57 protein-coding genes (1 of these 57 running past the window's edge) are annotated in these 57,671 nt (G+C 40.4%); 21 read left to right on the plus strand and 36 right to left on the minus strand.

The features are described from left to right. The first annotated feature begins 37 nt into the window (after positions 1–37). Both GSF09_RS04790 and GSF09_RS04795 read left to right on the plus strand, forming a co-directional pair. Complete coding sequence (locus tag GSF09_RS04790) at positions 38–739, plus strand: CoA transferase subunit A (RefSeq protein ID WP_159799802.1); 702 nt, start codon at positions 38–40, stop codon at positions 737–739. Between the two features lies 1 nt (position 740). Beyond that, a complete protein-coding gene (locus GSF09_RS04795) occupies positions 741–1,400 on the plus strand; it encodes a CoA transferase subunit B (protein ID WP_159799803.1) in 660 nt (219 codons plus the stop codon). Positions 1,401–1,504: 104 nt separating this feature from the next. Here the strand turns inward: GSF09_RS04795 and GSF09_RS04800 are convergent, their stop codons facing one another. From GSF09_RS04800 to GSF09_RS04820, 5 genes are all read right to left on the minus strand, one after another. Next, positions 1,505–3,190, minus strand: a complete 1,686-nt coding sequence (locus GSF09_RS04800) for an ABC transporter ATP-binding protein (RefSeq protein ID WP_159799804.1) — start codon at positions 3,188–3,190, stop codon at positions 1,505–1,507. Positions 3,191–3,214: 24 nt separating this feature from the next. Further along, the gene (locus GSF09_RS04805; RefSeq protein WP_159799805.1) at positions 3,215–3,928 is read right to left on the minus strand and encodes a 3'-5' exonuclease; all 714 of its coding nucleotides are present in this window, start codon (positions 3,926–3,928) and stop codon (positions 3,215–3,217) included. Between the two features lie 13 nt (positions 3,929–3,941). Continuing rightward, a complete protein-coding gene (locus GSF09_RS04810; RefSeq protein WP_159799806.1) occupies positions 3,942–5,147 on the minus strand; it encodes a serine hydrolase in 1,206 nt (401 codons plus the stop codon). Positions 5,148–5,209: 62 nt separating this feature from the next. Next, on the minus strand, positions 5,210–5,683 hold the full coding sequence (locus GSF09_RS04815) for a methylated-DNA--[protein]-cysteine S-methyltransferase (RefSeq protein ID WP_159799807.1): 474 nt from the start codon (positions 5,681–5,683) through the stop codon (positions 5,210–5,212). A 99-nt stretch (positions 5,684–5,782) separates the two neighbouring features. After that, on the minus strand, positions 5,783–6,250 hold the full coding sequence (locus GSF09_RS04820; protein WP_159799808.1) for a DUF1573 domain-containing protein: 468 nt from the start codon (positions 6,248–6,250) through the stop codon (positions 5,783–5,785). 176 nt (positions 6,251–6,426) lie between these two features. Between GSF09_RS04820 and GSF09_RS04825 the strand changes: the two genes are divergently transcribed. Together GSF09_RS04825 and GSF09_RS04830 are read left to right on the plus strand one after the other, a co-directional pair. Then, a complete protein-coding gene (locus tag GSF09_RS04825; RefSeq protein WP_236564848.1) occupies positions 6,427–7,704 on the plus strand; it encodes a sensor histidine kinase KdpD in 1,278 nt (425 codons plus the stop codon). Next, positions 7,701–8,381, plus strand: a complete 681-nt coding sequence (locus GSF09_RS04830; protein ID WP_159799809.1) for a response regulator transcription factor — start codon at positions 7,701–7,703, stop codon at positions 8,379–8,381. The genes GSF09_RS04825 and GSF09_RS04830 overlap by 4 nt, the downstream gene beginning before the upstream one ends. Here GSF09_RS04830 and GSF09_RS04835 read toward each other — a convergent pair whose 3' ends face one another. From GSF09_RS04835 to hemA, 10 genes are all read right to left on the minus strand, one after another. Beyond that, positions 8,382–8,780 carry a c-type cytochrome gene (locus GSF09_RS04835; protein WP_159799810.1) on the minus strand — a complete coding sequence of 133 codons (399 nt, stop codon included), beginning with the start codon at positions 8,778–8,780 and terminating at the stop codon, positions 8,382–8,384. A 12-nt stretch (positions 8,781–8,792) separates the two neighbouring features. Continuing rightward, complete coding sequence (gene hemB, locus GSF09_RS04840; protein ID WP_159799811.1) at positions 8,793–9,788, minus strand: porphobilinogen synthase; 996 nt, start codon at positions 9,786–9,788, stop codon at positions 8,793–8,795. Between the two features lie 73 nt (positions 9,789–9,861). Continuing rightward, a complete protein-coding gene (gene hemF / locus GSF09_RS04845; protein WP_159799812.1) occupies positions 9,862–10,764 on the minus strand; it encodes an oxygen-dependent coproporphyrinogen oxidase in 903 nt (300 codons plus the stop codon). Positions 10,765–10,766: 2 nt separating this feature from the next. Continuing rightward, positions 10,767–11,159 (minus strand): DUF1801 domain-containing protein, encoded by a 393-nt coding sequence (locus tag GSF09_RS04850; protein ID WP_159799813.1) that lies wholly within the window; start codon positions 11,157–11,159, stop codon positions 10,767–10,769. Between the two features lie 12 nt (positions 11,160–11,171). Further along, on the minus strand, positions 11,172–12,197 hold the full coding sequence (hemE, locus tag GSF09_RS04855; protein WP_159799814.1) for a uroporphyrinogen decarboxylase: 1,026 nt from the start codon (positions 12,195–12,197) through the stop codon (positions 11,172–11,174). Positions 12,198–12,227: 30 nt separating this feature from the next. Continuing rightward, positions 12,228–12,911 carry a uroporphyrinogen-III synthase gene (locus GSF09_RS04860; protein WP_159799815.1) on the minus strand — a complete coding sequence of 228 codons (684 nt, stop codon included), beginning with the start codon at positions 12,909–12,911 and terminating at the stop codon, positions 12,228–12,230. Positions 12,912–12,914: 3 nt separating this feature from the next. Further along, the gene (locus GSF09_RS04865) at positions 12,915–13,607 is read right to left on the minus strand and encodes a TrkA family potassium uptake protein (RefSeq protein ID WP_159799816.1); all 693 of its coding nucleotides are present in this window, start codon (positions 13,605–13,607) and stop codon (positions 12,915–12,917) included. Positions 13,608–13,616: 9 nt separating this feature from the next. Next, positions 13,617–15,353 carry a TrkH family potassium uptake protein gene (locus tag GSF09_RS04870; protein WP_159799817.1) on the minus strand — a complete coding sequence of 579 codons (1,737 nt, stop codon included), beginning with the start codon at positions 15,351–15,353 and terminating at the stop codon, positions 13,617–13,619. Between the two features lie 4 nt (positions 15,354–15,357). Next, complete coding sequence (hemC, locus tag GSF09_RS04875) at positions 15,358–16,284, minus strand: hydroxymethylbilane synthase (RefSeq protein ID WP_159799818.1); 927 nt, start codon at positions 16,282–16,284, stop codon at positions 15,358–15,360. After that, positions 16,281–17,537, minus strand: a complete 1,257-nt coding sequence (hemA, locus tag GSF09_RS04880) for a glutamyl-tRNA reductase (protein ID WP_159799819.1) — start codon at positions 17,535–17,537, stop codon at positions 16,281–16,283. Before hemA ends, hemC begins: the two co-directional genes overlap by 4 nt. 229 nt (positions 17,538–17,766) lie before the next feature. Here hemA and GSF09_RS04885 point away from each other — a divergent pair, with 229 nt between their 5' ends. From GSF09_RS04885 to GSF09_RS04910, 6 genes are all read left to right on the plus strand, one after another. Beyond that, a complete protein-coding gene (locus tag GSF09_RS04885; RefSeq protein ID WP_159799820.1) occupies positions 17,767–18,639 on the plus strand; it encodes a helix-turn-helix transcriptional regulator in 873 nt (290 codons plus the stop codon). Positions 18,640–18,719: 80 nt separating this feature from the next. Continuing rightward, positions 18,720–19,751 (plus strand): ferrochelatase, encoded by a 1,032-nt coding sequence (gene hemH, locus GSF09_RS04890; protein WP_159799821.1) that lies wholly within the window; start codon positions 18,720–18,722, stop codon positions 19,749–19,751. Then, entirely contained in the window at positions 19,751–21,091 is a 1,341-nt protein-coding gene (locus GSF09_RS04895) for an MATE family efflux transporter (RefSeq protein ID WP_159799822.1), read from the plus strand. The genes hemH and GSF09_RS04895 overlap by 1 nt, the downstream gene beginning before the upstream one ends. Further along, positions 21,091–21,636: a CopD family protein gene (locus GSF09_RS04900; RefSeq protein ID WP_159799926.1), complete on the plus strand. Its 546-nt coding sequence runs from the start codon at positions 21,091–21,093 to the stop codon at positions 21,634–21,636. Before GSF09_RS04895 ends, GSF09_RS04900 begins: the two co-directional genes overlap by 1 nt. 4 nt (positions 21,637–21,640) lie before the next feature. Then, positions 21,641–23,152 carry a PAS domain-containing sensor histidine kinase gene (locus GSF09_RS04905; protein ID WP_236564849.1) on the plus strand — a complete coding sequence of 504 codons (1,512 nt, stop codon included), beginning with the start codon at positions 21,641–21,643 and terminating at the stop codon, positions 23,150–23,152. Positions 23,153–23,168: 16 nt separating this feature from the next. Then, the gene (locus GSF09_RS04910; protein WP_159799823.1) at positions 23,169–23,951 is read left to right on the plus strand and encodes an enoyl-CoA hydratase/isomerase family protein; all 783 of its coding nucleotides are present in this window, start codon (positions 23,169–23,171) and stop codon (positions 23,949–23,951) included. Positions 23,952–23,956: 5 nt separating this feature from the next. Here GSF09_RS04910 and GSF09_RS04915 read toward each other — a convergent pair whose 3' ends face one another. The 6 genes from GSF09_RS04915 to GSF09_RS04940 all read right to left on the minus strand — a co-directional run bounded on the left by GSF09_RS04915 (position 23,957) and on the right by GSF09_RS04940 (position 29,100). After that, complete coding sequence (locus GSF09_RS04915) at positions 23,957–24,610, minus strand: HD domain-containing protein (protein WP_159799824.1); 654 nt, start codon at positions 24,608–24,610, stop codon at positions 23,957–23,959. A 98-nt stretch (positions 24,611–24,708) separates the two neighbouring features. After that, a complete protein-coding gene (locus GSF09_RS04920; RefSeq protein WP_159799825.1) occupies positions 24,709–25,524 on the minus strand; it encodes a hypothetical protein in 816 nt (271 codons plus the stop codon). Positions 25,525–25,608: 84 nt separating this feature from the next. Beyond that, on the minus strand, positions 25,609–26,604 hold the full coding sequence (locus tag GSF09_RS04925; RefSeq protein WP_159799826.1) for an acyl-ACP desaturase: 996 nt from the start codon (positions 26,602–26,604) through the stop codon (positions 25,609–25,611). A gap of 4 nt (positions 26,605–26,608) precedes the next feature. After that, the gene (locus GSF09_RS04930) at positions 26,609–27,346 is read right to left on the minus strand and encodes a 1-acyl-sn-glycerol-3-phosphate acyltransferase (RefSeq protein WP_159799827.1); all 738 of its coding nucleotides are present in this window, start codon (positions 27,344–27,346) and stop codon (positions 26,609–26,611) included. 130 nt (positions 27,347–27,476) lie between these two features. After that, complete coding sequence (locus GSF09_RS04935; RefSeq protein WP_159799828.1) at positions 27,477–27,887, minus strand: BrxA/BrxB family bacilliredoxin; 411 nt, start codon at positions 27,885–27,887, stop codon at positions 27,477–27,479. 70 nt (positions 27,888–27,957) lie between these two features. Continuing rightward, a complete protein-coding gene (locus GSF09_RS04940) occupies positions 27,958–29,100 on the minus strand; it encodes a lycopene cyclase family protein (protein ID WP_159799829.1) in 1,143 nt (380 codons plus the stop codon). 114 nt (positions 29,101–29,214) lie between these two features. Between GSF09_RS04940 and GSF09_RS04945 the strand changes: the two genes are divergently transcribed. Both GSF09_RS04945 and GSF09_RS04950 read left to right on the plus strand, forming a co-directional pair. Then, the gene (locus GSF09_RS04945) at positions 29,215–29,868 is read left to right on the plus strand and encodes a metal-dependent transcriptional regulator (RefSeq protein ID WP_159799830.1); all 654 of its coding nucleotides are present in this window, start codon (positions 29,215–29,217) and stop codon (positions 29,866–29,868) included. Positions 29,869–29,871: 3 nt separating this feature from the next. Next, a complete protein-coding gene (locus tag GSF09_RS04950) occupies positions 29,872–30,696 on the plus strand; it encodes a ZIP family metal transporter (RefSeq protein WP_159799831.1) in 825 nt (274 codons plus the stop codon). 1 nt (position 30,697) lies between these two features. Here GSF09_RS04950 and GSF09_RS04955 read toward each other — a convergent pair whose 3' ends face one another. Genes GSF09_RS04955 through GSF09_RS04970 form a run of 4 tightly spaced genes read right to left on the minus strand, consistent with a single transcriptional unit; the run spans position 30,698 to position 33,917 of the window. Then, positions 30,698–30,826 carry a FeoB-associated Cys-rich membrane protein gene (locus GSF09_RS04955; RefSeq protein ID WP_159799832.1) on the minus strand — a complete coding sequence of 43 codons (129 nt, stop codon included), beginning with the start codon at positions 30,824–30,826 and terminating at the stop codon, positions 30,698–30,700. A gap of 2 nt (positions 30,827–30,828) precedes the next feature. Then, the gene (gene feoB, locus GSF09_RS04960) at positions 30,829–32,934 is read right to left on the minus strand and encodes a ferrous iron transport protein B (RefSeq protein WP_159799833.1); all 2,106 of its coding nucleotides are present in this window, start codon (positions 32,932–32,934) and stop codon (positions 30,829–30,831) included. 5 nt (positions 32,935–32,939) lie between these two features. Then, on the minus strand, positions 32,940–33,173 hold the full coding sequence (locus GSF09_RS04965; protein ID WP_159799834.1) for a FeoA family protein: 234 nt from the start codon (positions 33,171–33,173) through the stop codon (positions 32,940–32,942). A 51-nt stretch (positions 33,174–33,224) separates the two neighbouring features. Then, complete coding sequence (locus tag GSF09_RS04970) at positions 33,225–33,917, minus strand: SCO family protein (protein WP_159799835.1); 693 nt, start codon at positions 33,915–33,917, stop codon at positions 33,225–33,227. 164 nt (positions 33,918–34,081) lie between these two features. On the opposite strand from GSF09_RS04970, the gene GSF09_RS04975 reads away from it, so the two are divergent. Together GSF09_RS04975 and GSF09_RS04980 are read left to right on the plus strand one after the other, a co-directional pair. After that, on the plus strand, positions 34,082–36,136 hold the full coding sequence (locus GSF09_RS04975) for a M13 family metallopeptidase (protein ID WP_159799836.1): 2,055 nt from the start codon (positions 34,082–34,084) through the stop codon (positions 36,134–36,136). 130 nt (positions 36,137–36,266) lie between these two features. Next, positions 36,267–36,926 (plus strand): response regulator, encoded by a 660-nt coding sequence (locus GSF09_RS04980; RefSeq protein WP_159799837.1) that lies wholly within the window; start codon positions 36,267–36,269, stop codon positions 36,924–36,926. 10 nt (positions 36,927–36,936) lie between these two features. On the opposite strand, the gene GSF09_RS04985 is transcribed toward GSF09_RS04980, so the two are convergent. From GSF09_RS04985 to GSF09_RS04995, 3 genes are all read right to left on the minus strand, one after another. After that, complete coding sequence (locus GSF09_RS04985) at positions 36,937–38,487, minus strand: bifunctional GNAT family N-acetyltransferase/carbon-nitrogen hydrolase family protein (protein ID WP_159799838.1); 1,551 nt, start codon at positions 38,485–38,487, stop codon at positions 36,937–36,939. Positions 38,488–38,647: 160 nt separating this feature from the next. Continuing rightward, a complete protein-coding gene (locus GSF09_RS04990) occupies positions 38,648–39,634 on the minus strand; it encodes a fasciclin domain-containing protein (RefSeq protein ID WP_159799839.1) in 987 nt (328 codons plus the stop codon). 89 nt (positions 39,635–39,723) lie between these two features. Then, positions 39,724–40,488: a LuxR C-terminal-related transcriptional regulator gene (locus GSF09_RS04995; protein ID WP_159799840.1), complete on the minus strand. Its 765-nt coding sequence runs from the start codon at positions 40,486–40,488 to the stop codon at positions 39,724–39,726. A 155-nt stretch (positions 40,489–40,643) separates the two neighbouring features. On the opposite strand from GSF09_RS04995, the gene GSF09_RS05000 reads away from it, so the two are divergent. Further along, positions 40,644–41,153 (plus strand): hypothetical protein, encoded by a 510-nt coding sequence (locus GSF09_RS05000; RefSeq protein ID WP_159799841.1) that lies wholly within the window; start codon positions 40,644–40,646, stop codon positions 41,151–41,153. A gap of 43 nt (positions 41,154–41,196) precedes the next feature. Here GSF09_RS05000 and GSF09_RS05005 read toward each other — a convergent pair whose 3' ends face one another. After that, a complete protein-coding gene (locus GSF09_RS05005; RefSeq protein ID WP_159799842.1) occupies positions 41,197–42,099 on the minus strand; it encodes a histone deacetylase in 903 nt (300 codons plus the stop codon). Between the two features lie 2 nt (positions 42,100–42,101). Continuing rightward, the gene (gene metG / locus GSF09_RS05010; protein WP_159799843.1) at positions 42,102–44,234 is read right to left on the minus strand and encodes a methionine--tRNA ligase; all 2,133 of its coding nucleotides are present in this window, start codon (positions 44,232–44,234) and stop codon (positions 42,102–42,104) included. A 104-nt stretch (positions 44,235–44,338) separates the two neighbouring features. Here metG and GSF09_RS05015 point away from each other — a divergent pair, with 104 nt between their 5' ends. The 5 genes from GSF09_RS05015 to GSF09_RS05035 all read left to right on the plus strand — a co-directional run bounded on the left by GSF09_RS05015 (position 44,339) and on the right by GSF09_RS05035 (position 49,711). Beyond that, a complete protein-coding gene (locus tag GSF09_RS05015) occupies positions 44,339–45,307 on the plus strand; it encodes an LD-carboxypeptidase (protein ID WP_236564850.1) in 969 nt (322 codons plus the stop codon). After that, a complete protein-coding gene (locus tag GSF09_RS05020) occupies positions 45,307–45,666 on the plus strand; it encodes a YraN family protein (RefSeq protein ID WP_159799844.1) in 360 nt (119 codons plus the stop codon). Before GSF09_RS05015 ends, GSF09_RS05020 begins: the two co-directional genes overlap by 1 nt. Before the next feature lie 74 nt (positions 45,667–45,740). Then, the gene (locus tag GSF09_RS05025) at positions 45,741–46,403 is read left to right on the plus strand and encodes an aspartate kinase (protein WP_159799845.1); all 663 of its coding nucleotides are present in this window, start codon (positions 45,741–45,743) and stop codon (positions 46,401–46,403) included. A 13-nt stretch (positions 46,404–46,416) separates the two neighbouring features. Beyond that, complete coding sequence (locus GSF09_RS05030) at positions 46,417–48,576, plus strand: M12 family metallo-peptidase (RefSeq protein ID WP_159799846.1); 2,160 nt, start codon at positions 46,417–46,419, stop codon at positions 48,574–48,576. 43 nt (positions 48,577–48,619) lie between these two features. Further along, the gene (locus tag GSF09_RS05035) at positions 48,620–49,711 is read left to right on the plus strand and encodes an MBL fold metallo-hydrolase (protein ID WP_159799847.1); all 1,092 of its coding nucleotides are present in this window, start codon (positions 48,620–48,622) and stop codon (positions 49,709–49,711) included. A gap of 7 nt (positions 49,712–49,718) precedes the next feature. Here the strand turns inward: GSF09_RS05035 and mfd are convergent, their stop codons facing one another. Continuing rightward, positions 49,719–53,081 carry a transcription-repair coupling factor gene (gene mfd, locus GSF09_RS05040; protein WP_159799848.1) on the minus strand — a complete coding sequence of 1,121 codons (3,363 nt, stop codon included), beginning with the start codon at positions 53,079–53,081 and terminating at the stop codon, positions 49,719–49,721. 1 nt (position 53,082) lies between these two features. Continuing rightward, a complete protein-coding gene (locus tag GSF09_RS05045) occupies positions 53,083–53,736 on the minus strand; it encodes a hypothetical protein (protein WP_159799849.1) in 654 nt (217 codons plus the stop codon). A 217-nt stretch (positions 53,737–53,953) separates the two neighbouring features. Between GSF09_RS05045 and GSF09_RS05050 the strand changes: the two genes are divergently transcribed. Further along, complete coding sequence (locus tag GSF09_RS05050; protein WP_159799850.1) at positions 53,954–54,901, plus strand: L-threonine 3-dehydrogenase; 948 nt, start codon at positions 53,954–53,956, stop codon at positions 54,899–54,901. Positions 54,902–54,910: 9 nt separating this feature from the next. Here the strand turns inward: GSF09_RS05050 and GSF09_RS05055 are convergent, their stop codons facing one another. The 4 genes in view from GSF09_RS05055 to GSF09_RS05070 are tightly spaced (at most 59 nt apart) and all read right to left on the minus strand, a layout consistent with a single transcriptional unit that may run on beyond the window. Further along, complete coding sequence (locus GSF09_RS05055) at positions 54,911–55,432, minus strand: nuclear transport factor 2 family protein (protein WP_159799851.1); 522 nt, start codon at positions 55,430–55,432, stop codon at positions 54,911–54,913. A gap of 34 nt (positions 55,433–55,466) precedes the next feature. Beyond that, complete coding sequence (locus GSF09_RS05060; protein ID WP_159799852.1) at positions 55,467–56,813, minus strand: ammonium transporter; 1,347 nt, start codon at positions 56,811–56,813, stop codon at positions 55,467–55,469. Between the two features lie 59 nt (positions 56,814–56,872). After that, positions 56,873–57,289, minus strand: coding sequence for a very short patch repair endonuclease (locus GSF09_RS05065; protein WP_159799853.1), 417 nt, complete (start codon positions 57,287–57,289; stop codon positions 56,873–56,875). Further along, a protein-coding gene (locus GSF09_RS05070) for an HpaII family restriction endonuclease (RefSeq protein WP_159799854.1) crosses the window boundary here: on the minus strand, positions 57,289–57,671 show its end. The gene runs 688 nt beyond the window's last position; only the last 383 of its 1,071 coding nucleotides appear in the window; its start codon lies beyond the right edge, outside the window; the stop codon is at positions 57,289–57,291. Before GSF09_RS05070 ends, GSF09_RS05065 begins: the two co-directional genes overlap by 1 nt.

Consider the following 57,671-nt stretch of genomic DNA (forward strand, 5'->3'; position numbering starts at 1 on the left):
TTTTTATATATTTATACGCCAAATTAAAATTAATTGTATGATTAATAAAAAAGTTAAAAATGTTGAGGAGGCCCTGCAAGACGTAAAAAGCGGCATGACTATTATGCTTGGCGGTTTCGGTTTGTGCGGCATTCCTGAAAACAGCATAGCCGAACTTGTAAAAAAGGGAGTAACTAACCTTACCTGTATATCAAACAATGCAGGCGTTGACGATTTCGGTCTTGGGTTGCTGCTGCAAAAAAAACAGATTAATAAAATGATATCTTCCTATGTTGGTGAAAATGCCGAATTTGAACGCCAAATGCTTAGCGGGGAACTGGAGGTTGAACTTACACCACAGGGAACACTTGCCGAAAAGTGCCGTGCTGCACAGGCAGGCATACCGGCCTTTTATACTCCGGCAGGGTATGGTACCGAGGTGGCAGAAGGAAAGGAATCAAGGGAATGGAATGGTAAAATGCACGTACTGGAAGAGGCCTACAAAGCTGACTTTGCCATAGTAAAGGCATGGAAGGGCGATGAAGCCGGTAACCTTATATTTAAAGGTACGGCACGTAACTTTAATTCCTGTATGGCGGGTGCTGCAAAAATCACGGTTGCCGAAGTAGAGGAACTGGTTCCCGCAGGGGAACTTGACCCAAACTTTATACACATACCCGGTATTTTTGTACAAAGGATTTTTAAAGGCGAAAAGTACGAGAAGAGGATTGAACAACGAACAACCAGAAAGCGCAGTTAATATGGCATTAGGAAAAGAAGATATAGCAAAACGAATAGCAAAAGAGGTTAAAGACGGTTATTTTGTTAATCTTGGTATAGGCATACCAACTCTTGTGGCTAATTATGTAAGGGATGATATTTCTGTTGAGTTCCAGAGTGAGAATGGTGTTTTAGGCATGGGGCCTTTCCCGTATGAAGGGGAGGAAGATGCGGATGTAATCAATGCCGGGAAACAAACCATTACCACACTACCGGGAGCTTCATTTTTTGATTCCGCTACCAGTTTCGGTATGATTCGTGGGCAACACGTTGACCTTACCATTCTGGGGGCTATGGAAGTTGCCGAAAACGGCGATATAGCCAACTGGAAAATTCCGGGCAAAATGGTAAAGGGCATGGGAGGTGCCATGGATTTAGTGGCATCTGCCGAAAATATTATTGTAGCTATGATGCACGTAAATAAAGCAGGCGAATCAAAACTTCTAAAACGCTGCACATTGCCGTTAACAGGCGTGGGCTGTGTTAAAAAAGTAGTAACAGAACTTGCCGTACTTGAAATTGTGCCCGAAGGTTTTAAGCTTTTGGAGCGTGCTCCCGGTGTTTCTGTTGAAGATATTAAAAAGGCTACCGAAGGCAACCTTATTGTTGAGGGTGAGATACCTGAAATGGTTATTGCATAATGATTTTATAATATAGTTGACTGTCATTCTGAACTAAAGTGAATTAAATAATACTGTTTCTCAGATTCTTCACTACGTTCAGAATGACAATTGATAAAAACTGCTTATTTGCCGGGTATAGCAGCAATTAATTTTTTGGTATATTCCTTTTGCGGATGCTCATACAGCGCATCGGCTTCATTCATTTCTTCTATTTTACCTTTATTCATAACCACTACCTGGTCGCTCATGTATTTTACAACCGCAAGGTCATGCGAAATAAAAATATAGGTAAACCCAAAGTTTTCCTTTAACTCATTCAGCAGGTTAAGTACCTGTGCCTGCACCGAAATATCAAGGGCAGAAACCGATTCATCGCAAACAATTAATTTAGGCTGCAACGCTATAGTGCGTGCAATGCCGATACGTTGCCGCTGCCCCCCCGAAAATTCATGCGGATAACGGTTAAAATGTTCTTCGCCCAGGCCAACGCGGTTTAATATTTCAAGGGTTTTTTGTTTACGCTCCCTGTCATTTTTATAAAGGCGGTGTACCTTCATGGGTTCCATAATGGCTTTGCCTACTGTTAGCTTGGGATTTAAGGATGAATAGGGGTCTTGGAAGATAATCTGTATTTCTCTTCTCAACTCCCGTATTTTTGCAGGTGAAAGTGTGGTAAGGTCAGTGCCCCGGTATAGTATTTTTCCTGCTGTAGCCTTATCCAGTTGCAATATAGCATTGCCAAGAGTTGATTTCCCACAGCCGGACTCCCCAACAAGCCCTAATGTTTCGCCTTCATATATTTTAAAACTGACACCGTCAACAGCCTTAAATTTACTATTCCTGCCAAATATTCCTGCTGATGAGATATATTCTTTTTCAATATTTGTAACCTCAAGTAAAGGTGGTTTGTCATAAAGCTTTTCATGTTCTTTTTTACGCTGCCCGGGTGTAATTTCTTCTTCCTTTACCTTGCCTAAAAGAAAATCCTGTATGGTAGGCAGCCTTTTCAGGCGTACATCAAGCGACGGCCTGGAGTTAATCAGTGCTTTGGTATAAGTGTGCTGTGGATTATTAAAAATGCTTTCTGTTTGGCCCTGTTCTACAATTTCGCCCCTGTACATCACTATTACCCGGTCAGCAATTCCCGAAACAAGAGAAAGGTCATGCGATATAAAAATGATGCTCATTTTTGTTTCCTGCTGTAATTCCCTAAGCAGGGTTATAATATCCTTTTGCACAGTAACATCAAGCGCAGTGGTAGGCTCATCGGCAATAAGTATTTTCGGCTTGCAGGCAATAGCCATGGCAATCATAACCCGTTGCTTTTGCCCGCCCGATATTTCATGCGGATAGCGGTTATATATCTTATCAGGATTGGGCAGTTTAACCTTTTCAAATAAGGTGATTACCTTTTGCTTAATTTCTTTTTTGGAAAGGGTGGTATGCTGTTTTAAAATTTCTGCTACCTGATAGCCACAGGTTAATGATGGATTAAGCGAACTCATGGGTTCCTGGAAAATCATGGCTATATCATTGCCGCGCAACTGCATTAGTTCCTTTTGTGAAAGCATGGTTATACTTTTGCCTTCAAAAATTATACTGCCCTCGGTTACCTGCAATATGCCTTTGGGCAGCAGCCCCATAACCGCAAGCGATGTAACCGACTTGCCGGAGCCGGATTCTCCTACTATACCCAGTATTTCGTTTTGCTGCAATGCAAAATTACTGCCCTTTACAATGGGTGTCCATTCGCCTTCTTTTTTAGCGGAAATAGTAACATTGCTTATTTGTAAAAGGGGATTATTCATTATTGTAAAGGTAGGGAAAAGCGTTTATACATGTATAATCTCATCATCCACCAGTAAATCTTCACGGCGGAAACGCAAAAGTACCTGTGCCACGGCAACAACGTCTTTTTCGCAATAGGTAACAATGCGGTCTATATCTTTTTCAACATGATAAACATGGCCTACCATACTACCATCAATATCGCCTTTAGGGGAGGGTATGCCTAATATTTTTGTGAGGAGCTTTAAGGAGGTAAAACTTTTATAGTCGCCAAACTTCCATAGTTCCATAGTGTCGAGGTGCGGCACTTCCCATGGCTTTTTGCCAAAAAGGTTTAGTTTGGGTGGTATGGGCAAGCCGTTTATAACCATACGCCGCGCTATAAAGGGGAAGTCGAATTCCTTGGCATTATGGCCGCACATAATGTGCTGGGGCTGGTTAAAATGGTTTATCAGCAGGTTGCTGAAATCTTTTAAAATCTTTTGTTCATCCCCGCAAAAGGAAGTAACCCTAAAATGCCTGATATCGTTTTTAAAAGTAAAAAAACCTGCCGAAAGGCATACAATTTTTCCAAACTCTGCCCAAATACCTGCACGTTCATAAAACTCGCCGGCTGTAATGCCATCTTTCCGCTGGTACTGCGTTTTAAGGTCATAAAGCAGTTGCGACTCCTCGTCCAGCATATCATAATGTTCATGCTCCGGCACGGTTTCTATATCAAGGAAAAGTATATTTTCAAGTTTTACTTTTTCAATCATTACAGTAACTGATTTATTGGGCTTCTTCTTCTGTTAATGGTTTTGAGTTGCCCAAGCCTTCACCGGGTTGTAGCATACCCATCATTTTATAGGCTTCATCCACATATACATAAAAATCATTACTGTGTGGGTCGGTATCGGTTTGCAGCCCTTTTAAATGCCCCAGCCTTACTATAATAATATTATCCTGTGGCACTACTATAACAAACTGCCCCAAATGCCCACGCATGTAAAACATTTTCTTGCCAAGGTAACTATGTATCCACCAGCCATAACCATATTGCGGTGACTCCTTAAAGCGCGGAGTAACCATTTTATTTACATGTTCCGCACTTAGTAACTGCTTGCCGTTCCAGTTGCCCTCATGCTCACATAATTTACCAAATCGTGCAAAGTCCCTTGCATTGCTGGCAATGCAGCAATAGGCTTTTTCAATTCCGTCCGGGTCATCAAGCTGCCATAAAGCATCATGCGCTGCACCCATTGGTTTCCAGAATTTTTGCGAAACATAGTCGGAAAGGTATTGCCCTGTGGCTTTTTCAATAACCATGGCAAGTAATTGTGTAGCCCCGCTTAGGTATTTAAATTTTTTACCCGGTTCTTCTATAACTTTAAGCCCCAATATTACCTTTTTAAGGTCGTCATCAAAATAGGCACGGGTTACAATAGAAAAAGGGCTGTAATATTTTTCGTCCCAGCTTAACCCGGAAGCCATAGATGATAAATCGCCTACCGTCATTTTTGCAGCCAGCCCGGTACTGAATTCAGGAAAAAAATCGCCAACTTTTTGGTCAAGGCTTTTAATTTTTCCCTCTTCAATAGCTTTAAACAGTGCTGCCGAAACGATACTTTTAGCCATTGAAAAAGAGTTGGATTTACTGTCTTTACCATAACCGTCATAATAGCTTTCATGCCATATACTGTCATTTTTTATGATGAGGTAGGCAACGGTTTCCAGTTTTTTATGAGTTTCTTCAAGCCTTTGGGTAGCTTTTACCTTATTATAATCAGTATGTAAGGGCCAAGGCTGTGGCTCACCTTTTTTTATAACCCTGTTAGGGAAATGTGTGTAATCACCTAAAAAAGCTGTGGTTTCCCCCCTGAAATATATAGTGCGGACTGCCCTTAAAAGGTAATCAACATCAAAAATATACATCAGCACAATGATGAAGCTGAACACTATGGCCAGCCATATAAAAAAGTTTTTAAGGAATTTCATAAGCAGCAGTATATAATAGTTACGAATTTATGGAAATTATCTTATCATTGCTATTATACCTGTTAAAACAGGCTTTGCTGCGCAGGTGGTGTTTCGTGCTCCAAAAGCCATTTTTTGCGCCATAGCCCGCCGGCATATCCTGTAAGCGAACCATCTGAACCTATAACCCTGTGGCACGGTACAACAACCCAAAGCGGATTTTTTCCATTGGCCGATGCCACAGCGCGTATGGCTTTTACATCGCCCAGTTTTACTGATAGTTCATGGTAGGAGGTTGTTTTACCATAGGGTATTTCCAAAAGTGCCTTCCATACTTTTTTCTGGAATTCGGTGCCCTGTGGGTTCATTTTAAAATCAAAAGTTTTCCTTTTACCGGAAAAATACTCTTCCAGTTGTGCAACAGCCTCTTTCAGTTCAGCAGGTATTGAAACTGTAGGATTATGTTTTTCATCCAGTACCCATATTTTACACACACCGATATCATCGCCTTCAATAAGGCAGGAGCCTAAGGGTGTATTTATATAAGCCTGCTGCATTATATGTGGATAAGTTGCTTGGACAGGGAGTAAAGATAATGTATTTGAATAAAAAAGCCATCTGTTGTAGATGGCTTTAAATTATATTGCTTAATGTAATTACTGGTTTGAAGCAGGAGTTTCTGTATCAGGAGCTATTACTTTACCTTTAATATGCAGTACTTTATTAACATCGCTGTCATTTGTAGTAACAGTAACCTGTTTTGTAAAACTGCCTGCATGTGCTGCATTATAAGTAGCTGTTACACTACCCATTTCTCCCGGTTTAATAGGGGTTTTTGTGTAGTTTGTAGCTGTACATCCGCAAGAGGCTTTTACATTTGTAATAAGCACGGTTTGCTTGGTAGTGTTTTTAAAAGTGAACTCATGGGAAACAGGTTTGCCTTTTTCAATATCACCAAAATTGTGGGTGTCCTCAGTCCATGTAATTCCTGAAGGAGTCATGTTTTTTTCTTTGGTTTCAGCCTTTACAATTGATTTCTTAGGAGTAGCCTGTTGTGCGGATGCTGAAAACGAAAGTAATAAAGCACCGGCAACAGCAAATAAAGAAAGTTTTAATGATTTCATAATCTTACTTAATTATTAATTGTTAAAATTGTTTTTAGTGTTAATTGCATCACAAATATATTTACTTATTTTAATATAGATGTTAATCTGTTTCAAAGTCTTGTTAATGACTTGTTAACGGTTTGCAGCCTATTTATATTTGTGCTAATATAGTTTATGCAAAATATATACCAAAATTGAAGATTAGCAAGTTAAACATTATTGTATTTATCGGGCTTATTGCTATTACCGGCGTTTTAACCATGCAATTGGTTATGCTAAACCAGGCCTATTTGTTTGAAAAAAAGGAGCTTGGGGAGAAAATTCATTTTGCGCTTCAGGATGTGGTTGATAAAATTTATAGGGATAATGGTAATGAGCCTCCTGCGGCAAGCCCTATAAAAAAAGTATCGGAAGATTATTATGTAGTTAATGTAGATGATGTTTTTGAGGCGCCCATACTGGAATATTACCTGCAAAGCGAATTTGAAAAGGTAAAGCTGGATATTGATTATGAATATGCTGTTTATAATTGCGCTTCCGATGAAATGGTATATGGAAAATATATACAATCGGCAGGTAAAGCAGAAACGGAAAAGCTTAAATGTGAAAATTGCTTTACAAAAAAGGAAGGGCTGGTATATTACTTTGCAGTACGATTTCCGCAGTTAAGGCATAGTTATATTTCATCGCTGCAGCAATATTGGATTTACACTGGCGTACTTTTTCTTGTGCTTGTCATTTATGTATATTCTATTTTTATGCTGCTCAAGCAAAAGAAATACACCGAATTGCAAAAGGACTTTATCAATAACATGACACATGAGTTTAAAACCCCGTTGTCATCTATATTAATTGCCTCAAATTATGCTGTAAAGCAGGAGGAAATAGAAAGGAACCCTAAGCTGAATAAATACCTGGGTATTATTATTGAGCAGAGCAATAAGCTAAACCAGCATATTGAAAAAATACTTAACGTAGCCCGTGCAGACTCCAACCTGATAGGGATTGATAAAAAGCCCTTTAATATAACAGACACCCTGCAACTGGTTAAAGAAAATGCAGAATTAAAATATACGTCAGCCAGAATAAATATTAATACTGACAAGTTAACCTACAGCACTATGGGCGACCAGTTCCACTTTTATAATATAGCCTATAACATTGTTGAAAATGCAGTTAAATACGGCTGCGAATTTCCTGAAATAAATATTACTATAGAACAAAAAGGCCGGTATCTTAACCTGAATTTCAGCGATAACGGGCCAGGAATACCAAGCCAGCATATAGATTATGTTTTTGACAGGTTTTACCGTGTGCCGCGTGAAAATAAAAAGGAAGTGGAGGGCTTTGGTATAGGGCTTTTTTATGTGAAAAAGATATGCGAAATGCACGGCTGGAAAATCAGTATAAAAAATAATGAAGGGCAGGGCCTTACTATTACTGTTTCTATTCCCAAAGCGAATATTTTATGAAAAAGAAAATACTGTATGTAGAAGACGATAATACACTGGCATTTTTGACTGCCGATAATTTGGAACAGCATTATGTAGTAGCTCATTTTTCTGATGGGAGATCAGCTTTGGAAGCTTTTAAAAAGCAGGTGTTTGACCTTTGCATACTTGATGTTATGCTGCCTGAAATGGACGGCTTTGAACTGGCAGCCGCTATACGCGGGCTGAACCTTGAAATACCTATTATTTTCCTTTCGGCAAAAACATTAAAAGAAGACAGGATAAAAGGTTTGAGGCTTGGGGCAGATGATTACCTAATAAAGCCCTACAGTATAGAGGAGCTAATATTAAAAATTGAAGTTTTTTTACAGCGCAGCCAAAAATTTGCCGTTGCTAAAAATAACATATATAGCATTGGCACATTTACATTTGATGCGGATAACTTTATACTTTCCAAAAATAATGAAACCATACAGCTTACAGAAAGGGAAGCAGCATTGCTAAAACTGTTTGCTGCAAACAAGAACGTTATACTAAAAAGGGAACATATGCTGAAAGAGCTTTGGGGTACCGATGATTATTTTATGGGCCGCAGTATGGATGTGTTCATATCACGGCTGCGTAAAATTTTTAAGGATGATGAAAGCATCAGGATTGAAAATATTCCGCGTGTTGGTTTTAAGCTGGTAGCTCCCTGATTAATTAAAACTGTAAATATAATCTTCTACAGCTTTAAGCTCTTCTTCACTAAAATTTTTGGTTATGGCAAAATTGGTTTTCATTACTGCATATTGCGATGGGTCAACTATAGGTTCTCCATCACCTTTTAAAAAAGCAATCATATCGCCATTTTTTTCCTTGTAAATACGTGCAATTTCCTTAATGCTGGGGCCTATTATTTTTTGGTCGGGTTTATGGCAGGAAAAGCAATTGCCTTTACCGTTAAATATTTCCTGCCCCAATTTTTCTGAAGCTGTCATGTTTGCCATTTCACCTTCGCTTACTTCTTCCGTATTTAAAGCAGGAGTTTCCTTTTTAGCTTCTTCCTTGCATGATATTAATGCAGCCAACATGCAGGCAAATAACAGTTTTTTCATTACAGCAAATTTTTATTGGTTTAAAAGTATGGCCGCTTCTTTGGCGAAGTAAGTAGAGATAATATCTGCCCCTGCACGCTTAATGCAGTGTAGCTGCTCAATCATAACTTTATCATGCTCAAGCCACCCTCTTTCGGCAGCAGCTTTTATCATGGCATATTCACCGGATACATGATATACAGAAACCGGCACATTAACCGCATTTTTTACCTCTCGCACAATGTCAAGGTAAGCAATGCCAGGTTTTACCATCACAATATCTGCGCCTTCCTCCACATCATGCAGGGCTTCTTTTATTGCTTCAACGCGGTTGGCATAATCCATTTGGTATGTTTTTTTATCCTTTGGCACTTCTATGCCTGAATCCTTTGGTGCGCTGTCCAGTGCATCGCGAAAAGGCCCGTAAAAAGAAGAGGCATACTTTGCACTGTAGCTCATAATACCTACATTATGGAACCCGGCTTTATCAAGCCCTTCACGAAGGCGGATAACTCTCCCATCCATCATATCACTGGGAGCCACAAAATCTGCACCTGCTTCGGCATGCGAAACTGCCATACGCACCAAGGCATCTACCGTTTCATCATTAGCTATCTCGCCATTTTTAATAATACCGTCATGGCCGTAAACGGAGTAAGGGTCTAACGCTACATCCGGCATAATTACCATGCCCGGCACAGCATCTTTTATGGCTTTTATGGCCTGCTGCATAAGCCCATCAGGATTCCATGCTTCCTTACCTGTATTATCCTTAAGGTTATCGCTAACCTTAACATATATGTTTACTGCCTTAATACCTAAATTCCATAATTCCTTTACCTCTTTCACGGTAAGGTCTATAGACCTCCTGTAGATGCCTGGCATAGATGGTATTTCTACCTGTATGTCTTTGCCTTCGGCAATAAACATGGGGAACATAAAGTCATTAGGTGTTATTATAGTTTCACGTACTAATGAGCGTATGGACTCTGTAGTTCTTAACCTTCTGTTTCGGTGTATTGGGAACATGATTTTTATATTTTAATCAAAGTTGTAAATTGTTGGTTATATGATGAATGACTTTTGTCATATTACCGTGTTTTTAAATCCAGTCTTTTGGATTTTTCAATACTGTTATTAATCTTTCTTCGTCACTGCCCGGTTCCGGCTGATGGTCATATATCCACTGCACATGGGGCGGCAGGCTCATTAATATACTTTCAATACGGCCATTGGTTTTTAAGCCAAACAAGGTACCCTTATCATGCACAAGGTTAAACTCTACATAACGCCCCCGGCGAATTTCCTGCCAGTTGCGGTTGGCATCATTATATCTGATATCTTTTCTCCTTTCAACAATAGGTACATAAGCTTCAAGGAAACTATTGCCTACTTCGGTAACAAAATTATACCATTGCTCAATGCTGAAGCTTTCAGTACCCTTGCAGCGGTCAAAAAACAAACCGCCTATCCCCCTGGCTTCATTGCGGTGGGTGTTCCAAAAATATGCATCGCACTGCTTTTTAAAGTCCGGGTAAAAATCAGGATTATGCTTGTCGCAGGCTGCTTTGCACGTTTTATGAAAATGTGCTGCATCTTCATCAAAAAGGTAGTAAGGCGTTAAGTCCTGCCCGCCGCCAAACCAGCTATCTACAGTATTTCCCTGCTTATCATACATTTCAAAGTAACGCCAGTTGGCGTGAACCGTAGGTACAAAAGGATTTTCCGGATGTATAACCAGGCTAAGCCCGCAGGCATAAAAATCAACTTCCCCCACGCCAAAGTAAGCCTGCATGGCTTTAGGCAATGGCCCATGCACCGCAGAGATGTTAACCCCCCCTTTTTCAAATACATTACCGTTTTCCAGCACGCGGGTGCGGCCGCCACCCCCTTCCGGCCTTTCCCATATATCCTGCCGAAATTTTGCTTTACCGTCCACCTCTTCAAGCTTTGCGGTAATATTATCCTGCAATTGCTGTATATATGCGTAAAATTTATCTTTCATTTTTATTTCAATCGTTCCAAAACACCTTTCCGCTTTACAATGTTTTTATAATCCCATTGTATTTTTTCCGATTTTTCCAGCCAGCGTTTTATATCTTCCTGATTTATTTGATCGGCATGTGTAAATTCAATAGAAGCATCTTTAAATTTTTTACCTCTCACATTTAATAGTTCTTCATCAAAAGACTGCCCGCTCCAAAACATTAGCCGTATGCAGTTTTTTAGCTTGCTATAACCAACAACAGGATTTCCTTCAATAAACCACACAGGGTGCGCATGCCATATCTTACTTTCAGTAGAGTTGAGGTTATTGTTTATGGTTTCTGATAATATATCGCATATTGCTTTATCACCCTCGGTAAGTGCATTGTTATACGCTATTAAGTCAGTATCCATAACCTTCAGAATTTATTTATATTCCTTTACTGCATCAATAAACGCCCTGGCATGATCTACCGGGATATTAGGCAGTATGCCATGCCCCAGGTTTACTATATAATTATCCTTGCCAAACTCATCTATCATTTCATGCACCATTTTTTTAATGACAGGTATTGGCGATAAAAGCCTTGAAGGGTCAAAATTACCCTGTAGTGTTATCCTGCCACTACTAAGGTAGCGTGCATTCCTTGCCGAGCATGTCCAGTCCACCCCAAGTGCCGAAGCCTTGCTTTGTGCCATATCGCCTAAAGCAAACCAGCATCCTTTTCCAAAAACAATTACGTGTGTATCAGTAGCAAGGGCTTCTACAATCTGGTTAATATATTTCCAGGAAAATTCCTGGTAGTCAACAGGGCTCAGCATGCCGCCCCAGCTGTCAAATATCTGGACTGCATTAACGCCTGCCTTTACTTTTTCTTTTAAGTAGGCAATTGTGGTATCTGTAATTTTTTGTAACAATGCATGTGCTGCTTCAGGTTGCGAAAAGCAGAAACCTTTGGCGGTATCAAAACTTTTAGAGCCTTTTCCTTCAACGGCATAACATAAAATTGTCCATGGAGAACCGGCAAAGCCTATAAGCGGCACTTCATCCTCCAGCATTTCCTTTGTCAGCTTTATGGCATCCATTACATAGCCAAGGGTTTCATTAACATCAGGAACAATTACCTTTTCCACATCCTGCGCGCTGCGGATAGGGTTTGGCAGCCACGGGCCTACATTTTCCTTCATCTGCACCTCTATACCCATTGCCTGCGGTATTACCAGTATATCACTGAAAAGTATGGCGGCATCCGGCTTTACAATGCGTATGGGCTGAACGGTTATTTCGGCAGCAAGTTCCGGAGTACGGCAACGTGTAAAAAAGTCATATTTATCGCGTAGTGCTCTAAATTCAGGTAAGTAACGTCCTGCCTGGCGCATCATCCAAACGGGTGGGCGCTCTACAGTTTCATTGCGAAGCGCTTTTAAAAAAAGGTCATTCTTTATGCTCATACAAAATTATGTTAATGCCTCCCTTAGTACTTATATACTTTGGGCTGACAGTTTATTTTTATAATGGTTAATACATTGTATAATTACATTTTCAACAGAAGGGCGGTTGGCAGTTACAATAGTGCCGGTAAACCGTTCCAAAGCTTTTGCGGTGGTTGTGCCTATGCAAAAACAGGTTTCATTATTTATACCATTCTCCTGTAAATAGCTTTCAACACCCGACGGGCTGAAAAACAAAATCCCGTTGGCCTGTGTATTTAATTTTTGTGGGGTTAATGCTGTTTCATAAGCCTCAACCTCATTAAAATTTATTCCTGCTTTTGTCATAGCGTCGGGCAGAGTATCACGCCTCATATTACCACAAAAAAAAGTAAAGGCTTCTTTCGCATAAAAGCCTGTTATAATTTCGGAAAGTTCCTCGGCATAGTCGGCGGTTTCTGTCACTTTATAGCCTTTTGCTTTAATTGCCTGTGCTGTTTTATAACCCACGCAAAATATTTTATATTCTTTACCTGCCTTGCCGTTTTTTAAAAAGCTTTTAAAAGCATTGTAGCTGGTAAATATCAGGTTATTATGTACAACTTCGGCGTTAAAAGGCTTTAGTTTAACACTTATAAAATCAGCTTCCACTACAGCTATTCCTGCATTAAGGAGATACTGCCTTTGGGAGGGCAGTAATTTTTTTGTTGATAGTATCCTGATATTACTTTCCATATCTTACTTGCCGGTGCGGCTGCAAAACTTTCCTATATCCTTATTAAGCCCGAAAACAACAAGTATGTCATCTGTGTAAATAATACTTTCCTTATCAATAAAACCTTCTGATTGGCTTACCATACTTGTAGTGCCCAGTATGGATTTCCTCATCTTTTTGCGGATAATAGTGATAACGGTAAGGTTAAATTTTTCCCTGAACTGTAATTCCTCAAGCGTTTTTCCATCAAATTCAGGCAAAGCCTTTATCTCTGATATGGAATAGTTTTTATCAATACTGAAATTATCCACTATACCTTTCAGGTTGATTTTTTTAGCGAGCCTGTCGGCAAAATCCTGCTCCGGGTGTATAATGGTTTGTATGCCCATTGCATCAAGCACCGTATCATGTATTGGCGACAGCGACCGGCCTATTATGCGGGCATTGGTAAGTTTCTTTACAACAGCCGTGGCAATAATGGCAGCACCTTCGTTTTCGCCAATGGCAATTACCGCAAGGTCGGCATCTTTTATAGGCAGTGCCTGGTAAGCCGACTCATTGGTGGCATCCATGCAAATGGCATGCGATATTTTGTTTTTTACAATATTTACCTTATCCATATTGTTATCAATACCGATAACTTCATTTCCTGTTTCCGTAAGGTTAACCGCCAGCGACATGCCGAAATTTCCCAGTCCGAATATTATGATTTTCATGGGCATGGTTTAGTTTATTAAGATATTTTCTTCAGGGTAGGAATAGCTGTGCGCAGGCATGGTTTTTAACATACCTACAAGAAGGTTGAGCAATCCTATCCTGCCGAAAAACATTACAAAAATCAATACATATTTACTGCCTATACTTAAGCTTGCCGTAATACCCATACTAAGGCCAACGGTGCTGAAAGCCGAAAAGGTTTCAAAAGCTATCTGTATAAGCGTGAATTTAGTTTCAAAAAATAATATCATTAAAATACCCGCCCCTATTACCATGAGTGAAATACATATAATGGCAAAGGCGCGCTTAACCGACTCACTGTTTATTTTTCGCCCTGCAAGTTCTATACGTTCTTTGCCTTTGGCTATGGAAATTATATTGATGGTAGCCAGTGCAAAGGTGCTGGTTTTTATACCGCCACCTGTAGAGCCCGGCGATGCACCAATCCACATTAGGAAAATTACAAAAAGTATGGCAGGCATGGTAAGCTCTGCAAAGTCAAAGGTGTTAAAACCTGCTGTCCTGGCAGTTACAGAGGTAAAACCTGCAGCCGTTAATTTACCAAACCAGGTTTTCCCTTCAAAAAGATGGTTTTGTTCTGTAAAATAAAAGAAGGCGGTTCCCGCCGTTAGCAGTATAGCTGTGGTAACTACCACTATCTTAGAATTTAAGGTAAGCACCCTTACCGGGGAGTGCAGCCTTCCGCTGGCCAAGCTGTTAATTACAAGTTGTTTTATATACCTAATAAAGTTAAATACTATGTTGTAGCCCAGGCCTCCCAATATAATCAGGTGCATTACAATCCACTGGAAAGCATAGGCCGACTCCAGGGCAGGGTCGTTAAGCCCTGCGGAAAGGGTGGAAAACCCTGCATTGCAAAAGGCAGATATGGAATGGAATACAGAAAAGAAAACTTTATTATTTATAACGGTTACATCATTAATCATAAAATAAATCAGTACAGCCCCCACAAGTTCTATACCCAGTGTAAATACCACTACACGCATGGCAAACCGCATTACATTCTGCAAGCCTTCACTGTCCACAAAATTGCTCACGTTCATGCCTTCCCTAAAGGTGGATCCTTTTTTAAAGAAGTAGGAAAAAAATGAGGTAAAGGTAAGCATGCCTATACCGCCAAGCTGTATTAATGAAATAATAACCATTTTACCCATAAAGGTAAAATCGGCGGCGGTATCTAAAACCACCAGGCCGGTAACGCACACAGCACTTACAGAGGTAAACAGCGCATCGGTAAAGCTTATTCCGTGGGTTGTGGCATTAGGCAGCATTAGCAAAAAAGAGCCTATAACGGCCATTATTGCAAAACTGCCTACAAATAATATGGCAGGGTTATAATATATGCTGTATAGCTTACGGATAAGGCTGGAAAGCCTGAGGAAAAAATATAATATAAGCCCGGTGTCAATAACATAATTTACAGTATCCAGCCGCTCATATTCGCTGCCCGTTAAAAATGCTATGGAGGCAATAAAAAGCGTAGTGGCAAGTATGGCAATATTTACCCTGAACGATTTTCGCAGATTTGTTTTATGGGTATAAATGTGGCGCAGCACATTAAAAATAACAAGGGCAATAACAAGTAGCCCAAGGTATAATGTTTTATGGTCCAGCCAGGTGTTTATAATGTTTTCATACCCGAAATCAAAAACAAGAAATACTATCAGCAGTATATCTACAAAGCCATAAATTCTTGAAAGGGTATATGAAAGGTTTTTAAACATCCGGCTAATTTTTATTGTCCAGTTTTTCCCGTATCAGTTTCATTACTTCATTACCGCCGTTTTGCAGTACCTCAAGCGCACATTCGTGCCCAAATTTTGTATAATCGGCATCTGTGGTTATAACTTTCTCAATATGTATCTTTTCTTTCCCGTCTATTGACAAAAGCACACCCTCAAAACGTATTTCATTACCGTTTAAAACAGCCAGCGCACCTATAGGTGCAGTGCAGCCGCCCTCAAGTGTTTTAAGGAACTGCCTTTCGATAAAAGTACATATTTCGCTCTCACGGTGGTTTAATTTTGCCAGTGCTTCCCTGCTGTAACTGTCATTCTCCATAGCAACAGCCAGCATCGCACCCTGCGCGGGGGCAGGTATCATCCAGTCAAGTTCTATATGCTCCTCCGGCAGGAGGTTAATGCGCTCCAGCCCTGCAGCGGCAAATATGGCACCGTTCCAGTTGTTATCATTTAATTTTTTAAGGCGTGTATTTACATTACCCCTAAGGTCAACAACAGTATGGTGCGGATAGCGGTTGAGCCACTGCGCCTGCCTCCGCAGGCTGCCTGTAGCTATTGTTGCCGCATCATTCATAAAATCGGGGGAGTTTTTATAAACCAGTATATCAAGAATGTTAGCCCGTTCCAGCACGGCAGCCTGCACAATACCCTTAGGCAGGGCGGTGGGTACATCCTTCATGCTGTGCACAGCTATATCTACCTCGCCTTTAATCATGGCTACATCTAGCGTTTTTGTAAAAATGCCTGTAATACCAAATTCATACAAGGGCACATCAAGCACAATATCGCCCGCTGATTTAACAGCTACAATTTCAGTTGTATATCCTAAGGCGTCCAGTTTGCGCTTAACGGTGTTGGCCTGCCACAGCGCAAGTTCGCTGTCGCGTGTGCCTATCCTTATGGCTTTGCTCATTTTGTAGTGGTTTCAATCTGAAAAACCTTTTCAATCCATTCAATGCTTTCGTCCACCATGGTTTCCCTGTCTTTCAGATGATTCGCAAATTGCGTTGTAATTTTATGAATAATCCTTTTGCTGATAATCTCAGCCTGCTCTTCATCAAAATTACTGATTTTTTTGCGTTGGAAGTTTAGTTCTGTGTCTTTTATTAAGTTAAGCTTTTCTTTAAGCGCGTGTATGGTAGGTGCAAACTTGCGGGCATTTACCCAGTTTACAAATTCATCTGTAATTTCACTGATTATAGCCTCGGCGGCAGGAATGTGTTTTTTGCGGTTTTCCAGTGTTTCGTCGGTAATCCGGGAAAGGTCGTCCAGGTGAACCACTGTTACACCTTCCAGTTCCTTTACATTATCATGCACGTTTTTGGGTATGGAAAGGTCAAGTATAAGCAAAGGCTTGTTTAATACTAGTATATCTTTATCAATAGTGGGGGTTTGCGCCCCTGTTGCTACCACAAGCACATCGGCCTTTGGTATTTCCAGCGGAAGCACATCATAATCCTTAACCACAAGATTAAATTTGCCGGCAATTTTTTCGGCTTTATCCCGCGTGCGGTTCACAAGGGTTATATGATTGTTCTTAGTGTGCTTAACAAGGTTTTCGCAGGTATTGCGGCCAATCTTTCCGGTGCCGAAAAGCAGAATATCCTTGTCTGCCACATTGGGCACGTTGTTCATTATATACTGTACCGATGCAAAGGAAACCGAAGTAGCTCCCGAGCTTAATTCCGTTTCATTTTTTATTCTTTTACTTGCCTGTATTACACAGTTTACAAGCCTTTCAAGAAAGGCATTTGCCATTCCTAAGTTTTTGGACTCTACAAAACCGGATTTTATCTGGCTTATAATTTCAAAATCGCCAAGAATCTGGCTGTCAAGCCCTGTACCTACCCTAAAAATATGATTTATGGCCTCATTGCCTTTATATACAAAAGCCACGCGCTGAAATTCCTCAACACTTCCCTGGCTGTTATCACAAAGTAGTTTTATAAGCTGGAAGGGGTGCTGGGCAAAGCCATATATTTCAGTCCTGTTGCAGGTAGAAATAACTATAAGGCTGCCAATGCCTTCCTGGTTTGCCTGCTGCAATACTTTTGTTTTGCCCCCGGCATCCAGGCTGAATTTTCCCCTTATTTCAGCATCAGCCTTACGGTAGCTTAACCCAACGGCATAAAAGTACTGATGCTTTGGTAAGTTATTATTATCCATATTACTCACTCTCCTAAAAGTAGCGACAAAATTATTATTAACGTATTGTTAAAAATAACGCTGTAGGTTCTTTTTATATCGCTTACTGATATTTTACCCCTAAAAACCCAAAATAAATTTAATTACGCTAAATTTGCAATAAAATCAGCACTTTGCATAAAAATAGTTTAGAATTATTCTAAATAAAAACAACGAATAGGTTAACTGTATGCAGTAAAAAAATATCGCTATGGGTGCACAGGAAGAAATAAAAATTGAAGATGGCTTTTATGTAATGCGCTTTCAGAATGACAGTGATGAAACCACTCATTTTGAAAGGGATGTGGACATTGACCTTATCCAGTTTCACTTTGGTGTAAAAGGCAGGGCCAAGTTTATATTTAACCAGGGGCGCTATGCGCTTGACCTTAGGGAAGAATTATCGTTGTTCCTTTACAATCCGCAAAAAGAACTCCCGGTGCACCTTGAAATTGCACCTCATTCGTGGGTGCTTACAGTACTTATTTCCATTAAAAAATTCCACAGCTTTTTTTCAGAACAGGCAGAACATATCCCTTTTCTTAGCCAGGAAAATATTGACAGGAAATACTATAAGGATGAAAAAATAAACCCCTCTATGGCTATTGTGCTGAGCCAGCTTTTTCATTACAACCTGCACCAGTCGGTTAAAAACCTCTACTTTAAGGGCAAGGTTTATGAACTTTTAAGCCTTTACTTTAGCCGTGCCGAAGACCCTGATGCAGAACAGTGCCCTTTTTTAATAGATGAGGAAAACGTAATTAAAATACGCAAGGCGAAGGATATTGTTATTGCAAATATGGCTGAACCGCCCGGGCTGCAGGAACTGGCAGACCAAGTAGGCATAAACCTTAAAAAACTGAAAATGGGTTTCAGGCAGATATATGGCGATAGTGTATATAGCTTTTTGTTTGACTATAAAATGGAATATGCACGCAAACTGCTGGACAGCGGCTCTTATAATGTAAATGAGGTAGGGCTGCGCATAGGCTACAGTACCGCCAGCCATTTTATAGCAGCCTTTAAAAAGAAATTCGGCACAACGCCAAAAAAATACCTTATGAGTATTAATGCCAATGCTTAAACAATATATAAAATTATAAATTAAAATGTTCCTTGCATGGTTTTTGACAGGGAACAACCAAATAATTCATAGTATAAAAAATGAAGGGAGTACTACTTGTTAACCTTGGTTCGCCGGACAGCCCGGAGCCTAAAGATGTTAAGCCTTACCTTGACCAGTTTTTAATGGATAAATATGTAATAGATGTACCTTTCCTGCTGCGTGCGCTGCTGGTAAGAGGCATCATTTTACGAAAAAGGCCCGAAGCATCGGCAGAGGCCTATAAAAAAATATGGTGGGAAGAAGGCTCTCCGTTAATTGTCCTTTCGGAAAGGTTGCATGCCAAAGTGAGCACTAAAAGTGACGTGCCTGTGGCACTTGCTATGCGGTATGGCAAACCCTCTATAGAGCACGGGTTGCAGCAACTTGCAGACAAAGGTGTTACAGAGGTATTGCTGTTTCCGCTTTATCCACAGTATGCAATGGCCTCTACATTAACTATATTGGTTGAGGCAGAGGAAATCCGCAAAAAGAAATTCCCGCAGATGGTGTTTACCGATGTACCTGCTTTTTATAATAAGCCCGATTATATTAAAGTGCTTGCCGATTCAATAAAAAAATCGCTGGAAGGTTTTGAATATGACCATTTGCTGTTTAGCTACCATGGCATACCTGAAAGGCACATACGCAAAACCGATGTTACAAAATCACACTGCAAAATAAACGATACCTGTTGTGTAACGGCTTCTGCAGCCCATAAATTCTGCTACCGCCACCAGTGTTATGAAACCACAAGGCTTGTGGTAGAGCAGTTAGGCATACCAGAGGACAAATATTCGCTCACTTTCCAGTCCAGGCTGGCAGGGGATAAATGGCTGGAGCCCTATACTGATGTTGAGATAAACAAAATGCCGCCAAAAGGCATTAAAAACCTTGCCGTAGTTACGCCTGCTTTTGTTTCGGACTGCCTTGAAACCCTTGAGGAAATAGCCATGCGTGCCAATGAGGACTTTAAAGAACATGGAGGCGAAAACTTCCTTGCCGTGCCTTGCCTTAATGATAATGACGAATGGGTGGACGTTGTGGCCGAATGGATAAACGAATGGGTAACTGCCGAAATACCTGTTAACTAATGTCGGTTTCCTCTAAGGAATTAGCACATAAAAGCATTAAAAGCCTGCTTATCAGGCAATCTGTGCCCGCTTCGGTGGGCATATTGTTTATGACGGTTAATGTGCTGATAGATACTGTGTTTGTAGGAAGGTGGATAGGTTCGCTTGCCATAGCAGCCTTATCAGTGGTTATGCCGCTTACATTGCTTATATCTTCACTGGGCATGGGTATTGGTATTGGCGGTAGTTCTGTCCTTTCAAGGGCATTAGGTAAAGGCAACAGGAATAAGGCACTATCCGCATTTGCCCACCAGCTGATGATGACCTTCGGTCTTTCATCATTATTTGTTATCGCCGGTATATTTTTTAGCGACGAAATGCTTTATGCTTTTGGCGCACAGGGCGAAATAACCGCGCCCGCTAAAGAGTTTTTCTTTCCCATTTTATTTGCAGTACCGCTTCAGGCCTTATGCATGATGGGCAATAACGTTATACGCGCTGAAGACAAAGCTCCTTTTGCTATGAAGGCAATGATATTTTCTGCCCTATCAAACATATTGCTTGATGTTGTTTTTATAAAGATTTTTGATTTGGGTATTTTTGGTGCGGCTATGGCTACAGCCCTGTCTTATTTAATATGCTTTTTATATGTGCTCTGGTTTTTTATTTACAGAAGCGAATTAAGGCTGTCGCCGGGGCACTTTAACTGGAACAGCAAACTTGCAGCCGAAATCTTATCATTAAGCACAGTAACTTTTGCAAGGCAGGGTGTAATAGCACTCCTTGCGGTTTTGCTTAATCATACGCTTTTTGAGCATGGGGGCGAGCACGCCGTAACCGTTTATGGAATAATCAGCCGTATGCTCATGTTTGCGCTTTTTCCGGTGCTTGGCATTACACAAGGGTTTATGCCTGTGGCCGGATATAATTATGGTGCTGAAAACTATCACAGGGTTAGGCAAACCATATTTACCGCAATAAAATATGCCGGCATGCTGGCTATTATTATATTTATTGTTATACTGATTTTTGCCGAGCCTATAGTTTCTGTATTTACCAATGATGAACTGGTAATGAAAGATACACCGGGCGCGCTGCGCTGGGTATTTGCGGCTTCGCCCATAATAGCTGTACAGCTTATAGGCGCAGCCTATTTCCAGGCGGCAGGAAAAGCCACAAAGGCACTGTTGCTCACACTTAGCAAGCAGGGCTTTTTCCTTATTCCACTTGTACTGGTTTTACCACAGTTTTTTGGTATTTTTGGTGTATGGGTGGCTTTCCCGATAGCCGATATACTTTCTACCCTTATTACCGGGGTGTTTTTGAAAAAAGAACTGGCTACACAACTTAAAGAAGCATGATAGAATATTATAACTATATAAAATCGCTGCACCTTATTTTTATAATAACCTGGTTTGCCGGCTTGTTTTACATTGTGCGCCTTTTTGTGTACCATATAGAGGCGAATGGAAAACCCTCCCCGGAAAAGGAAATACTGATAAAGCAATATAAAGTTATGGCCTATAGGCTTTGGTATATTATTACATGGCCTTCGGCTGTACTGGCAAGCATTTTTGCCATAATCCTCTTGCTTATTATGCCGGAATGGCTGCAACAACCCTGGATGCATGTAAAACTCGCCTTTGTGCTTTTGCTTTATCTGTACCATTTAAAATGCCACCAGATTTACAAACAATTGCAGCGGGATGAGGTAAAATACAGCAATAATTTTATGCGGCTATGGAATGAGGGGGCCACTATTATACTTTTTGCTGTAGTATTTTTGGTAATTTTAAAAAATGCCTTTAACTGGATTTTCGGGGTAATCGGCATTATAGTCTTTTCGGTTTTAATAATGCTTGGTTTCAGGTTTTACAAACGGATAAGGGAAAGGAATAAATCCTGAGCAGATGAATGAAAGGTTTAAAATAAGGAGATGGTCATTAAGGGTAAGGATATTTGTATCCATGATATTTATTACACTTATTGCCTCATTGCTTATTGCAGCCGTATCAATATACCAGTTTGAAAAGGAAGCCAAGGATTATCACCACGACAGGCTGGAACGCAAAGAAAACGCCATTAAGCAGCATATAAATTATGTGCTTTCCACCACCACCTACCCGCTTTCTACGGAAAATTTACCGCTGATATTCCGGGAACGCATACACGAACTTGCCAATATTCATGGCATGGAAATTAATATTTACGACCTTAAAGGGCATTTGCTTAAATCATCAAAGGCTGCCTTTTCGGTAGACACCATTAATAATACCATAACACCTTCTATTTTAAGGGTATTACGCTCAACGGCAGAAAAGAGGTATGTGGATTTAAAATCCATCAACGGAAAAAAATACCGGTCCTCTTATACGTACTTAAAAGATACGCACTTTAAGCCGCTGGGCATATTAAACCTGCCTTACATTGAAGACGATGGGTATTATGATAAGGAACTTAATAATTTCCTTATGCGCCTTGTGCAGGTATATTCGTTCATGCTCATAATATCTATTGTTATAGCTTATTTCCTGTCGAGCTACATTACAAAATCGCTTAAAACCATAAGCGACAGGATTGCTGAAATACGCCTGAGCAAAGCCAACGAAAAAATTAACCAGAAGGACTCTCCACAGGAAATAAGCCTGCTGGTACACTCCTACAACGGCCTTGTGGACGATCTTGAGGAAAGTGCTGCCAAACTCGCCCAAAAGGAGCGTGAGGAAGCATGGCGCGAAATGGCTAAGCAGGTAGCCCACGAAATTAAAAACCCGCTTACACCAATGCGTTTAACGGTGCAAAGTTTCCAGCGTAAGTTTGACCCTTCGGATCCTGACATTAACCGTAAGCTTGATGAATTTTCAAAAACGCTGATACAGCAGATAGACACTATGACTTCGGTGGCTTCGGCTTTTTCAAGTTTTGCTTCTATGCCGGCACAGCAGAATGAAACTATAAATATTGTAAAGATTGTACAGCTTGCACTGGAAATTTTTAATGAAAGCTATATAAACTTTAGCAGCGATGAGCCGGTTATTATAACCCGTATGGACAGGACACAGCTTATACGCATAATTACCAACCTTGTTAAAAATGCCATTCAAGCACTGCCTGATGATGCTGCCGCGCCACAGGTAAATGTAAGGGTTGCAAGGCATGGCAACAGTGCTCGTATTACGGTACAGGACAACGGGAAAGGTATTACCCTGGAAAATAAAAGCCGTATTTTTGAACCTAAATTTACTACCAAAACAAGCGGCATGGGGCTTGGGCTGGGTATCATAAAAAATATAGTTGAAAATTATAACGGTACAATTACCTTTGAAAGCATGCCGGGAAAAGGAACCACATTTACGGTTGAGCTACCGGTTATACACCCAGACAGCCCTGATAATAAAGAAGGACAAACAATAAACTTATAACTATAAAAACGAAGAAATGAATTACGAAAATATCCTTAGTGAAATAAGCGGAGGCGTTGCCGTAATAACCATCAACAGGCCTGACAAGCTTAATGCACTTAACAAAGCAACCATTCAGGAATTGCACAATGCCTTTAAAGAATTTGATGCCGATAAAAACGTACGGGTTATTATTATAACCGGAAGTGGTGAAAAAGCCTTTGTGGCAGGAGCTGATATAGCAGAGTTTGCTAATTTTTCGGTAGAGGAAGGCGGGCAGCTTGCTGCAAAAGGGCAGGAAATACTATTTGATTTGGTGCAGAATCTCTCTACGCCTGTTATTGCAGCCATTAATGGCTTTGCGCTTGGCGGCGGGCTGGAACTTGCCATGGCGGCACATTTCAGGATAGCTTCAGATAATGCCAAAATGGGATTACCGGAGGTATCGCTTGGCGTTATACCGGGTTATGGCGGTACGCAAAGGCTACCGCAGCTTGTGGGTAAAGGCCGCGCTATGGAAATGATAATGACGGCAGGAATGATAAATGCTGAAGATGCTAAAAGCTATGGTTTGGTTAACCATGTAGTGCCTCAAACAGAATTACTTGAATTTTGTAAGGGCATTGCTGCCAAAATAATAAAGAACTCTCCCGTGGCAATAGGTAAGGCTATAAAAGCTATTAATGCCAATTATGAAGATGGTGTTAACGGATATAAGGAAGAAATTAAAGCCTTTGGCGAATCATTCGGTACAGAAGACTTTAAAGAAGGGACAACAGCTTTCCTTGAAAAAAGAAAAGCAGAATTTCCCGGGAAGTAACATGGTTACTTTTCGCCTTCCCACTCAGCATAAAACTGTGCAAGGAAATTAACCATATAAGCATGGCGGTTTTCCGCCATTTGCTTTCCGGTTTGTGTATTCATACGGTCTTTAAGCAATAGCAGTTTTTCATAAAAATGGTTTACGGTTGTGCCATTACTGTTTTTATATTCCTCTTTGGTCATATTCATTTGCGGTTCCTGCGCAGGGTCATACAAAGCCCTGTTTTTAAAACCTCCGTAATTAAAGGCACGTGCAATACCTATAGCGCCCAGCGCATCAAGCCTGTCGGCATCCTGCACTACCTGCAATTCAACTGAATTGAATTTACGTTCAAAATTACCACCCTTAAAAGATATATTTTCAATAATGGCAACCACGTGGGCTATAGTTTCCTCATCTGCATTTTGCTGTTCCAAAAACTGCCGCGCTGTTTTAGGGCCAACGGTTTCATCTCCATCATGAAATTTACTATCGGCAATATCGTGCAGAAGGGCCCCGAGTTCCACAACCAATAAATTACAGTCTTCTTTTTCGGCTATTTGCTTTGCGGTATTATATACCCTTTGTATATGAAACCAGTCATGGCCGCTTTCGGCGTTTTCAAGTTTTTCTTTTACAAAATTGATGGTTTTATGGATAAGGGCGGGATTGTTCATGGGGTAAAATTGAATGATGTAAAAATAGCCAATAAGATTTTAAGACAGGTTTAAACAAGAAAATTGTAACGAATAAAAAGTCACTTTAAAGAGTAGATTCAAGTATTTTGTTTTGAGTTATCGATTGTAATTTCATAATAATGCTCCTTTCCACAACTACACTCTTCGATAAGATTTGGTTCATAGTAGTTTATAAAGTTTCTTGTAGCTATTATAGCCTTATTATACTCAAAATTTAGAATCTTTCTGTAGATTATTTTGTATTGTGTATTTGTTTTTTCTTGAATGGGTTTCAGATGAATTATTTCATTTCTTAATTCTATAATTTTTTTTATTAAAAAATTGTCCTTTTTATATTTTGTTCGAAATTTTTTATCTGTGATTTCTGGCAAGGTTGAATCTAGCTTATGAAATAACGAAGGATTAAAATTATTTCCATCTTTATCAAGATAAGTATAGTTTTCAGGAATTAATCTGTTTGTAAACGTTTCTATTGCAGCTTGTAGATTTATAATACAATTTGAAGCAAGTTGAAAAAAATTTCCAAAAAGACTGGGATTGACGGTTTTTTTATAATCAGTTATTGTTGGTGATTCTGAATATAAAGCTTTACGGAAAGCTATTAAGTTATGATGAGACATTAAAGCATTAGAATAGAAGATTGTAACTGGATTAATTTCTGGGATTAATAATTTTTGATTATTATAATTATAGTCAAAACCATAAATGAATTCATCTTCAAAGGCTAACATTAAATCAGAACCATACTCATCAGAAAGTTTGTTTGAAGTTAAATATTCTTTGACAAAATCTTTACTCTTTTTTGGTATTTCAATTTTAGACGTTACTTCAGAAATATTAAAATTTGTTTTGATTATTTTTGTAGGTTTTAATAGTATATGTACAAAATTCATGATTATCAATTTAATAAACCTAATTTACAATAAATTCATTTACAGATGAGAATAAAAAAAGCTGCCTTATAGGCAGCTTTCCGGTTATTTTATTAATGCAGGCTGAACCCATTTAAAAATATGTGGCTCTTCCGGTATTACCAGCCTTTCGGAAATCCTTGCCATTCTGTCCGGCAGCTTCATTAAAAAATCCCTTGCTTTTTCAGCTTCTGCAGTAAGCCCGGTAATTTTATCTATCTCCCACTTCTCAACCAGTTTTCTTAAAATATCCACATAGTCCATTGCGGTATATACCCCAAGGCGTTGTGCAGAATCAGAGAACTGCTCAAAAGCAGTGCTTATCTTTTGGCCTGATTCCCTGAGGAAATGGGCAGGCATTACAATTTTTTGCTTCATCATGTGCTGGAATGCAAGCATCATCTCACTCGGGTCAACCTGGAAAATTCTATTCACAAATTCACTGTAAGCAAGGTGGTGGCGCATTTCGTCGCCTGCAATAAGCCTGCACATTTTGGAAAGCTTGTTGTCGCCAAACTTTTTGGCAATTTGCGACACACGGTTATGCGACACATAAGTAGCCAGTTCCTGGAAACTGGTGTAAACAAAATTTTTATACGGATCGCGGCCCGTACCAATATCAAAACCATCATTTATAAGGTGGTGGGTAGTAATTTCCACTTCGCGCATATCTACCCTGCCCGAAAGGTAAAGGTATTTGTTAAGCACATCGCCATGGCGGTTTTCTTCACCTGTCCAGCTGCGCACCCATTTGCTCCATCCGTTACCGCCTTCATCTACCTGGTTTACACCCTCAACATCCATAAGCCAGGATTCATAAGTTGGCAGTGCTTCTTCGGTTATGGTGTCGCCTACAAGTACTACCCAAAAATCGTAAGGCAGGTCTTTGGCTATTTCGCGAAGTTCTTTTGCCTCTTCAAAAAATCGTTCGTTTTGCGAGTCGGGCAGCAGATCGCTCGGCTGCCATATCTTTTCAACCGGGATAAGGTAGTTTTCTACAAAGCTGTCAATGTTCTTTTCCAGAAACTGCATTACCTCCAGCCTTATGTTTTTTATAGACATAGTATTAATTATTTTTTATTCCTTGTGTTACTTCTCTTTCTGTCCTTTCCATTACCTCTTCAAAAGGAATATTTTTTATAGCAAAAGGTTCCTGTACTGTAAATGTAAGCCGATTGCCAAGCCCTAAAGGGAACTGCCCGTACTTAAATATTTTCCAGGAATTGTTTATGCTTAAAGGCACAATGTAAGCAGAAGGCGCATATTTGCAAAGTATTTTAAGACCGTTTTCAGAAAAACGTTTCGGCACACCTGTTTTACTACGGGTGCCTTCGGGAAATATTACTGCAGAGCGCGTGTGCTTTTCAATGTACTCTGCCATGCCTTTTATAGCTGGCAGTGCCTGCTTGGGGTCTTTCCTGTCTATTAAAACGGAGCCGCCGTGCCTTAAATTGTATGAAACGCTGGGAATACCCTTGCCCAGTTCCTTCTTGCTGATAAATTTCGGGTGAAACTTCCTCATAAACCATATTATGGCAGGAATATCATACATACTCTGGTGATTGGCTACAATAATAAGTGGTACACCGGCAGGTATTTTTTCAAGGCCTTTAAATTTATAGGTAGTGCCTAAAAGAAACGTGCCCCGCACCAGGAAAAGGTTAAGTATATCTACGCTTTTTTTGTGTGCATGATAGCCAAATACATTAAAGCATATCCATTGTATTGGGTGAAACACCACCAAAGTTAGCAGGAACAGTATATAATATACTGCGGATATGGGATAGGAAATAATTTTTTCCATAGGGGTTTAAAAATTCGCGTAAAAGTAGTGCGTTTTTATTGAATACTAAAAAGAATTAATATGCCTGCATACTTCCTTAAAACCAATAAGCCGTGCATTGCACGGCTTATTGGTTTATACAGGCTTATAATTAGCAAAATTCGTTATAAGCATCTTTAAGATTTTCTGCAATCATTTCAGCAGGGCGTCCTTCAATGTGGTGGCGCTCAAGCATATGCACAAGCTCACCATCTTTAAAAAGTGCCATGCTTGGCGATGATGGCGGGAAAGGGAACATAAGTTCGCGTGCAGCATCAACCGCTTCTTTATCAACACCTGCAAAAACAGTTATAAGGCTGTCCGGCTTTTTTGTGTTGTCAAGGCTCATTTTTGCACCCGGCCTTGCGTTTCTTGCGGCACATCCGCATACCGAGTTTACCACTACCAATGTTGTACCTTGTTTAGAAAGGGCATTTTTTACCGCATCGGCTGTATATAGTTCTTCAAAACCTGCATCTGAAAGTTCAGCACGCATTGGTTTTACTAGTTCTTCTGGATACATAATTGTGTAATTTAAATTAAGGTTACAAAGATAGCATTTTTAGCCCAACTATACCACCTATACAATTTTACTACAAGCCAGTAAGCCTCCTTAATAATGCCTTGAGGAATACTCCTTTCGGGCATTTTAAAATTACCTGTATATCCTCCTTTAAAGCGGTTTGCTCGTCCAGGAATTTAAACAATAGGGCAGGGCTGCCTTTGCGGAACATGGATGAAAATATTTGCGAACCTTTCCAGTTTGTTTTATACAGTATGTCAAGCAGTAAAAGGTCATAATACCAAAACCTGTTCTTTTTATAAAATAAACTTAAGTCGTCATTCTTCTCAAGAAATAAAACCAGCCTTTGCGAAAGCCTGTCAGTATTTTTAAAGGTGTAACCTGTGCTCGCCTTTGTCCACCCCCCGGCAGAGCCTATATGCAATATGTTTCGTGTGTTGCTTTTCCAAAACTGGTAAACTGTCATGGGGATGCTGCCACTCTCTTTTTCTGTAACTGTATAATTGTCTATTCCTCTTTCTTCAAGATACTCACGTATAGCTTCCTCGTATTCTTTTTTTTTCAGAAGCTTCTCAGAAAACAGGGTATATTCTACTAAAGCTGTATCTGGGCTTACAGGAAGTACATACATAAACCTTGTATTGCCTTTCTGTTTTACGCTGAAATCCATAAATGTTACAGCGTTATCATTAAAGGCTGCAGTTTCAGTTTTAATAAACCACCCTGTAAAGTGCTGCTGTAAAACAGGGAAATTGCCTCGGGCTGCATTTTCCGGGTTATAGATGCTGGTAAATAGTTTATCGCAGCTATAGTTCCCCGCACTGGTATTAACGGTTACGTGGGTGCCTTCATCTTTATAACCGGTTACGGTGCTGTTTAAAAAAGATATGTTGGACGATTGTTCCAGCTTGCTAAATACAAACTGATAAAAGTCTATCCCCTTTATCATTTTATATTCATAGGGAAATAAAGGCATTGTCCTGCTGAATTTTTCATTGGAAAAAATTGCCGATTGCCAGGTTTTATACAAAATATTATCCCATTCGCCTTTACCCTGCTCCCAATAACACCAGGTGCGGTCATTGGTTTTCTTGGTATCAGCATCAATCAATAATATTTTTTTATCTTGAAAATTTCCTGAAATAACCATTCTGTAAACGGTCATTAAAGCGGAAAGCCCACTCCCTGTAAAAATGTAATGGTAATGTTCCATATATAATTGCTACTTCAAATATAATCAATAAAATTTTGGCACATGTTTAGGTTAGCCTAAAAATGTTTTAACTTACATCAAATAATGTTATATTTGTTTAGATGAAACGAAGTTATGACCTATTCTGAAGAAAACTATCTTAAAGTTATATACCATCTTTCCAACAGTTCCGGAAAAGGGATTGCCACAAATGCAATAGCTGCTGAAATGGAGAGCAAGCCTTCATCTGTTACCGACATGGTACAGAAACTTGCTGAAAAGGATTTGGTAATATATAAAAAATACCAGGGTGTTTCCCTAACCGAAAAAGGCCGCTTTATGGCTTTAATGATTGTGCGGAAGCACCGCCTTTGGGAGGTGTTTCTGTTAGAAAAACTGGACTTTTCCTGGGATGAAGTGCATGATGTGGCCGAACAATTGGAGCATATCAAATCGGAGAAGCTGATTGACAAGCTTGATGCGTTTCTTGATTTTCCAAAAGAAGACCCGCATGGTGACCCAATACCTGATAAAAACGGTAAAATAGCCAAGACAGATAAAAAGCTGCTATCTGAAACCGGTACCGGAAAAACAGTTATTTGTGTTGGCGTTAAAGACAGCTCACCACCTTTTTTACAATACCTGGACAAGCAGCAAATAGCCCTGGGTTCGCTTATAGAAGTTATTTCGCGTGAGGATTTTGATATGTCGCTAACCCTTAAGGTAAACGGCAGGGCAATAACTGTTTCCAATAAAATAGCAGCCAACCTTTTTGTTAAAGCCAACTAATTTATGTTTGAAACACTAGTAACTTATTTTGAAAGCATACCTCCTGTACTTGCGGCTTTATATGCCACATTGTTTACGTGGTTCCTTACTGCACTTGGTGCTTCGGCAGTATTTTTCTTTAAGAAAATGAACCGTGTAGTGCTGGACGGCATGCTTGGCTTTACAGGGGGCGTAATGATAGCTGCCAGTTATTGGAGCCTGCTTTCCCCTGCTATAGATATGAGTGCCGGGGAGGGTTTTATTAAAGTTATACCTGCATCGGTAGGCTTTGTGGCCGGTGCTTTGTTCCTTTTCGGGCTGGATAAGGCTTTGCCGCATCTCCATATAAATTTTAAGGAACAGGATAAAGAAGGCATAAAAACCCCATGGCGTAGAACAACCCTGCTTGTGCTTGCCATAACATTACATAATATACCCGAAGGGCTTGCCGTAGGCGTTTTATTTGGCGGTGTGGCTGCCGGTATACCGGAGGCTTCAATAGCGGGGGCACTTACACTGGCAATAGGCATAGGGATACAAAATTTTCCTGAAGGCATAGCGGTTTCCATGCCGCTGAGGCGGATGGGCATGAGCCGTACAAAAAGCTTTATGTATGGGCAGGCATCGGCGTTGGTGGAACCTGTAGCCGGTGTGGTGGGTGCTGTGGCAGTAGCTTTTTTTACGCCGGTATTGCCCTATGCACTTGCGTTTGCTGCCGGTGCTATGATATTTGTTGTAGTTGAAGAGGTGATACCCGAAACCCAGCAGGATAAAAATACAGATATTGCCACGCTGGGGCTTATTTTAGGCTTTGTAGTTATGATGATGCTTGACGTGGCTTTAGGATAAATCAGTTGCAGCCGCAATCATCATTGCCGCAGTTGCCTGATTTTTTCTTTTTCCTGAAAAAGAATCTCCTTGCCAGGAAAACTACTGCCCCTGCCACAAGTATATATGCTATTATTGCCTGTATATCCATAATTATTTTAGTAACTGATACGCTATAAGCGATGCTATATAGGCTATTATACTCATACTTACCAGTTGCAGCATGGGCCACTTCCAGGAGTTGGTTTCTTTCTTTACTATTGCCAGCGTACTCATGCATTGCATTGCAAAAGCATAAAAAAGCAGCAACGATATGCCCGATGCCAGGTTAAAAACTTTTTTGCCTGTTACGGGGTTTACTTCAGCACTCATACGCTGCTTTATGGTAGCTTCATTTTCACCACTGCTGCCAATATTGTATATAGTTGCCAGCGTGCCAACAAATACTTCCCTCGCTGCAAATGAGGATACTATGGCAATTCCTATTTTCCAGTCATAACCCAATGGGCGTATAACAGGCTCTATTCCCTTACCCATTATACCTATGTAGGAATTTTCAAGTTGGTAGGATGCAATTTCATCTTCAAGCTCCCCTTCGGATAAAGAAGTGCTTTTATACTTTTCTTTTACAATTTCTTCGGCGTTGGCAAACTGTTCCCCCGGCCCGTGCGAACCCAAAAACCATATTATCATGGATATTGCAAGTATTATTTTACCTGCGCCATATACAAAAGCCTTGGTTTTTTCTACTACGTTAATGGCAACATTCTTTACCATTGGCAGTTTATAATTAGGCATTTCGGCAACAAAAAAGCTTTTAAACCTTGTTTTGAGTATTTTATTTAAAATCCAGGCAGAAATTATAGCCCCTCCAAAACCTAATAAGTACAGTAGCATAAGCGTGAGCCCCTGCAGGTTGAAGATGCCCAGCACAAGCCTGTTGGGTATAACAAGCGAAATAAGTATGGTATAAACAGGCAGCCTTGCAGAGCAGGTGGTAAATGGGGTTACTAAGATGGTTATCAGCCTCTCCCGCCAGTTTTCAATATTGCGTGCCGCCATAATTGCGGGAATAGCACAGGCTGTACCCGAAATAAGGGGTACAACACTTTTGCCGCTAAGGCCAAACCGTTTCATTATTTTATCCATCAGGAAAACAACACGGCTCATATAGCCACTTTCCTCCAAAATTGAAATAAAGAGGAAAAGGAAAGCAATTTGCGGAATAAAAATAACCACACCGCCTATTCCCGGTATAATGCCCTGCGCAATAAGTTCGGTAAGTTTCCCCGGAGGCAGGTTTTCAGATGCATAAGCACTCAGCCAGGCAAAGCCTTCGTCTATAAGATCCATTGGCACGCTTGACCATGCAAATATAGACTGGAAGATAAGTAGCAATATTGCAAAGAATATAACATAGCCAAAAATTTTATGGGTAAGCACCCTGTCCAGTTTTGCCCTTAAGTCTTTTGCTTTTGCGGTATCTATTTTCTGTCCCTGTTTCAGGACATCATTTATAAACTGGTACCGTTTTATGGTTTCTTTTTGCTGCAGTCTTTTTAGTTCAGGGTTTGTCTTGGTAAAGGGGCTTTTTTCCAGTTCGCTTTTTTCCAGTTTTCCAAAATTAACATCCTGAGTAATAACCAGCCAAAGCTTGTACAGAAGCTGGTTGGGGAATGCATGGCGCAGTTTATTGAAATATTCGGGGTCTATAGAAGATGCATTAAGGCATGGCTCAGTCGAAAGGCTTTCGTAGCTTACAATCAGCTCTTTCAGTTTATCAATGCCCGTTTTTTTTCGGGAGCTTACCAGTGCTATCTTTGTCTTTAAATGTTCTTCAAGATAGGGTATATCGAGTGTTATACCTTTACGCTCCATCCTGTCAGACATATTTATTACTAGGATGGCCGGTATCTCAAGGTCTTTAATCTGTGTAAAAAGCAGCAGGTTCCTTTTAAGGTTTTCCACATCTGTTATTACAACGGCAACATCAGGAAAATCTTTATCATTACGGTTTAGTAACAGCTCTATCACCACGTTTTCATCCATGGAACTGGCATTAAGGCTGTATGTACCCGGCAGGTCAATAATACTTCCTTTGCAGTTGCCGGGCAGTTTGGCTGTGCCCTGCTTGCGCTCAACCGTAATGCCGGGATAATTGCCCACCTGCTGGTTAAGCCCTGTAAGCTGGTTAAATACTGAAGTTTTACCTGTATTAGGGTTACCTATAAGTGAAATTTTTATTGTCCTGCCTGCCATATAAATTAAGCGGTTACCAGTTCTACATCAATTTCTACTGCTGTTTCCCGCCTGATGGCAACGTGGCTGTCATTAACATTTATATATATAGGGTCGCCAAGTGGCGCAACCTGAAGCAGCTGAACCTCATTGCCGGGCAGGCATCCCATTTCAAGCAGTTTTAAAGGAATTGCCTCAATATTAAAATCTGTTATTATGGCTTTTTGGCCTTTTTTCAGGCTGGCAAGAGTAGTTCTCAACTTATTTAGAATAAATTAATATTGCAAAAGTATTAAAAAAATGGCAAAGAGTTATTTTTCATGCTCCGAAAGCCATTTAATATCTTCAAGCAATTGTGTAACATTTTTTTCACCCTCCACTTCTTTATCCAGGTTGGTACCATTATAAAAGCCCCTTATCCTGCCCTTGCTGTCCACAAGTATAAAGTTTTCGGTATGTACCATGTCATAAAGCTCATCACTGCTTGATGTTTTTACGGCGAGGTACGATTTACGGGCTATGTAATAAATATCTTCTTTTTTTCCTGTTACAAGGTTCCATTTCCCGTCTATGGCACCTTTCTTTTCTGCATAGGCTTTTAAAACCGGCACACTGTCTATATCAGGTGTTACAGAGTGTGAAAGCAGCATCACCTCAGGGTTATTTTTTATACGTTCCTGCAGCCACGCCATGTTATCGCTCATAATAGGGCAAATAGTAGGGCAGGTTGTAAAAAAGAAGTCGGCTACATAAATCTTGCCTTTGTAATCTTCCTGGGTTACGGTGTCGCCATTTTGGTTTACAAAAGCAAAATCAGCAATTTTATGATTACGGCTTATGTATTGTATGGTAGTATCTACCAGTTCAGGGTTAACGTCGGCCGGGTTATATATTTTTAAAGTTTTTTGCGGCTTTAATGCCTGGTAAAACAAAGTAAGTATTATAACAGAAAGAGTAAAAAGTACAATAAAGAAAATCCTGTATTTTTTAAAAAAAGAAAGCATACTGAAATTTTATGCAAAAATAAGAAACAAAAAACGTTACAGGGCTACTTATAGCCGGTTTATAACGTTAAAATACAAGACTGTGCCGTATTTGAGCAATTTTGGCATGGCTTTTTCTTCTAACTTTATACATTTGTAAAAACGAGTAAACGTTTACTACTATTATGATAAACAAAACAGTAAAATTAGCAACAGCAGCTTTTGTTATAGGAGTGGCTGCCTGTAATGCACAGGCAACAGACAAACAGCAAAAGCCGGGCATAAACCTTTCTTATATGGATAAGAAGGTACGCCCAAATGATGATTTTTTCAGGTATGTTAACGGTACCTGGCTTGACCAGACAGAAATACCGGGCAACAAAACCCGCTGGGGAAGTTTTGATGAGCTAAGGGAACAAACCAACCATGATGCGCTTGCCATATTAAAAGAAGCGGCAGCTAAAAACCTTGCTTCCAATACAGACCAGGGTAAAGCGGCAAACATGTACAAATCCATTATGGATACGGTTACCAGGAACAAGCAGGGTATTGCCCCTTTAAAGCCTTACCTGCAAAAGATTGATAAGATTAAAAATACTAAAGACCTGCAGGCATTTTTAACGGAAATGGAACTTGAGGGCGGCCTTGGTTTTTTTGGGCTTTACATAGGCGCCGACTCTAAAGACAGTAACAAAAATACCGTTTACGTGAGCCCGGGCAGCCTTGGGTTACCAGACACGGACTATTATGTTTCGGATGATGCAGATTCTAAGGAAAAAAGGGAAAAGTATGTACAGCATGTGGCAAGGATGCTTAAGTACCTTGGCTATAAAGACAATCAGGCATTGCAGTCGGCTAAAAATATACTGGCTTTTGAAACCGCTATGGCACAGCCCAGGCTGGACAGGGTGGAACGCCGTGATGAGCGTAAAACCTATAACCCAATGACTGTTGCCGAACTGCAAAAACTTACACCAGCAATTAACTGGGATAAATACCTTAAGGAAACAGGTGTAGGCACTATAGATACTATTGTGGTTTCGCAGCCTAAATACATGACTGCCCTGAACGACCTATTTAAACAGGGAAAAGTTGAGGACTGGAAAGATTACATGAAATGGACGCTGATTAATAAATCGGCGAATTATCTTTCTACTGATATAGGCACAGCCGACTGGGAATTTTACAGTAAAACACTAAAAGGTGCCCTTAAGGAAGAAAAAAGGGATATAAATGCACTGCATACTGTAAATGGTACTGTAGGCGAAGCACTGGGGAAATTGTATGTTGAAAAGAAATTTCCGCCGGAAGCCAAGGCCAAGGCAGAAAGCATGATTAAAAATGTTATGCTTGCCTTTGAAAACAGGATAAACAACCTGCCGTGGATGGCAAAATCTACAAAAGAAAATGCCATACTTAAATTGCGTAAGCTGAAAGTAAAAATTGGTTATCCTGACCATTGGAAAGACTATTCTGCATTAACGGTTAAAAGCCCTGCCGAAGGAGGCACCTACTTCAGCAATATGAAAAATATTGCCAAATGGAGGCACCAGCAGGATCTTGCCGACCTTAAAAAATCTGTTGATAAAACGGAATGGCATATGGCACCGCAGATAGTTAACGCTTACTTTAACCCTGCTTATAATGAAATTGTATTCCCTGCCGGAATATTACAGCCGCCCTTTTATGATTACAGGGCTGATGAGGCTGTAAACTATGGCGGTATAGGCGCAGTAATAGGGCACGAGATATCGCATGGTTTTGATGATTCGGGTGCTCGCTTTAATGCAGACGGAAACCTTGTGAACTGGTGGAGTGATGCTGACCTTGATAAATTTACAAACCTTGGCGGTGCGCTTGCATCACAATACAGCCAGTTACAGCCGCTACCGGGCATTTATGTTGACGGTAAATTTACGCTTGGTGAAAATATTGGCGACCTTGGCGGTGTAAATGCTGCTTATGACGGCCTGCAGCTACACCTTAAACAGCACGGCAACCCCGGCCTGATAGATGGCTTTACGCCCGAACAGCGTTTCTTTATATCATGGGCAACTATATGGAGGACAAAATCAAGGGATGAAGCTATTAAAAACCAGGTAAAGACCGACCCGCATTCGCCGGGAATGTACAGGGCTTATGTGCCACTGCAAAATGTTGACGCGTTTTATGACGCTTTCGGCATAAAGCAAGGCGATGGAATGTATATAGCACCGGATAACCGCGTTAAAATATGGTAAGTAAAAGCCCTGCATCAGCAGGGCTTTTTAATTTTTTGTACTATAGAGCTTTAACCAAAAAATAATTAGGATTTTTCTCAGAACTTAAGTGCTAAAAATATATTTTTGCCTTTCATAATCAACCACTATTTTGGATAAGGCAACAAGGGTTTTGGCAATAGATGACCATGCCGTACTTTTAGAGAGTTACCATACTATATTTACCAGCCCTGCCTTGGCTATAAGTAAACTTGTGTACCTACAGGCCGGCAACTGCCATGAAGGATATACTATGGTTATGGAAAATAAAGGCAACCCTTTTGATATAGCCGTTATAGATTACAGCATACCCGCATGGGCCGAAGGAGGATATTATTCGGGTAAGGATATTGCAAAGCTTATACGGCAACACATGCCTTCCTGCAAAATAATAATGATGACCATGCACAAAGAATGCACTATAATAGAGGCTGTTTTACAGGAGGTGGCCCCCCAGGGCTTTATAAATAAAAGCGACTGCACCACCGATGAACTTATGGAGTGCTTTAGTGCAGTGGCAGCAGGTAAAAAATTTCTTTCGAAAACAATAAACAATCACATAAAGCAGAGGGATAACGGTATAAAACTTGACGATACCGATATTAAGATAATAAGGCTGCTTTCCAAGGGGATTAAAAGTAAAGCCCTTTCTGAATACCTGCCGCTTTCCAACAGCATGATTGAAAAGCGCAAGCAAAAAATTAAACACCTTTTAAAGGTAAAAGGTGATGAGGAGCTGGTTAAGGCTGCTAAAAATGATGGCTATATATAAGCCTGATTTACTATTTTTCCTTTTCCTGCTTTGATGCCGGTAATTTTTTTATCTTATACAGGTCGTGCCTGCGGTCTTTTAATATGCGCACACTGCCATATTCATGCAGTTCCTTAAGCAAATCCATATCAACATCAACTATAATTGTCATTTCCGTATTTGGCGTGGCTTCCGCCTTAATACCATTAGAAGGGAATGAAAAATCCGAAGGGGTAAATACTGCTGTTTGTGCATACTGTATATCCATATTGTTTACACCGGGCAGGTTACCCACACATCCGGCTATGGCTACATAACATTCGTTTTCTATGGCTCTTGCCTGTGCACAGTGCCTTACACGGGTGTAGCCGTTTTGGGTATCGGTAAGGAAAGGCACAAAAAGTATTTCCATACCATCATCGGCCATTAGGCGCGAAAGTTCAGGAAACTCCACATCATAGCATATCATAATGCCTATTTTACCACAGTCGGTATCAAAAACCTTAATTTCAGAACCTCCGTTCATACCCCAGTACTGCACCTCATTAGGGGTTATATGTATTTTTGTGTACATTTCAGAAGTACCGTCCCGCTTGCATAAAAAACCTACATTATACAGGTTGCCTTCATCTAACATAGGCATACTGCCGGTAATGATGTTAATATTATAGGAAATGGCCATTTCCTGGAAACGCTTACGGATAGGTTCGGCATACCGTGCAATTTCACGTATGGCATCCGCTTCCGATAAATGGTTAAAGTCCGCCATTAAAGGTGCTACAAAAAGTTCCGGGAACAACGCAAAATCACTACCGTAACCAGAAACGGCATCTATAAAAAATTCTGCCTGCTCAAAAAGGGCCTCAACATTTGCCAGCTGCCTCATTTGCCACTGTACCAGCCCAAGCCTAACCACACTTTTACGGGTATTGATTAATTTCGGCTCCTTTTCATAATAAATATTATTCCACTCCATCAGTACGGCATATTCCTGTGAGCTTTTATCGCCCTCAAGGTAATTGCGCATTACTTTTATAACGTGGAAATCATTGCTTAGCTGGAATGAAAGTACGGGGTCATATATTTCCTTAAGCCTTACTTTGCCGATATATTCTTTTGGTGTAAGCTCATCGGAATAATCATTATAATGCGGTATGCGGCCTGCAAAAATTATAGATTTAAGGTTAAGCTGCTCACATAGTTCTTTGCGGGCATCATACAGCCTCCTGCCAAGCCGCAGGCCCCGGTATTCAGGGTCTATAAAAACATCTATACCATATAGAACCTCACCATCATAATCGTGCGTGCTAAAGGTATAATTGCCTGTAATTTTTTCGTAGGTATGGTTTGCAGTCGCCTTTTTATAATCAACAATAAGCGATAATGCAGAACCTACAACTTTACCGTCAACCAATACTACAAGCTGGCCTTCAGGAAATATTTCAAGCAGGAGTTCTATGTCTTTTTCACCCCAGTACGGCTCATCCATATCTGAGTAAGCGTGCTGCATGGATAATTTTAACTGCTTATAATCTTCAATATGTAAATTGCGTAATTCAACTTTATTTATTTCGGCCTGCATTCTTGTCTTTTTTTGTTAAATATACAAAAACTATACCGCCTGCACGTAAGGTGTGGGCGGTTAAGGTATTGTTAATAGTAAAGGCTGCCCAAACCACGGCAGCCTTTAGTAAACTTAACTATTAACTATAAAACTAACTTAATTTGTAGTAATACTACTATTATAGTGCCGGTAATAATACCCTGTCTATCACGTGTACAACACCGTTTGATGCCTGTACATCTACAGCTACTATATTGCTTACTCTTGAGCTTCCATCGGTTATAGTGGCATTGCTTCCTGATAACCCAATGGTAAATGATTGCCCCTGGAATGTTTCAACACTCATATTGTTTGATAATTGTGTAGAAAGTACATTTTGCTCTGTTACAACATGGTATTTCAATGTGTTTTCCAAAGTTGCCTGTGGAATATCTGCTAAGCCTGTAAGCTCCAGTTCTGTAAGTAATGATGCAAAAGCATCGTTAGTTGGTGCAAACACAGTGAAAGGTGAATCTTGTGTACCGGCTAATATACCTGCAAAATCCGGCTGGTCATCCCTTGTTAGTGCCATTACAAGTGTAGATAATCCCGGGTTGGCAATAGCGTGCGATGTTACAGTTGGTAATGCAATTACATGGTCAACAACATGAATAACACCGTTATCGGCCATTATATCTGCCTGTGTAACCATTGCACCACCGTTTTCCGCACCACCGTTAATTGTAACACCTGAATCATTTTTCATAATGTACATACTGATGGTATTAGATGAAGATGCTGCGCCTTTTGCCATAGTTTTTACATAGCCTGTTGTAATTTCTGAAGCTGTAACTTCCATTGAAATAACGTGGTTTAGCAACACTTCCCTTAGCATTGCAACTGGCACATCATTAATGCTGTTATAAGGGGTTGATTCAAGGAAAGCGGTAAAAGCTGCATTGGTTGGAGCAAATACAGTGAAAGAGCCACTGTTGTCTAAAGTTTCATCAAGGCCTGTTCTTTCAAGTGCCATGTCCAGCATACTGAAGTTGGCAGTATCATCAACAATATCTTCAATAGAATTGTTCATGTCAACACTGTCATTATCATCATCACTGCTGCATGCAATAAATGCCGTTGAAACGAAAGCTGCTAAAAATAAACTTTTTAAATTTTTACTTTTCATAAACGTGGTTTTTTTGATTTGTTCACTCAAAAGTAAAAACTTAAATTCTTTTGTTTAATAATTTTATGAAAACATTAAACATTGTTTATTTATAGCCATCCTTTTTCTAAAGCCATGGTTATAAGCTCTAAAAGGGAAGTTGCTTTAGTTTTACGGTAAATATTTTTGCGATGTGTTGAAACTGTTGCAGGGCTTATATTTAAGATTTCCGCTATCTCGGCAGTCTGGCAATTTTGCGAGATATGGTACAGCACTTCTTTTTCGCGGCGGGTAAATATTTCCTGCGAAGGGGAAAATTTTTGTATAGGCTTTACATCAATATAGGAAGGCTCGTTATCAAGCCCTATGAATGAAAGTACCATCCTGCTATCTTTTTTCAGGTCGGTAATATCGGTATGCACTACAAAGGTGCGTAACACAGCACCGTCTTCATCACTTTGTATGGTTACAATTTGCTGAAGTATGCGTATATATTCCCCGCTTGCTTTTTTAAGCCTGTAGTCATACCGGCTTTTATATTTCATTATTTTTTCGGGAGGGAGCTGTGTAAAAAACTGAGTAACTGTAGCCTCAAAATCCATAAAATAAGGCAGGTCGTCCGGATGGATAATGGAAAACAGCTTGTCCAGTGTAAATTCTTCCGGTTTGTAGCCTAAGGTGTCCTCAATTGAGCTGCTGGCATACTCAATAACCATTTCTGAGGGATTAAAAATCATGTAGTAATAATCTCCTACCTGAAATATATTAATGAGTTTTTTATAAAGCTCAATTTCCAGTTTCAGGTCACAAGGCGTTTTATTATGGGCTATTTCAGTCCATATTTTTTGGGCTTCATTTAATATAAGTTTTTCCATGTCTTATCTGGTTGGCGGTTAGTAATAATTGAAACACAAAGAAAAGCCATAAAACTAAGTTAAAAATACCTAGTACAGGGTATTTTTCTGTGTTACATGTAGTTATACTTTTACAAATACAACAATCAATTAATACTAACTTTAAATTAACTAACATGAAAGCAATGAAATTTTTTAAGGTGGCAGCTATTCTTTTTCTAGGGTTTACACTTACTACATCATGCTCTAAAGATGATGACGGAGGAGGCAATGACAAGTTTGCAGGAGTGCCAAAAGGGGAAATAGTACCCTTAGCCGAACGGGAACAGGTACTTACCGGTTATGATGGTACCGAGGGAAGGGGATTTACAGAAAAAAAATGGTGGAAGCAGGATGTAGCTAAAGTGGATTACCATTGTGCCGGCTATGAGGACGAGGATTTGGGACAGGAAAACATTTATTATGCTTTTGCACATGACGGCACTATGTATTATAAAGTTGGTGCGGAAGGAGAGGCCTATTCATACAACACCTGGGAATGGGAGGATAGCGATAAGGATGCTATAGTGGTTGATGGTGTTGTATTCGATTTCAGGGAGTTAAATGAGGATACTATAGTTTATGCCAGCTATCAGGAGCAAAACAGCAGTTGCTATGCTGTAACGTGGGAGCAGTACAGCCGTTAATTTATAAAGCTGAATAAAAAAGGCTGCCCGCAGGCAGCCTTTTTTATATAAATATATTTTTGGCAGCACGGTATGTATTGGCGTGCGCTTCAATAATAATTTTAATATCAGGGCTGTAACCGCCACCCATACTGCATTGCACCGGTATACCATTGTCATAACATAGGTTTAGTACAAATTCATCACGCTTTTTGCATCCTTCTATTGTACAACCCAGCTTGCCTAATTTATCAGATGCTAAAATATCCACACCGCACAGGTAAAATATAAAATCAGGCTTTACCTTTTTTAACAGATTGGGCAGGATGCCCTTTAAAACGCTAAGATATTCCACATCGCCTGTATTATCATCAAGGGCTATATCAAGGGAGGATATTTCCTTTTTAAAAGGGTAATTGGTTTTGCCGTGCATACTGAACGTAAATACCTTTTCATTACCTGAAAAAATTTGTGCCGTTCCATTTCCCTGGTGCACATCAAGGTCAATAATAAGTATCCTTTCTGCAAGCTTTTCATTTAAAAGGTATTGGGCAGCTATTGCCTGGTCATTAAGCAGGCAAAAGGCTTCGCCATGCGTGCTGTAGGCATGGTGCGTGCCTCCGGCTATGTTAAATGCAATACCATTTTCCCTGGCTTTGTAGCATCCCCATATAGTTCCCTGTGCAATTCGCAGTTCACGCTCTATCAATTCAGCCGATAACGGAAAACCGATTTTCCTTGCCGCGCGCGGGTCAAGCGTAAGGTTTAGCAGGTCATCAACATAACTTTTTTCATGAACTGCCAGTACATGGTTTAAATCCGGTATGCCGGGCTCATAAAAATCACTATCAACGGCTGTTCCCTCATGCAGCAACTGCTGTGGCAGCAATTCGTACTTAACCATAGGGAACCGGTGCCCTTCCGGTAACGGGTGCCTGTATATGGGGTGGTATGCTATAGGCAGCATTTTTAGCTTATGGTTTCACCGTTGCCTACGCCATCAGTATCAGGGTTTACAAAAACAAGTTTGCCGCTTGCATCCTGCGTCATAAGTATCATCCCCTGGCTTTCCACCCCCCGCAGTGCGCGCGGTGTCAGGTTTACCAATACAGTAACACGTTTTCCTATAATATCTTCCGGCTTAAAGCTTTCAGCAATTCCTGAAACTATGGTGCGCACATCTATACCGGTATCTACTTTTAACACCAGCAGCTTGTTTGCCTTCGGCATTTTCTCAGCTTCCAGTATTGTACCGGTTCGCATATCAAGCTTTGCAAAGTCCTCATATGTAATAAGTTCTTTTTGTGGTTCTGCTTTTTTGTTTTCTGCGGCATTGGCAGTTTTAGTTGCTTCCAGTTTTTCCACCTGCTGCTGTATGGCTTCATCTTCAATTTTTGCAAAAAGCAATTCGGCCTGCCCAATGTGGTGGCCTGCCGGAAGCAGGTTAGTATGCAGGGCAACATCATTCCATTTTGTGCTGCGCGAACGTTTGGCATCATTTGCGCTAAGTGTTTCATCCACAATACCCATGGTTATAACAGGTTCCGGCCTTTCGTCCAGTTTCAGGATGTTTTTTAATTTACCTGCTGTAAAAGGAAGGAAAGGCTCGCTTAAAACCGCAAGCGCGGCAGCTATCTGCAATGCCACATACATTTGGGTTTTCACCCTTTCAGGGTTATCTTTTATAACTTTCCAGGGCTCCTCATCAGCCAAGTATTTATTACCCAGTCGTGCCAGGTTCATAAGCTCGGTTAAAGCTTCCCTGAAACGGTAACGTTCAATACTAGCCGAAATAACAGCAGGATAGGCACGCATTTCAGTAAGTGTAGCCTCATCAATAGCCGCAAATTCTGATGGCTGTGGTACTTCGCCCTCATAATACTTGTTGGTAAGCACCACCACGCGGTTTATAAAGTTACCAAATATGGCAACCAACTCATTATTATTACGTGCCTGGAAATCTTTCCATGTAAAGTCATTATCCTTGGTTTCCGGAGCATTAGATGTTAATGCATAGCGCAATACATCCTGCTGGCCTGGAAAATCGTTAAGGTATTCATGCAGCCATACTGCCCAGTTTTTACTCGTGGAAAGCTTATTGCCTTCAAGATTAAGAAACTCGTTTGCAGGAACATTATCCGGCAATATATAAGTGCCTTCTGCCTTTAGCATAGCAGGAAATATAACACAGTGAAATACAATATTGTCCTTACCTATAAAATGCACCAGTTTTGTATCGGCATCTTTCCAGTAAGGCTCCCAGTCTTTACCTTCCCGCTGCGCCCATTCCTTTGTAGATGAAATATAGCCGATAGGCGCATCAAACCATACATACAGTACTTTCCCTTCTGCTCCCTCAACAGGCACAGGTATGCCCCAGTCCAGGTCGCGGGTAACGGCGCGGGGTTTTAACCCGTCTTCCAACCATGATTTTACCTGACCGTAAACGTTTGGTTTCCAGTTGTTTTTATGCCCTTCCAGTATCCATTCGCGCAGGAAAGCGTCATACTGGTCTAAAGGTAAAAACCAGTGCTTGGTTTCTTTTAATACAGGCTTGCTGCCTGTTATAGTTGATTTAGGATTAATAAGGTCGGTAGCGTTTAATGATGAACCGCATTTTTCGCATTGGTCACCATACGCTTCTTCATTACCGCACTTCGGGCATGTGCCCGTTACAAAACGGTCTGCCAAAAACTGGTGTGCTTCCTCATCATAAAGCTGCTCGGTAACTTCCTCTATAAATTTGCCTTCATCATATAATTTCCTGAAGAACGCAGAAGCTGTTTCATGGTGTATCTTGGAGGAAGTCCTTGAATAATTATCAAAAGAAATCCCGAAATTTTCGAAAGAATCCTTAATGATGGTATGATATTTATCAATAACTTGCTGTGGTGTAATACCTTCCTTTTTCGCCTTCATGGATATGGCTACGCCATGCTCATCACTGCCGCATATAAAAGCAACATCCTTATCCTGCAGCCTGAGGTAACGGGAATAAATATCGGCAGGCACGTATACACCTGCAAGGTGGCCAATGTGTATAGGGCCGTTAGTGTAGGGCAAAGCTGCGGTAACTGTATATCGTTTAGGATTTTGTATCATCAGGATAATTAATTTTAAATGCAAAAATACAAATTATAGGCCGAGCAGCAGGCGGGGCGGCGTAAAAAATAAATTTGCTAAGTTTGTTTTACTGAAACAGGATTATGCAAAGGAAATTAGTATTTACACTGCTGTTATTAAACTTTATCCCGGCGCTGCAGGCGCAAAATATTATGAGAGTACCACCTTACCTTACCAAAGGCGATACTGTTGCCATACTGGCAACTGCACGAAAAATTGATGAAGCACCGCTTAGGCCCGCGATACAAATGCTTGAAAGCTGGGGGCTTAATGTAGTGCTGGGTAAAACAATAGGCAAGGACAATAACCACCAGCTTGCGGGAGCAGACTGGCAGCGTGCTACTGATTTCCAGGAAATGCTGGATAACCCAGCCATAAAAGCAATTTGGTGTGCCAAAGGCGGCTATGGTACTGTGCGTATGGTGGACAGGGTGGATTTTGACCAGTTCCGTAAAAAGCCAAAATGGATAATAGGTTTTAGTGATGCCACAGTTTTACACAGCCATATTAATACTATGGATATAGCCACCTTGCACGGCATAATGGCTATAAGCGTGCTGCACGCAACGCCCCAGGCAAAGGAAACACTGCGCAGGGCACTTTTTGGTGAAACATTGCAATATAGTGTGGAACCACACGAATTCAACAAAACAGGTGAAGCAACAGGTGAACTTGTAGGGGGTAACCTTTCGGTGCTGTACAGCATTATGGGTTCGCCTTCGGAAATAGACTATAAGGATAAGATACTTTTTATTGAAGACCTTGACGAATACCTGTACCATATTGACAGAATGCTTATGAACTTAAAGCGTAACGGATACTTTAAAAATATAAAAGGGCTTATTATAGGGAGTATGACCAAAATGCGGGATAATGATATTCCATGGGGGCATAATGCCCTGCAAATAATAAGGGACTTAACCAAAGAATATAATATTCCTGTCTGTTTTAATTTCCCGGCAGGGCATATTCATGATAACAGGGCACTGATAATGGGAAAAACGGTTAGCCTTGAAGTAACCGGTAAAGGCACCACTTTAACTTTTGAGTAATGGCGCAGCATAACGACCTTGGCAGGCAGGGAGAGGAAATTGCCGTACAATACCTGCTTAAAAAAGGATATGTAATACTGGAAACAAACTGGGTGTACCAAAAAGCGGAAATAGATATTATAGCGCAAAAAGGCAAAATACTTTCGGTTGTTGAGGTAAAAACAAGGTCGTCTTTAGCTTTTGGGCTGCCGCAGGAATTTGTAAACCAAAAAAAAATCCGGTTACTGGTAAAAGCCGTAAATGAATATATTGAAATGAAAAGCCTGGATGTTGAGGCCCGGTTTGATATTATTTCAATATACAACAGCCCCTCAGGGTTTGAGGTTGAGCATCTTGAAGATGCATTTTTTTACTTTTAAACTGCCTAAATATTCAATAGGTTGTTTTAGTTTGTATATTTGCCGATTAACACAACTGCAAGCTACAATTTAATATGAAAACAATCTCTTCTGTAGTAGAGCACTACATAAAGACAAAGCCTTTTTTGCTTAGTGCATTGTCTCAGGGAATAATAAACCTGACATCACTGGCAAGGAATATGCTTCCTGAACTTGAGCAGGAACTGGGTAAGGATATTAAGCAGGGTGCTGTGGTAATGTCCCTTAAAAGGCTTTCTGAAGACTTGGATTTCCGGCTTAACCACAAGATTGTGAAAGTGCTAAAAAACATAGGCGAAATTACAGTGCGGTCATCATTAACTGATTATACTTTTGCTATATCGGAAACAATATTAAACAAACAGGCAGAACTTATAAAAAGTATTAATGCCAATCCTGATGTTTTTTATACTTCATCAAGGGGGGTTAACGAAACAAATGTAGTGGTAAGTTCATCCGTAAGCCATTTGGTTGACAGGCTGTTTGCAGATGAAAAACAGGTGGAACGTACCGATAATCTGGCATCAATTACCGTAAAGCTTCCTAAAGACAATATTTCCACACCCGGAGTATATTATTATATCTTCCAGAGGCTTGCCTGGGAGGGAATAATTATAAATGAGGTTATTTCTACCTCCTATGAATTTACAATATTAGTTACCGAAGATGAGGTTGACCTTGCCTTTAAAGTTATAAAAGACCTGAAAAGCCTTCATTAGCCATTATTTTATTATGAAAAACAAAATTATTCTTTTGGCAGCATTATTCTGCATGCTGAATTTTTACGGCCAGCAAAAAATTGCCGGCAAAGTACAGGAACTTGTTTCCCAAAATACCCAATTCAGGCATTTTGCGCTCTTCACTCCTGAAAGCACACCTGCCCATATTGAAAAAAATGTAGTAGAAAATGCAGTATATGCTGCAATTGACAGCCGGGCAGCTAATGAGATAGCCCAGTTTAAGTATAACACTATTGAACTGGAAATACCTTACGGGAATAATGCAATTACTGTGCAGTTATACAAGGTTGATGTGCTTGCAGAAGGTTTTCATGTTGATGCTACCGACAAAACCGATATTCCTTATACCGCAGGTGCCTACTACAGGGGTATAATTAAAGGCGATGCCCATTCGGTTGCGTCATTTAATTTTTTCCAGGGTGAAATGAATGGTATAGTTTCGGGTGAGGGCATAAACAACCTTGTTATAGGCAGGCTCAAAAAAGAAAAGGGCAATGCACCAAAGTACATTATATACTCTGATGCCAACCTTAAAATACCTAATACTTTTACATGCAGCACCGAAGAGCCGGATGCCGATGCACTTGACAACCATAACCACCAGGGCAGGGGCGTTGCCAGCAATAACTGTGTTACCATGTATTTTGAGATAGATAATGATATTTATGTACAAAATGGTTCTAATTTCGGAGCGACTACCAACTGGATGACATCTGTGTTTAATAATGTTCAGACACTTTATGATAATGACGGGATTACCACAGCTATAAAATCTGTTTTTGTATGGAATGTACCCGATCCTTACTATGGGCAAAACTCCGGTGATTACCTTATGCAGTTTTATGAGCAAACTCCCATTTTTGATGGTGACCTGGGCCAGCTTGTAGGTATAGACCCGGGAGGACTGGGTGGAGTGGCAGTTGGAATAGGCGGCATTTGCTCGGATTATAAGTTCAGTTATTCTGATGTTGATATTTATTTTGACTCCGTACCGCTTTTTTCATGGACTGTACAGGTAATAGCACACGAATTGGGGCATTTAATGGGCTCACCGCACACTCATGGCTGTTATTGGAATGGCAATAATACAGCTATTGACGGCTGCGGTTCTTCAGCAGGTTATGTAGAAGGGAACTGTGCACAAGGCAGTATACCCTGGTTTAATAAGGGGTCAATTATGAGCTATTGCCACCTTGTGAATGGAGTGGGCATTAATTTTGCAAATGGGTTCGGGCCACAGCCTGCTGCCCGTATATTAAACCATGTGGAATCTTCAGGATGCCTGAGTACAGACTGTATAAGCACATGTATCAATACCATAGAATCAGTTTCAATAGATTCGGGTGCAAACAGCACTACTATATCTTGGATAGATAATTCAAGCGCAGGGCCTTGGGAAGTTTCCATTATACCTTATCCGCAGGGGGGAGCTAACTGGCAAACGGTTACAACCAATAGTTATACAACCAATATTCTTAACCCTAACAGCTATTACAGCTTTGTAGTTCGCCCGGCTTGTGTACAGGCAAATGCTCCACAAACACAATTTATTTTTGGCACAGGTGCCAGCTTTTGCTCAGGATTGCCGTTTACAGATACGGGCGGCATAAATGGCAACTATGGTGACAACCAATACATGGTAAGGGTGCTCAAACCGGATGTGCCGGGAGCTAAAATAAAAGTTGACTTTACCAGCTTTATGGTGGAATTGAATTATGACTTTATGTATGTATTTGATGGTTCTGACACAGATGCTCCATCTTTAGGTGAGTACACCGGAAGTTGGCTTCCGGGGCCGTTTGAATCAACAGCAGAAGATGGTGCGCTTACTTTTGTGTTTGTATCCGATGAGGGCCTTAATTACTCCGGCTGGAATGCAACGGTAACATGTTCTGCACTTGGTGTGGATGATGTTTCTTTTTCTGATGTTACATATTATCCTAATCCTTCCGGCGGCATTGTAAATATATCTTCCGCTAAAGAAATTGGTGAAGTCAGGGTTTATAATGTGGCCGGCCAGTTGCTGTTAACCCAAAACAGCAGTGCCAGTACTGCGGCTGTTGATATTTCTTCCTTTGCCGATGGTGTTTACTTCTTTAAAGTTGTAAGCGGCAGCAAGGAAATGAATTTCAGGATTGTAAAACAAAATTAATATTAAAAATGCAGTAGGTTACTACTGCATTTTTCTTTTAAAAATGATATACATCATAATTATACTGGTACTTGCGCTTGCGGTACTGCTATATATACAGCACCCGAAATTTGGCAGGCTTCCTTCAGGTAAAAGGCTTCAAAAGATACGGGAGTCAGCTAATTATTACAAAAGTGAATTCCAAAACCTTAGCCCTACACCTGCCCTGGCCGAGGAAGCGAGCTATCGCAAAGTTTTTTATGAGTTCTTTTTTAAGAAGAATAAAAGGAGTAAACCTGCTGCAATACTACCTTCCATAAAAACAGATTTGCATACATTGAATAATGATGAAAATGTGTTGGTGTGGTTTGGGCATTCGTCCTATTTTTTGCAGGCTGACGGGAAAAGGTTTTTAGTGGACCCTGTGTTCAGTGGAAGCGCATCGCCCATTGAGGCTACAACAAGGGCTTTTAAAGGGAGTGATATTTATACTGCCGAAGATATTCCTGAGATTGATTGCCTTTTTATAACGCATGACCATTGGGATCATCTTGATTATGAAACAGTGGTAAAGCTGAAACCTAAAATTAAGAAAATTATTACCGGTTTAGGGACAGGAGCGCATCTTGAGCGCTGGGGTTTTGATGCTGCTGTTATAAGCGAGCTGGACTGGCAGGATTCAGTTACTATATCGGAAGGGTTTGTAGTCCATATTATGCCTGCAAGGCACTTTTCCGGCAGGTGGCTTAAAAGGAATGGCACATTATGGGTATCAGTAGTATTAAAAACGCCCTCATTTAATCTTTATTTAGGAGGCGACTCCGGTTACGACAGCCATTTTAAAACTATCGGTGAAACGTTTGGCCCGTTTGACCTGGCCATACTGGAATGCGGGCAATATAATGAATACTGGAAGTATATACATATGATGCCTGAAGAAACCGTACAGGCTGCAACAGACCTGAAAGCACAAAGGCTGCTGCCGGTGCATTGGGCAAAATTTTCACTTGCGCTGCACGCATGGGATGAACCTGTTAAACGTGTAACAGCCGAAGCTGAAAAAAAGCAAATACCCCTACTTACCCCTATGATAGGCGAAAAGGTAAAACTTGATAATACACAACAGGAATTTTCCCATTGGTGGGAAATAATGTAAACAATATCTATTCCAATATCATTTCCAGTAACTCCAGTGCTTTCTTAAGTGATTTTACATTCTCAAAAGTCAGTAATAGGCGAAGCCCGTTCTTGGTTTGCTTTTCCTTCATTTTAGCCAGTGATGGGTGTTTTTGCACAAACTGTATCACTTTGTGAAATGCCCCTGACTGGTAATAAGGAGATTGCTGGTCGGATACAAAATAACCTACCATTTTACCCTGCTTCAATATAAGTTTTTCAATGCCTGTTTTGGTTGCCGCCCATTTAATACGCATGCTGGTAAGCAGTGCCTGTGCCTGTTTAGGCAATGGCCCGAAACGGTCGGTTAGCATAGTTTCAAACTTTTGCAGTTCTTCTTCCGTTTTTATTTCACCAAGCTCGTTATAAAGGTTAAGCCTTTCGGTAATATTATTAACATACTCATCAGGGAAAAGCAATTCAAAATCACTGTCAATCTGTATGTCTTTTACATAGGTTTTATCAGTATCTTCTGTTTCGGCGTCATAAAGGTCTTTAAACTCATTTTCCTTTAACTCCTCTATGGCCTCGTTCATAATCTTCTGGTAAGTTTCAAACCCTATTTCGTTTATAAACCCGCTCTGTTCACCACCCAGCAAATCACCTGCCCCTCGTATTTCAAGGTCTTTCATTGCAATATTAAAACCGCCGCCCAGCTCGCTGAATTGTTCCAGTGCCTGTATCCTTTTCCGGGCTTCTTCGGTCATGGCAGAATACGGAGGTGTTATAAAATAGCAAAAAGCTTTCTTGTTGCTTCTTCCCACACGGCCACGCATCTGGTGCAGGTCGCTTAGCCCAAAGTTATTGGCATTGTTAATAATTATAGTATTGGCATTAGGCACATCAAGGCCGCTTTCAATAATTGTGGTTGAAACCAGCACATCAAAATCGCCATCCATAAATGCCAGCATAAGCTCTTCCAGCTTTTTGCCCTCCATCTGCCCGTGCCCTATGCCTATTTTTGCCCCGGGTACAAGGCGTTGCAGCATCCCTGCAACCTCTTTAATGTTTTCAATCCTGTTATTAATAAAAAATACCTGCCCACCGCGCTGTATCTCATAAGAAACAGCATCGCGTATAATTTCCTCGTTAAACTGTATTACCTGCGTTTCTATAGGGTAACGGTTTGGCGGTGGCGTTGTAATTACCGATAAATCCCTTGCTGCCATTAATGAAAACTGCAGTGTTCGGGGTATTGGTGTTGCCGTAAGTGTAAGGGTATCTACATTATTGGCAATGGTTTTAAGCCTGTCCTTTACATTTACGCCAAATTTTTGTTCTTCATCTACTATAAGCAGCCCCAGGTTTTTAAAAACCACATTTTTATTGGTTAGCTGGTGGGTGCCTATTATAATATCGAGCTTGCCTTCGGCAAGGGCTTTCAGGGTTTCTGACTTTTGCTTTGCAGTCCTGAAGCGGTTTATATAATTTATAGTTACAGGCATATCCTTAAGCCTTTCACTAAATGTTTTATAGTGCTGAAATGCCAGTATGGTGGTAGGCACTAATATGGCAACCTGCTTGCCGTTATCTACCGCTTTAAATGCTGCCCTTATGGCAACTTCCGTCTTACCAAAACCCACATCACCGCACACAAGTCTGTCCATAGGGCGTTCGCTTTCCATATCAGCCTTTACATCACGTGTTGCCGTAATCTGGTCAGGAGTATCCTCATAAATAAATGATGATTCCAGTTCGGCCTGCAGGTAACTGTCGGGGGCATATTTATAGCCTTTTTCAAGCCTGCGCTTTGCATAAAGCTGTATAAGGTTAAAAGCTATATGCTTTACCCGTGCCTTGGTTTTTTGCTTTAGGCTTTTCCATGCGCTGGAGCCTAACTTGTATATTTTTGGCGGAGCACCGTCTTTACCGTTATATTTGGCAATCTTGTGCAGGGAGTGTATGCTTACATACACAATATCATTATCGGCATATACCAGTTTAATAGCTTCCTGCGTCCTGCCCTCCACCTGTATTTTTTGGAGTCCCCCAAATTTACCAATACCATGGTCTATATGCGTAACATAGTCGCCTACTGATAATGAGTTTAGCTCCTTAAGGGTTATGGTTTGCTTTTTAGAGTAACCGTTTTTAATAGTAAAGCGGTGGTAACGTTCAAATATCTGGTGGTCGGTATAGCAGGCTATCTGGTTTTCCTCATCAATAAAACCCTCATACAGAGGAAATACTATTGTCTTGTAGGCACTTGCAGTATCCTGGGTTTTGCCTTCGTTATCAAGGCTTTCAAAAATATCATGAAAGCGCCCTGCCTGTGCTTCATTCGAGCAAAAAATATAATTTTTTATACCGTGCAGCCGGTTTTCATTAAGGTTATTCAGCAACAGGTCAAACTGCTTGTTAAATGAAGGCTGTGGCTGTATATGGAATTCAAATATCTTATCAGTTTTAAAAACAGGTTTGCCGCCCAGTTCGGCTATGGTAAAATCAAGGGCTTTTTTGGTGAACTCCTGCCTGTTTAAAAAAAGCTCCGAAGGCGATGCGTGCTTTAAGTCTTTAGATAATTTATCAAAAGCCTCTGAAGCCCTTGAGAATAAATTATCCAACTGGCTTAGCAGGGCTTCGGTATCCTGAATAAAAATTACGGTTTTTTCATTAATATATTCCAAAAAGCTTTCCCGCTTTTCTTCAAGGAATTTGTTTTCAACATTAGGTATAACCGCTATTTTCTTTTTCCTGTCCAGAGACAATTGCGACTCCACATCAAAGGTACGTATACTGTCAACTTCATTGCCAAAAAATTCAATACGGTAAGGCACATCATTGGAAAATGAAAATACATCCATGATACCGCCCCTTACTGAAAACTCTCCCGGCTCGGTAACAAAATCCACACGGCGGAACTCATATTCAAAAAGCACTTCATTTATAAAGTCTATTGAAACCTGGTCGCCAACAGCAATTTTAAGCGTGTTTTTTTCAAGTTCCCGGCGGGTTACTACCTTTTCAAAAAGCGCTTCGGCATAAGAAACAATAACAGCCGGTTTTTTTCGGGAGTTTATGCGGTTAAGCACTTCTGCACGCAAAAGTACATTGGCATTGTCGGTTTCCTCAATCTGGTAAGGCCGGCGGTAGGAACCCGGATAAAAAAGCACATCCTGCTCGCCAATCAGCCTTTCAAAATCGTTAAGGTAATAGGCTGCCTCTTCCTTATCCTTCAGTATTATCAGGAAGGGCAATTCTGCCATACGGAATAAAGCATCACCTACAAAGGAAAGCGATGAGCCTATAAGCCCGTTTATATGTATCTTATTTTCGCGTTGGCCTAAAGCTGCCGCTATCTGGGTGGTTTTTGCAGAACTGCGGTATTTTTCTAAAACTTCTGTTTTCAAATTAAGGGTTTTGCCTGTTAAACGGTTGTCTTGATGCCGGTGCAGCAGGTGCGGGGCTAGTATTTTCAGGCTGTGCCTTAAAATCGGGGTTTGCCCTGCGTACAGTATCTAAGGCCCTTAGCATTTCTTCCTCACCAATTTCCTTTGGCACTTCGCTTATACGTACTAATTCATCAAGCTGGTTTTGGAAAGAAGTTATATCACCGCTCACTTCATTTAAAAGCCCCATAACTTTTTTTTCAGGTATTGGGTTTATATTAATATAAGTATACAGCGACTTTACTTTTGTTATTAATACACCTATACGGCTGCGAACCTGCGGTTTGTCAAAAAATGGCGGAATATTGTTTTTTAGCTGTTCTGCCTTGTTTACCAGTGTTTTTACTTTTTGCCTGTATGCACCCAGTGTACCTGTGGGGTTTTGTGCAAACTCGTTTTTAAACTGCTGCCATTCGTTCCAGTTTTCAATACGCTGTGAAACTTTTGATGTAACAGCGGGGACATCAAATTTCCAGTTGCTGCTGATTATTTTCAGGATTGAGTCGTTAACCTTTTGTGCTTTTGCAGCTTCGGCCTGACGTTGCTTTTCATCATCTTCACAGGAAAACATCAGGAAGCCTATGCAGCAAAATAATATTACTCTTATGTATTTCATTTTATAAATTTATTACAACAAATTTACAAATGTTACGCCAATGTGTTGTTTAAAAAAAGAATTGTAGAAACTTATTTTAAGTTAGCGTCATATTTAAGGATATTGTGTTTTATGCTGGATGAAAATAACAATATGACAAAAAATATTTGTTATACAGCGTTTAATTAACAAAATTCACACTGAGGAAACAGTATCTTTGCACACAAACAAGCAAACAATGGGAACTATTTTAATAATCGGAGCCTGTGGGCAAATTGGTACCGAACTCACTAAAAAGTTAAGGGAACTGTATGGGGTTGAAAAAGTTATAGCGTCTGATGTACGCAAAGGCGACCCCGAATTTGTTTCCTCCGGCCCTTTTGAAGTAGTAAATGCGCTTGATTACAACCAGGTTGAATCGGTTATAGAAAAGTATAAGGTTAATGAGGTATATTTAATGGCGGCACTGCTTTCGGCAACTGCTGAGAAAAATCCTGCCTTTGCGTGGGATTTAAATATGAACTCGCTTTTTCATGTGCTGAATATAGCTAAGGCGGGGAAAATTAAAAAAATATTCTGGCCGTCCAGTATAGCAGTGTTTGGCCCTACCACCCCAAAACAAAATACGCCACAATATACGGTAATGGAACCTTCCACAGTTTACGGAATATCCAAACAGGCCGGAGAACGCTGGTGCGAATATTACCATAATATTTATGGTGTTGATGTAAGAAGTATACGTTATCCGGGTTTAATTAGCTGGTCAACCCTGCCGGGCGGTGGCACTACCGATTATGCAGTTGATATTTACCACAAAGCACTAAGCGAGGGTAACTATAACTGCTTCCTTAAAGAAGACACGCGCCTGCCTATGATGTATATGGATGATGCAATAAGGGCTACAATAGAAATAATGCAGGCACCTGCCGAAAATATTAAGATACGCTCATCATACAATCTATCGGCAATGGATTTTACCCCAAAGGAAATTGCCGAAACAATAAAGGAGCATATAGCAGACTTTACTATTACCTATGAACCTGATTTCCGCCAGAAAATTGCCGATAGCTGGCCACAAAGTATTGATGACAGCTGTGCCCGTAAAGACTGGGGCTGGAAACATAATTATAATTTGGAAAGCATGACTGTTGATATGCTTGAGCATCTTAGCGAAAGCGTTTCGTAAGGCTATTCTTTATTGTTGTTTTTTTAACTTTTCAATCAAAGTATTTTCATATTTTGCCTTTAGCGGTAGCACTTCTTTAGTAACCTCATTGGGTACAGTCATGGAAAGCACATAGTGTTTTATTTTCCATTCTTTGCCCTGCTTTTCAAGTACGCCCGAACCACGGCAGGCTTTCATCCAGGTATCAAGGAGTTCGTCAAACCAGGCAGTCTTACCATCTTTGCTAAAGTATATGTTGCGCTCTATAGCCTTAAAATCCCATGCCTTGCCCTGATTGAAATAGGGTTTTGCAAAAGCCTCAAAAGCCTGTTTATCCCAGTTTTCATTGGCATCAGTGCCAATATATCTGCCATCGTCAGCTATTTTATCAAAATAGCCCTTATAATCGGCTTTGGCTGCCGCAGCATGCCATTCATCAAGAAATAAATTAACTGTTTCTTTCTCTCTGGTAATATCTAAGGGAGTTTCTCTATACGCAAATATCACAACAGCTATAAGGCATGCACCTAGTATCAAGGATAGTTTTTTCATAAAAGTAATTTTACAGTAAAAATAAAATTTATTTTCATCCCAGCATTTCATTATGTTGTGAAAGGTCGAGCCCTTGTTGCTCTGCCTCTTCCGAAACCCGTAGCGGAATAAAAATATTGGTAAACTTATACAGCAGCATTGCCCCAAAGAAAGAGAAAACAGCAACCAGCACCAGTGCTGCCATATGATGTACAAAAACACCCCAGCCGCCATGCAGCAGGCTGGCATTCTCGCCCTCGGCAAAAATGGCGGTTAATATCATACCCATAATACCACCTACGCCATGACAGGCAAAAACATCAAGAGTATCGTCAATGCGCTTAAGGCTCTTCCAGTGTACCATTATATTAGAAACTATGGCTGCTGCAAAGCCAAAGAAAATACTTTTGGGCACAGATACAAAACCTGCGGCGGGCGTTATGGCTACAAGCCCTACCACTGCGCCTATACAACAGCCTAGTGCCGATACTTTCCTGCCATTCAGCCTGTCAAAAAAAGCCCACGTAAGCATTGCCGAAGCTGAGGCAATTGTTGTGGTAGCAAAAGCCATGGCAGCAGTATGGTTGGCGGCCAACGCGGAGCCTGCATTAAAACCGAACCAGCCAAACCAAAGCATACCCGTACCCAATAAAACAAACGGAATGTTGGTAGGTATATATTCTAAATTCTTTCGTTTACCCAGGCACAGTACTCCGGCAATAGCTGCAAAACCTGCACTCATATGTACAACCGTACCACCGGCAAAGTCCTTTATCCCGAAATAAGCACCAAGCAATCCGTTAGGGTGCCAAACCATGTGGCATAAAGGAGCATAAATAAACAGGGAGAACAGGCATATAAAAAGAAGGAATGAAATAAAACGGATACGTTCGGCCAGTGAGCCTGTAATAATTGCAGGGGTAATAACAGCAAATTTCATTTGGAACAGGGCAAACAATATAAAAGGGATTGTTGAAGCCATTTTTGCATGAGGATGCTCGTCCACATAATCAAAAAAGGCAAAATCGGCGGGGTTGCCTATAAGGCCATACTTAACACCATTTATAGTTATACCTATAGGCTCGCCAAATGAAAGGCTAAAACCAACGGCAACCCACAGCAGGCTGATAACCCCAAGGCATATAAAGCTTTTCAGCATAGTGGAAATTACATTTTTGCGCCCCACCATACCCCCATAAAAAAAGGAAAGCCCGGGGGTCATTAGCAAAACAAGGCACGAAGCCGTAAGCAGCCAGGCAACATCGGCGGGTACTATTGTGTCGGTACCATTAAAATTTTCGGATTGTGTTACAGAGGTATGCTCCCAAAATAAACCTGTTACAGCAGTGGCAGCTGTAATTATAAAGGCGGCTATCCAGCGTTTTTCAATTTTTTTTTCCATTATACCCTATTTTTTATAGGGTATAAATATAAAAATTAATATTTATAGAAATGATAACCTTAAATTTTATGGGTGTTTATTGTTTCTATAATTTTATTAACGCAATTATCAAGATTTTTTTGAACATCATTACTCCAAAAGCGAAGTATTTGCCAGCCATTTGAAGATAGATATTCGTTAACTTCTTTATCGCGCTGAATGTTGCGTGATATTTTCTTTTCCCAAAATTCAGCATTATTTACTGGCTTCTTCTTGGTTTCCCAGTCCTTCCCATGGAAAAATTCACTGTCAACAAACACAGCTATTTTATATTTTTTAAATGTAAAATCAGGTTTCCCAAACACTGTTTTATTATTTTTCCTGTAGCGAAGTCCGGCTTTCCACATAGCTTTACCTAAAGCAATCTCTTCTTTACTGCCTGTACTTTTTACGGCAGCCATATTTTTAGAACGTTGCTCTGGTGTGTGGCGATCCATTAAAATCTAATTTGAAGATTAAGCTTTATAAAATAATCGTCGCCTTCTTTATACAAAATGCCGAATTTATGTCTAGTACTACTTGCGGTATCCAGTTTGGTATTATTAAAAAGATAATCTTCGAATTGATTTCTATTATAAATGTGGTAGCAAATTATATCCCCATTTCTTTTTATAATTAAATGCCCACCTGTTGTATCATAAATTCCTTGCCAGATTTTTGAAGGCATCATACCTAAAGCAATATCAATTAAAAATTTTTTGATTTTATACTCGTAAAAATTGTGAGAAAATTTAATGTCATACTTTAACGGGTTTAAATTGTGAATATGGCTGGTTAAATCAATTATTTTAGAATTATTTGTTGTATAAAAATTATATA

It is taken from the genome of Flavobacterium sp. MK4S-17, from assembly GCF_009848495.1.
Taxonomy (GTDB): domain Bacteria; phylum Bacteroidota; class Bacteroidia; order Flavobacteriales; family Flavobacteriaceae; genus Flavobacterium.

Excerpts from the sequence above, each read along its gene's own strand:
- GSF09_RS04805 (WP_159799805.1), bottom strand. The coding sequence starts at position 3,928 with ATGATTGAAAAAGTAAAACTTGAAAATATACTTTTCCTTGATATAGAA.
- GSF09_RS04990 (WP_159799839.1), bottom strand. The coding sequence starts at position 39,634 with ATGAAAAGTAAAAATTTAAAAAGTTTATTTTTAGCAGCTTTCGTTTCA.
- GSF09_RS05035 (WP_159799847.1), top strand. The coding sequence starts at position 48,620 with ATGATATACATCATAATTATACTGGTACTTGCGCTTGCGGTACTGCTA.
- GSF09_RS05000 (WP_159799841.1), top strand. The coding sequence starts at position 40,644 with ATGAAAGCAATGAAATTTTTTAAGGTGGCAGCTATTCTTTTTCTAGGG.
- GSF09_RS05050 (WP_159799850.1), top strand. The coding sequence starts at position 53,954 with ATGGGAACTATTTTAATAATCGGAGCCTGTGGGCAAATTGGTACCGAA.
- GSF09_RS05005 (WP_159799842.1), bottom strand. The coding sequence starts at position 42,099 with ATGCTGCCTATAGCATACCACCCCATATACAGGCACCCGTTACCGGAA.
- GSF09_RS04865 (WP_159799816.1), bottom strand. The coding sequence starts at position 13,607 with ATGAAAATCATAATATTCGGACTGGGAAATTTCGGCATGTCGCTGGCG.
- GSF09_RS04995 (WP_159799840.1), bottom strand. The coding sequence starts at position 40,488 with ATGGAAAAACTTATATTAAATGAAGCCCAAAAAATATGGACTGAAATA.
- GSF09_RS04930 (WP_159799827.1), bottom strand. The coding sequence starts at position 27,346 with ATGGAAAAAATTATTTCCTATCCCATATCCGCAGTATATTATATACTG.
- GSF09_RS04850 (WP_159799813.1), bottom strand. The coding sequence starts at position 11,159 with ATGGATACTGACTTAATAGCGTATAACAATGCACTTACCGAGGGTGAT.
- GSF09_RS04860 (WP_159799815.1), bottom strand. The coding sequence starts at position 12,911 with ATGGAAAGTAATATCAGGATACTATCAACAAAAAAATTACTGCCCTCC.
- GSF09_RS04810 (WP_159799806.1), bottom strand. The coding sequence starts at position 5,147 with ATGAAATTCCTTAAAAACTTTTTTATATGGCTGGCCATAGTGTTCAGC.
- GSF09_RS04935 (WP_159799828.1), bottom strand. The coding sequence starts at position 27,887 with ATGTATCCAGAAGAACTAGTAAAACCAATGCGTGCTGAACTTTCAGAT.
- GSF09_RS04870 (WP_159799817.1), bottom strand. The coding sequence starts at position 15,353 with ATGTTTAAAAACCTTTCATATACCCTTTCAAGAATTTATGGCTTTGTA.
- hemB (WP_159799811.1), bottom strand. The coding sequence starts at position 9,788 with ATGTTCCCAATACACCGAAACAGAAGGTTAAGAACTACAGAGTCCATA.
- GSF09_RS04970 (WP_159799835.1), bottom strand. The coding sequence starts at position 33,917 with ATGCTTTCTTTTTTTAAAAAATACAGGATTTTCTTTATTGTACTTTTT.
- GSF09_RS04950 (WP_159799831.1), top strand. The coding sequence starts at position 29,872 with ATGTTTGAAACACTAGTAACTTATTTTGAAAGCATACCTCCTGTACTT.
- GSF09_RS05045 (WP_159799849.1), bottom strand. The coding sequence starts at position 53,736 with ATGAAATACATAAGAGTAATATTATTTTGCTGCATAGGCTTCCTGATG.
- GSF09_RS04915 (WP_159799824.1), bottom strand. The coding sequence starts at position 24,610 with ATGAACAATCCCGCCCTTATCCATAAAACCATCAATTTTGTAAAAGAA.
- GSF09_RS05025 (WP_159799845.1), top strand. The coding sequence starts at position 45,741 with ATGAAAACAATCTCTTCTGTAGTAGAGCACTACATAAAGACAAAGCCT.
- GSF09_RS04985 (WP_159799838.1), bottom strand. The coding sequence starts at position 38,487 with ATGCAGGCCGAAATAAATAAAGTTGAATTACGCAATTTACATATTGAA.
- GSF09_RS05030 (WP_159799846.1), top strand. The coding sequence starts at position 46,417 with ATGAAAAACAAAATTATTCTTTTGGCAGCATTATTCTGCATGCTGAAT.
- GSF09_RS04820 (WP_159799808.1), bottom strand. The coding sequence starts at position 6,250 with ATGAAATCATTAAAACTTTCTTTATTTGCTGTTGCCGGTGCTTTATTA.
- GSF09_RS04925 (WP_159799826.1), bottom strand. The coding sequence starts at position 26,604 with ATGTCTATAAAAAACATAAGGCTGGAGGTAATGCAGTTTCTGGAAAAG.
- GSF09_RS04835 (WP_159799810.1), bottom strand. The coding sequence starts at position 8,780 with ATGAAAAAACTGTTATTTGCCTGCATGTTGGCTGCATTAATATCATGC.
- hemE (WP_159799814.1), bottom strand. The coding sequence starts at position 12,197 with ATGAGCATAAAGAATGACCTTTTTTTAAAAGCGCTTCGCAATGAAACT.
- GSF09_RS04910 (WP_159799823.1), top strand. The coding sequence starts at position 23,169 with ATGAATTACGAAAATATCCTTAGTGAAATAAGCGGAGGCGTTGCCGTA.
- GSF09_RS05020 (WP_159799844.1), top strand. The coding sequence starts at position 45,307 with ATGGCGCAGCATAACGACCTTGGCAGGCAGGGAGAGGAAATTGCCGTA.
- GSF09_RS05055 (WP_159799851.1), bottom strand. The coding sequence starts at position 55,432 with ATGAAAAAACTATCCTTGATACTAGGTGCATGCCTTATAGCTGTTGTG.
- GSF09_RS04940 (WP_159799829.1), bottom strand. The coding sequence starts at position 29,100 with ATGGAACATTACCATTACATTTTTACAGGGAGTGGGCTTTCCGCTTTA.
- GSF09_RS05015 (WP_236564850.1), top strand. The coding sequence starts at position 44,339 with ATGCAAAGGAAATTAGTATTTACACTGCTGTTATTAAACTTTATCCCG.
- GSF09_RS05060 (WP_159799852.1), bottom strand. The coding sequence starts at position 56,813 with ATGGAAAAAAAAATTGAAAAACGCTGGATAGCCGCCTTTATAATTACA.
- GSF09_RS05065 (WP_159799853.1), bottom strand. The coding sequence starts at position 57,289 with ATGGATCGCCACACACCAGAGCAACGTTCTAAAAATATGGCTGCCGTA.
- GSF09_RS04885 (WP_159799820.1), top strand. The coding sequence starts at position 17,767 with ATGGGTGCACAGGAAGAAATAAAAATTGAAGATGGCTTTTATGTAATG.
- hemF (WP_159799812.1), bottom strand. The coding sequence starts at position 10,764 with ATGAAAGATAAATTTTACGCATATATACAGCAATTGCAGGATAATATT.
- GSF09_RS04895 (WP_159799822.1), top strand. The coding sequence starts at position 19,751 with ATGTCGGTTTCCTCTAAGGAATTAGCACATAAAAGCATTAAAAGCCTG.
- GSF09_RS04955 (WP_159799832.1), bottom strand. The coding sequence starts at position 30,826 with ATGGATATACAGGCAATAATAGCATATATACTTGTGGCAGGGGCAGTA.
- GSF09_RS04905 (WP_236564849.1), top strand. The coding sequence starts at position 21,641 with ATGAATGAAAGGTTTAAAATAAGGAGATGGTCATTAAGGGTAAGGATA.
- GSF09_RS04790 (WP_159799802.1), top strand. The coding sequence starts at position 38 with ATGATTAATAAAAAAGTTAAAAATGTTGAGGAGGCCCTGCAAGACGTA.
- GSF09_RS04945 (WP_159799830.1), top strand. The coding sequence starts at position 29,215 with ATGACCTATTCTGAAGAAAACTATCTTAAAGTTATATACCATCTTTCC.
- GSF09_RS04795 (WP_159799803.1), top strand. The coding sequence starts at position 741 with ATGGCATTAGGAAAAGAAGATATAGCAAAACGAATAGCAAAAGAGGTT.
- hemC (WP_159799818.1), bottom strand. The coding sequence starts at position 16,284 with ATGAGCAAAGCCATAAGGATAGGCACACGCGACAGCGAACTTGCGCTG.
- GSF09_RS04920 (WP_159799825.1), bottom strand. The coding sequence starts at position 25,524 with ATGAATTTTGTACATATACTATTAAAACCTACAAAAATAATCAAAACA.
- GSF09_RS04975 (WP_159799836.1), top strand. The coding sequence starts at position 34,082 with ATGATAAACAAAACAGTAAAATTAGCAACAGCAGCTTTTGTTATAGGA.
- hemA (WP_159799819.1), bottom strand. The coding sequence starts at position 17,537 with ATGGATAATAATAACTTACCAAAGCATCAGTACTTTTATGCCGTTGGG.
- metG (WP_159799843.1), bottom strand. The coding sequence starts at position 44,234 with ATGATACAAAATCCTAAACGATATACAGTTACCGCAGCTTTGCCCTAC.
- hemH (WP_159799821.1), top strand. The coding sequence starts at position 18,720 with ATGAAGGGAGTACTACTTGTTAACCTTGGTTCGCCGGACAGCCCGGAG.
- GSF09_RS04800 (WP_159799804.1), bottom strand. The coding sequence starts at position 3,190 with ATGAATAATCCCCTTTTACAAATAAGCAATGTTACTATTTCCGCTAAA.
- GSF09_RS04815 (WP_159799807.1), bottom strand. The coding sequence starts at position 5,683 with ATGCAGCAGGCTTATATAAATACACCCTTAGGCTCCTGCCTTATTGAA.
- feoB (WP_159799833.1), bottom strand. The coding sequence starts at position 32,934 with ATGGCAGGCAGGACAATAAAAATTTCACTTATAGGTAACCCTAATACA.
- GSF09_RS04830 (WP_159799809.1), top strand. The coding sequence starts at position 7,701 with ATGAAAAAGAAAATACTGTATGTAGAAGACGATAATACACTGGCATTT.